Origin of the sequence: Cytobacillus sp. S13-E01 (genome assembly GCF_029193815.1) — a bacterium.
Lineage (GTDB): Bacteria > Bacillota > Bacilli > Bacillales > Bacillaceae_L > Bacillus_BV.
In genome coordinates this window covers 1-53,357 of sequence record NZ_JARFVC010000026.1, presented here as the reverse complement: position 1 = coordinate 53,357, position 53,357 = coordinate 1, and the positions used below count along the sequence as shown (strand labels likewise).

General features: G+C 35.9%; 52 protein-coding genes, 1 tRNA gene and 5 pseudogenes. 40 read left to right on the top strand and 18 right to left on the bottom strand.

Annotation, left to right across the window (positions count from 1 at the left end; translation table 11 throughout):
* The 3 genes from tkt to PY093_RS15210 form a co-directional block, all read left to right on the top strand.
* Positions 1-2,007, top strand: a 2,007-nt coding sequence (gene tkt / locus PY093_RS15220) for a transketolase (protein ID WP_275646709.1), incomplete at its 5' end; no start/stop codon positions are given.
* Positions 2,008-2,209: 202 nt separating this feature from the next.
* Complete coding sequence (gene sirA / locus PY093_RS15215) at positions 2,210-2,650, top strand: sporulation inhibitor of replication protein SirA (protein WP_275646708.1); 441 nt, start codon at positions 2,210-2,212, stop codon at positions 2,648-2,650.
* Positions 2,651-2,780: 130 nt separating this feature from the next.
* Positions 2,781-2,993, top strand: a complete 213-nt coding sequence (locus PY093_RS15210) for a YneF family protein (RefSeq protein WP_275646707.1) — start codon at positions 2,781-2,783, stop codon at positions 2,991-2,993.
* Positions 2,994-3,425: 432 nt separating this feature from the next.
* Here PY093_RS15210 and PY093_RS15205 read toward each other — a convergent pair whose 3' ends face one another.
* The gene (locus tag PY093_RS15205; protein WP_275646706.1) at positions 3,426-3,605 is read right to left on the bottom strand and encodes an aspartyl-phosphate phosphatase Spo0E family protein; all 180 of its coding nucleotides are present in this window, start codon (positions 3,603-3,605) and stop codon (positions 3,426-3,428) included.
* A gap of 323 nt (positions 3,606-3,928) precedes the next feature.
* Here PY093_RS15205 and PY093_RS15200 point away from each other — a divergent pair, with 323 nt between their 5' ends.
* The 3 genes from PY093_RS15200 to PY093_RS15190 all read left to right on the top strand — a co-directional run bounded on the left by PY093_RS15200 (position 3,929) and on the right by PY093_RS15190 (position 5,718).
* Positions 3,929-4,636 carry a cytochrome c biogenesis CcdA family protein gene (locus PY093_RS15200; protein ID WP_275646705.1) on the top strand — a complete coding sequence of 236 codons (708 nt, stop codon included), beginning with the start codon at positions 3,929-3,931 and terminating at the stop codon, positions 4,634-4,636.
* 150 nt (positions 4,637-4,786) lie between these two features.
* Complete coding sequence (locus PY093_RS15195; RefSeq protein WP_275646704.1) at positions 4,787-5,146, top strand: response regulator; 360 nt, start codon at positions 4,787-4,789, stop codon at positions 5,144-5,146.
* A 140-nt stretch (positions 5,147-5,286) separates the two neighbouring features.
* Complete coding sequence (locus PY093_RS15190; RefSeq protein WP_481769307.1) at positions 5,287-5,718, top strand: CcdC family protein; 432 nt, start codon at positions 5,287-5,289, stop codon at positions 5,716-5,718.
* Positions 5,719-5,933: 215 nt separating this feature from the next.
* Here the strand turns inward: PY093_RS15190 and PY093_RS15185 are convergent, their stop codons facing one another.
* On the bottom strand, positions 5,934-6,362 hold the full coding sequence (locus tag PY093_RS15185; protein WP_275646702.1) for a DUF2621 domain-containing protein: 429 nt from the start codon (positions 6,360-6,362) through the stop codon (positions 5,934-5,936).
* A 607-nt stretch (positions 6,363-6,969) separates the two neighbouring features.
* Here PY093_RS15185 and proC point away from each other — a divergent pair.
* The 5 genes from proC (at position 6,970) to PY093_RS15160 (ending at position 11,292) form a co-directional block, all read left to right on the top strand.
* Positions 6,970-7,815 (top strand): pyrroline-5-carboxylate reductase, encoded by an 846-nt coding sequence (proC, locus tag PY093_RS15180; protein WP_275646701.1) that lies wholly within the window; start codon positions 6,970-6,972, stop codon positions 7,813-7,815.
* Between the two features lie 68 nt (positions 7,816-7,883).
* Positions 7,884-9,020, top strand: a complete 1,137-nt coding sequence (gene proB, locus PY093_RS15175; RefSeq protein WP_275646700.1) for a glutamate 5-kinase — start codon at positions 7,884-7,886, stop codon at positions 9,018-9,020.
* Between the two features lie 18 nt (positions 9,021-9,038).
* On the top strand, positions 9,039-10,307 hold the full coding sequence (locus tag PY093_RS15170; RefSeq protein ID WP_275646699.1) for a glutamate-5-semialdehyde dehydrogenase: 1,269 nt from the start codon (positions 9,039-9,041) through the stop codon (positions 10,305-10,307).
* A gap of 190 nt (positions 10,308-10,497) precedes the next feature.
* Positions 10,498-10,893, top strand: a complete 396-nt coding sequence (locus tag PY093_RS15165; RefSeq protein WP_275646711.1) for an acyl-CoA thioesterase — start codon at positions 10,498-10,500, stop codon at positions 10,891-10,893.
* Positions 10,894-11,082: 189 nt separating this feature from the next.
* On the top strand, positions 11,083-11,292 hold the full coding sequence (locus tag PY093_RS15160) for a DUF1540 domain-containing protein (protein ID WP_275646698.1): 210 nt from the start codon (positions 11,083-11,085) through the stop codon (positions 11,290-11,292).
* Positions 11,293-11,422: 130 nt separating this feature from the next.
* Here the strand turns inward: PY093_RS15160 and PY093_RS15155 are convergent, their stop codons facing one another.
* A complete protein-coding gene (locus PY093_RS15155) occupies positions 11,423-11,638 on the bottom strand; it encodes a helix-turn-helix domain-containing protein (RefSeq protein ID WP_275646697.1) in 216 nt (71 codons plus the stop codon).
* 362 nt (positions 11,639-12,000) lie between these two features.
* Between PY093_RS15155 and PY093_RS15150 the strand changes: the two genes are divergently transcribed.
* Positions 12,001-12,201 (top strand): cold-shock protein, encoded by a 201-nt coding sequence (locus PY093_RS15150; RefSeq protein WP_275646696.1) that lies wholly within the window; start codon positions 12,001-12,003, stop codon positions 12,199-12,201.
* A gap of 318 nt (positions 12,202-12,519) precedes the next feature.
* Here PY093_RS15150 and PY093_RS15145 read toward each other — a convergent pair whose 3' ends face one another.
* Together PY093_RS15145 and PY093_RS15140 are read right to left on the bottom strand one after the other, a co-directional pair.
* Positions 12,520-14,517 carry a S9 family peptidase gene (locus PY093_RS15145; RefSeq protein WP_275646695.1) on the bottom strand — a complete coding sequence of 666 codons (1,998 nt, stop codon included), beginning with the start codon at positions 14,515-14,517 and terminating at the stop codon, positions 12,520-12,522.
* A 297-nt stretch (positions 14,518-14,814) separates the two neighbouring features.
* Positions 14,815-14,911, bottom strand: a tRNA-Sec gene (locus tag PY093_RS15140).
* A 163-nt stretch (positions 14,912-15,074) separates the two neighbouring features.
* Here PY093_RS15140 and selB point away from each other — a divergent pair.
* On the top strand, positions 15,075-16,961 hold the full coding sequence (selB, locus tag PY093_RS15135; RefSeq protein ID WP_275646694.1) for a selenocysteine-specific translation elongation factor: 1,887 nt from the start codon (positions 15,075-15,077) through the stop codon (positions 16,959-16,961).
* Between the two features lie 167 nt (positions 16,962-17,128).
* The gene (locus tag PY093_RS21295; RefSeq protein ID WP_345774243.1) at positions 17,129-17,335 is read left to right on the top strand and encodes an Rdx family protein; all 207 of its coding nucleotides are present in this window, start codon (positions 17,129-17,131) and stop codon (positions 17,333-17,335) included.
* A 33-nt stretch (positions 17,336-17,368) separates the two neighbouring features.
* On the opposite strand, the gene PY093_RS15130 is transcribed toward PY093_RS21295, so the two are convergent.
* Positions 17,369-17,767 (bottom strand): Hsp20/alpha crystallin family protein, encoded by a 399-nt coding sequence (locus PY093_RS15130; protein WP_275646693.1) that lies wholly within the window; start codon positions 17,765-17,767, stop codon positions 17,369-17,371.
* 116 nt (positions 17,768-17,883) lie between these two features.
* On the opposite strand from PY093_RS15130, the gene selA reads away from it, so the two are divergent.
* Positions 17,884-19,290 carry an L-seryl-tRNA(Sec) selenium transferase gene (gene selA, locus PY093_RS15125; protein WP_275646692.1) on the top strand — a complete coding sequence of 469 codons (1,407 nt, stop codon included), beginning with the start codon at positions 17,884-17,886 and terminating at the stop codon, positions 19,288-19,290.
* A gap of 39 nt (positions 19,291-19,329) precedes the next feature.
* Here the strand turns inward: selA and PY093_RS15120 are convergent, their stop codons facing one another.
* The gene (locus tag PY093_RS15120; RefSeq protein ID WP_275646691.1) at positions 19,330-19,476 is read right to left on the bottom strand and encodes a small acid-soluble spore protein P; all 147 of its coding nucleotides are present in this window, start codon (positions 19,474-19,476) and stop codon (positions 19,330-19,332) included.
* A gap of 127 nt (positions 19,477-19,603) precedes the next feature.
* Here PY093_RS15120 and PY093_RS15115 point away from each other — a divergent pair, with 127 nt between their 5' ends.
* The gene (locus PY093_RS15115; protein ID WP_275646690.1) at positions 19,604-19,861 is read left to right on the top strand and encodes a hypothetical protein; all 258 of its coding nucleotides are present in this window, start codon (positions 19,604-19,606) and stop codon (positions 19,859-19,861) included.
* Between the two features lie 47 nt (positions 19,862-19,908).
* Here the strand turns inward: PY093_RS15115 and sspO are convergent, their stop codons facing one another.
* Entirely contained in the window at positions 19,909-20,058 is a 150-nt protein-coding gene (gene sspO / locus PY093_RS15110; protein ID WP_275646689.1) for a small acid-soluble spore protein O, read from the bottom strand.
* Positions 20,059-20,294: 236 nt separating this feature from the next.
* On the opposite strand from sspO, the gene acnA reads away from it, so the two are divergent.
* The 6 genes from acnA to PY093_RS15080 all read left to right on the top strand — a co-directional run bounded on the left by acnA (position 20,295) and on the right by PY093_RS15080 (position 25,121).
* Positions 20,295-23,003 carry an aconitate hydratase AcnA gene (gene acnA, locus PY093_RS15105; RefSeq protein ID WP_275646688.1) on the top strand — a complete coding sequence of 903 codons (2,709 nt, stop codon included), beginning with the start codon at positions 20,295-20,297 and terminating at the stop codon, positions 23,001-23,003.
* 362 nt (positions 23,004-23,365) lie between these two features.
* Positions 23,366-23,497: an FbpB family small basic protein gene (locus PY093_RS15100; protein WP_275646687.1), complete on the top strand. Its 132-nt coding sequence runs from the start codon at positions 23,366-23,368 to the stop codon at positions 23,495-23,497.
* A gap of 81 nt (positions 23,498-23,578) precedes the next feature.
* Complete coding sequence (locus PY093_RS15095) at positions 23,579-23,722, top strand: acid-soluble spore protein N (RefSeq protein ID WP_275646686.1); 144 nt, start codon at positions 23,579-23,581, stop codon at positions 23,720-23,722.
* A 283-nt stretch (positions 23,723-24,005) separates the two neighbouring features.
* The gene (gene tlp, locus PY093_RS15090; protein ID WP_275646685.1) at positions 24,006-24,239 is read left to right on the top strand and encodes a small acid-soluble spore protein Tlp; all 234 of its coding nucleotides are present in this window, start codon (positions 24,006-24,008) and stop codon (positions 24,237-24,239) included.
* 142 nt (positions 24,240-24,381) lie between these two features.
* A complete protein-coding gene (locus PY093_RS15085) occupies positions 24,382-24,810 on the top strand; it encodes an acyl-CoA thioesterase (RefSeq protein ID WP_275646684.1) in 429 nt (142 codons plus the stop codon).
* A complete protein-coding gene (locus PY093_RS15080) occupies positions 24,810-25,121 on the top strand; it encodes a hypothetical protein (protein WP_275646683.1) in 312 nt (103 codons plus the stop codon). The genes PY093_RS15085 and PY093_RS15080 overlap by 1 nt, the downstream gene beginning before the upstream one ends.
* A gap of 36 nt (positions 25,122-25,157) precedes the next feature.
* Here the strand turns inward: PY093_RS15080 and PY093_RS15075 are convergent, their stop codons facing one another.
* Both PY093_RS15075 and PY093_RS15070 read right to left on the bottom strand, forming a co-directional pair.
* Positions 25,158-25,454, bottom strand: a complete 297-nt coding sequence (locus PY093_RS15075) for a HesB/YadR/YfhF family protein (RefSeq protein WP_275646682.1) — start codon at positions 25,452-25,454, stop codon at positions 25,158-25,160.
* A 156-nt stretch (positions 25,455-25,610) separates the two neighbouring features.
* On the bottom strand, positions 25,611-26,780 hold the full coding sequence (locus PY093_RS15070) for a CapA family protein (RefSeq protein ID WP_275646681.1): 1,170 nt from the start codon (positions 26,778-26,780) through the stop codon (positions 25,611-25,613).
* 262 nt (positions 26,781-27,042) lie between these two features.
* Here PY093_RS15070 and PY093_RS15065 point away from each other — a divergent pair, with 262 nt between their 5' ends.
* Entirely contained in the window at positions 27,043-28,830 is a 1,788-nt protein-coding gene (locus PY093_RS15065; RefSeq protein ID WP_275646680.1) for a S9 family peptidase, read from the top strand.
* A 53-nt stretch (positions 28,831-28,883) separates the two neighbouring features.
* Here the strand turns inward: PY093_RS15065 and PY093_RS15060 are convergent, their stop codons facing one another.
* Together PY093_RS15060 and plsY are read right to left on the bottom strand one after the other, a co-directional pair.
* Positions 28,884-29,078 carry a hypothetical protein gene (locus PY093_RS15060; RefSeq protein ID WP_275646679.1) on the bottom strand — a complete coding sequence of 65 codons (195 nt, stop codon included), beginning with the start codon at positions 29,076-29,078 and terminating at the stop codon, positions 28,884-28,886.
* A 150-nt stretch (positions 29,079-29,228) separates the two neighbouring features.
* A complete protein-coding gene (gene plsY, locus PY093_RS15055) occupies positions 29,229-29,813 on the bottom strand; it encodes a glycerol-3-phosphate 1-O-acyltransferase PlsY (RefSeq protein WP_275646678.1) in 585 nt (194 codons plus the stop codon).
* 165 nt (positions 29,814-29,978) lie between these two features.
* Here plsY and PY093_RS15050 point away from each other — a divergent pair, with 165 nt between their 5' ends.
* The 6 genes from PY093_RS15050 to PY093_RS15025 all read left to right on the top strand — a co-directional run bounded on the left by PY093_RS15050 (position 29,979) and on the right by PY093_RS15025 (position 39,682).
* On the top strand, positions 29,979-31,718 hold the full coding sequence (locus tag PY093_RS15050; RefSeq protein ID WP_275646677.1) for a glycosyl hydrolase family 18 protein: 1,740 nt from the start codon (positions 29,979-29,981) through the stop codon (positions 31,716-31,718).
* Positions 31,719-31,993: 275 nt separating this feature from the next.
* Entirely contained in the window at positions 31,994-32,407 is a 414-nt protein-coding gene (locus PY093_RS15045; protein ID WP_275646676.1) for a CoA-binding protein, read from the top strand.
* Positions 32,408-33,050: 643 nt separating this feature from the next.
* On the top strand, positions 33,051-35,024 hold the full coding sequence (parE, locus tag PY093_RS15040) for a DNA topoisomerase IV subunit B (RefSeq protein ID WP_275646675.1): 1,974 nt from the start codon (positions 33,051-33,053) through the stop codon (positions 35,022-35,024).
* Entirely contained in the window at positions 35,025-37,463 is a 2,439-nt protein-coding gene (parC, locus tag PY093_RS15035) for a DNA topoisomerase IV subunit A (protein ID WP_275646674.1), read from the top strand. It begins immediately after the preceding gene.
* Positions 37,464-37,616: 153 nt separating this feature from the next.
* On the top strand, positions 37,617-38,657 hold the full coding sequence (gene ytvI, locus PY093_RS15030; RefSeq protein WP_275646673.1) for a sporulation integral membrane protein YtvI: 1,041 nt from the start codon (positions 37,617-37,619) through the stop codon (positions 38,655-38,657).
* Between the two features lie 92 nt (positions 38,658-38,749).
* Positions 38,750-39,682 carry a magnesium transporter CorA family protein gene (locus PY093_RS15025; protein WP_275646672.1) on the top strand — a complete coding sequence of 311 codons (933 nt, stop codon included), beginning with the start codon at positions 38,750-38,752 and terminating at the stop codon, positions 39,680-39,682.
* Between the two features lie 58 nt (positions 39,683-39,740).
* Here the strand turns inward: PY093_RS15025 and PY093_RS15020 are convergent, their stop codons facing one another.
* Positions 39,741-40,487, bottom strand: coding sequence for a TatD family hydrolase (locus PY093_RS15020; RefSeq protein WP_275646671.1), 747 nt, complete (start codon positions 40,485-40,487; stop codon positions 39,741-39,743).
* Positions 40,480-41,661, bottom strand: a complete 1,182-nt coding sequence (locus PY093_RS15015; protein ID WP_275646670.1) for an alanyl-tRNA editing protein — start codon at positions 41,659-41,661, stop codon at positions 40,480-40,482. Before PY093_RS15015 ends, PY093_RS15020 begins: the two co-directional genes overlap by 8 nt.
* A gap of 167 nt (positions 41,662-41,828) precedes the next feature.
* Between PY093_RS15015 and PY093_RS15010 the strand changes: the two genes are divergently transcribed.
* From PY093_RS15010 to wrbA, 3 genes and pseudogenes are all read left to right on the top strand, one after another.
* Positions 41,829-42,116 carry a hypothetical protein gene (locus tag PY093_RS15010; RefSeq protein ID WP_275646669.1) on the top strand — a complete coding sequence of 96 codons (288 nt, stop codon included), beginning with the start codon at positions 41,829-41,831 and terminating at the stop codon, positions 42,114-42,116.
* A 582-nt stretch (positions 42,117-42,698) separates the two neighbouring features.
* Positions 42,699-42,941: pseudogene (locus PY093_RS15005) on the top strand (VOC family protein); the annotation flags it as partial.
* A gap of 47 nt (positions 42,942-42,988) precedes the next feature.
* Entirely contained in the window at positions 42,989-43,654 is a 666-nt protein-coding gene (gene wrbA / locus PY093_RS15000; RefSeq protein WP_275646668.1) for an NAD(P)H:quinone oxidoreductase, read from the top strand.
* A gap of 75 nt (positions 43,655-43,729) precedes the next feature.
* Here wrbA and PY093_RS14995 read toward each other — a convergent pair.
* Positions 43,730-43,998, bottom strand: a pseudogene (locus tag PY093_RS14995) (winged helix-turn-helix transcriptional regulator).
* Positions 43,999-44,166: 168 nt separating this feature from the next.
* Here PY093_RS14995 and PY093_RS14990 point away from each other — a divergent pair.
* The 7 genes and pseudogenes from PY093_RS14990 to PY093_RS14960 all read left to right on the top strand — a co-directional run bounded on the left by PY093_RS14990 (position 44,167) and on the right by PY093_RS14960 (position 49,679).
* The gene (locus tag PY093_RS14990; protein WP_275646667.1) at positions 44,167-45,015 is read left to right on the top strand and encodes a VOC family protein; all 849 of its coding nucleotides are present in this window, start codon (positions 44,167-44,169) and stop codon (positions 45,013-45,015) included.
* Positions 45,016-45,154: 139 nt separating this feature from the next.
* Positions 45,155-45,343, top strand: a pseudogene (locus PY093_RS14985) (LLM class flavin-dependent oxidoreductase); the annotation flags it as partial.
* A gap of 55 nt (positions 45,344-45,398) precedes the next feature.
* Complete coding sequence (locus PY093_RS14980; protein WP_275646666.1) at positions 45,399-45,998, top strand: NADPH-dependent FMN reductase; 600 nt, start codon at positions 45,399-45,401, stop codon at positions 45,996-45,998.
* A 25-nt stretch (positions 45,999-46,023) separates the two neighbouring features.
* Positions 46,024-46,236: pseudogene (locus tag PY093_RS14975) on the top strand (NAD(P)H-binding protein); the annotation flags it as partial.
* Positions 46,237-46,657: 421 nt separating this feature from the next.
* A complete protein-coding gene (locus PY093_RS14970) occupies positions 46,658-47,704 on the top strand; it encodes an ArsR/SmtB family transcription factor (RefSeq protein ID WP_275646665.1) in 1,047 nt (348 codons plus the stop codon).
* Between the two features lie 18 nt (positions 47,705-47,722).
* Positions 47,723-48,943, top strand: a complete 1,221-nt coding sequence (locus PY093_RS14965) for an MFS transporter (protein ID WP_275646664.1) — start codon at positions 47,723-47,725, stop codon at positions 48,941-48,943.
* Positions 48,944-49,325: 382 nt separating this feature from the next.
* Positions 49,326-49,679 carry a DUF3221 domain-containing protein gene (locus PY093_RS14960; RefSeq protein ID WP_275646663.1) on the top strand — a complete coding sequence of 118 codons (354 nt, stop codon included), beginning with the start codon at positions 49,326-49,328 and terminating at the stop codon, positions 49,677-49,679.
* 198 nt (positions 49,680-49,877) lie between these two features.
* Here the strand turns inward: PY093_RS14960 and PY093_RS14955 are convergent.
* From PY093_RS14955 to PY093_RS14945, 3 genes and pseudogenes are all read right to left on the bottom strand, one after another.
* Positions 49,878-50,248: pseudogene (locus PY093_RS14955) on the bottom strand (MocR-like pyridoxine biosynthesis transcription factor PdxR); the annotation flags it as partial.
* Positions 50,229-50,612, bottom strand: a complete 384-nt coding sequence (locus PY093_RS14950) for a site-specific integrase (protein ID WP_275646662.1) — start codon at positions 50,610-50,612, stop codon at positions 50,229-50,231. The gene PY093_RS14950 and the pseudogene PY093_RS14955, both read right to left, overlap by 20 nt.
* Positions 50,613-51,427: 815 nt before the next feature.
* A complete protein-coding gene (locus tag PY093_RS14945) occupies positions 51,428-51,931 on the bottom strand; it encodes a GNAT family N-acetyltransferase (protein WP_275646710.1) in 504 nt (167 codons plus the stop codon).
* Positions 51,932-52,021: 90 nt separating this feature from the next.
* Here PY093_RS14945 and PY093_RS14940 point away from each other — a divergent pair, with 90 nt between their 5' ends.
* On the top strand, positions 52,022-53,248 hold the full coding sequence (locus PY093_RS14940) for an ISL3 family transposase (RefSeq protein ID WP_275645129.1): 1,227 nt from the start codon (positions 52,022-52,024) through the stop codon (positions 53,246-53,248).
* The last annotated feature ends 109 nt before the right edge of the window (positions 53,249-53,357 follow it).

Sequence of the window (53,357 nt, the reverse complement as noted above, 5' to 3'; positions counted from 1 at the left end):
ATGACACATACTATTGAAGATTTATCAATCGCTGCGATTAGAACACTATCCATTGATGCTATTGAAAAAGCAAATTCAGGCCATCCAGGAATGCCGATGGGGGCAGCTCCTATGGCATTTTCACTTTGGACGAAGCATATGAACATTAATCCAAGCAATCCTGCATGGTTTAACCGTGATCGTTTCGTCCTTTCAGCAGGCCATGGATCGATGTTGTTATATAGCTTATTACATCTAAGCGGCTATGGTTTAACAATTGACGATCTTAAAAATTTTCGTCAATGGGGGAGCAGAACCCCTGGACATCCAGAATTTGGTCATACTGCTGGTGTGGACGCAACAACTGGTCCACTTGGCCAAGGTATTGCGATGGCAGTCGGAATGGCAATGGCTGAACGTCATTTAGCAGGTACCTACAATAAGGAATCTTTCAATGTAGTTGATCATTATACATACAGTATTTGTGGTGATGGGGACTTAATGGAAGGTGTATCAGCTGAGGCGGCATCTTTTGCCGGCCATTTACAGCTTGGAAAGTTAGTTGTTTTATATGATTCAAATGATATTTCACTTGATGGTGATTTAGATCGTTCTTTCTCTGAAAGTGTTGAAAAACGCTTTGATTCATATGGCTGGCAATATATCAGAGTTGAAGACGGTAATAATCTGGAAGAAATATCTAAGGCACTTGCTGAGGCAAAAGCCAATCAGAACCGCCCAACCTTAATTGAAGTGAAAACAACGATTGGCTATGGTTCGCCAAATAGAGCTGGAACATCTGGTGTGCATGGTGCACCACTTGGAGCAGACGAGGCGAAACTTACGAAGGAAGCTTATAACTGGACGTTCGAACAGGATTTTCATGTTCCGGATGAAGTATATTCTCATTTCCGTACGTCTATCTATGAGCCTGGTGAAAAGAAAGAACAAGAATGGAATGAGTTGTTTGCACACTATAAATCACAATATCCTGAGCTTGGCAAACAACTTGATGCAGCTATTTTGGGTAAACTTCCAGAAGGTTGGGAAAATCACCTGCCTAAATATGAAGAAGGCAAAAGCTTAGCATCACGTGCGTCATCTGGTGAAACCTTAAATGCAATCGCAAACCACGTACCACAATTTTTTGGTGGCTCAGCTGACTTAGCAGGCTCAAACAATACCATGATCAAAGGTGCTGGGGACTTTACTCCAAATGATTACAGCGGACGCAACATTTGGTTTGGTGTTCGTGAGTTTGCAATGGGTGCTGCGTTAAATGGTATGGCATTACATGGTGGGGTTAGAGTATACGGTGGAACATTCTTTGTATTCTCTGATTACTTACGTCCTGCAATCCGACTAGCTGCTTTGATGAAACTGCCAGTAACTTATGTGTTTACACATGACAGTATTGCCGTTGGTGAAGATGGTCCAACCCATGAGCCGGTTGAACAGTTACCTGCATTACGTGCAATGCCTGGCCTGGGTGTTATCCGTCCAGCTGATGGAAATGAAACAGCGGCTGCATGGAGACTAGCAATGGAATCAACTGACAAACCGACAACCTTGGTTCTTACTCGTCAAAACCTACCAACTATTGCCGGTACAATTGATAAGGCCTATGAAGGCGTGAAAAAAGGTGCGTATGTCATTTCAGAGGCTCAAAATAATAACCCTGAGGGCCTATTATTAGCATCAGGTTCAGAAGTGGGCCTTGCCGTCGAAGCGCAAAAGGCACTTGCTAGCGAGAACATTCATGTTTCTGTTATCAGTATGCCTTCATGGGATCGCTTTGAAGAGCAGTCTGCGGAATATAAAAATACAGTTATCCCTAAGTCTGTTAAGAAACGCCTTGGAATCGAAATGGCGTCATCACTAGGATGGGAACGCTACACTGGTGACGAAGGTGAAGTAGTAGCGATTAATCAGTTTGGTGCATCTGCACCAGGTACGAAAATTATGAAAGAATATGGCTTTACAGTAGAAAATGTTGTTGATAGAATGAAGGTAATATTAAAAAAATAGAAACATTAAAGAAAAATCTTTTATTATGAATTTTCCTATAGATTTAGTTGTAGTTCTCTTACATGGCATTTCTTATTCGATTCAATTGCTGAATTCGTGTTTATTCGACAAAAATAGTGTTTCATTTTTCCGGTTTCAGACAATAAATTCTCAAGTAGTCCACTATAATAAGGGTAAAGTGGTGAAAATTGGGGGCGGAGAAATGAGGCAGTATCAAATTTATTTAATTGAAGAAGAGTTTGCCAGTCATTATTTCGGTCGTGAATCTAAAATTTATCAGCTTTTTCTCGAATATGAAAAGATGAGCTGTGAGAAAAAGGCACTGTTACGTCAGCAAATTGACTTTGTAACAAGACCAATCCCTTCATTGAAAATTCATCAAATCCTAGAAGCATATTTGACAAAACGTGTAGATTATACTATGCAACGAAATGTCCATGCCCTACAAATAAGAAATCTTCAAAGTGAAGCACAGCTAGTGGTTCATGATCGATATATACTTTTAGAGGCTTCGGGAAGTTTTGAAGCGGAGACCATGTTTTTTGAGATTTTAAGAAAGTACGATTCCTGTTTTTTAGCAATGGATTTTACAGCCAATCGTTACGGATGGTTAAATCCAATAAAGGAAAGGAAGTTCGTATAGGTAAATTCGCCTTATTTAGCTAAAAATAAAAAAATAGACGGTATAATATAGAGAAAAAACAAAACAAATATTGTATAATTACAAAGGGTCTAGTACACTGTAATGTAGACAACATGAAGGAGGAAATAGTATGTGGGTACCTATTCTAGTTGGTATTCTAGCACTTCTTGCTGGAGTAGCACTAGGATTTTTCATTGCACGTAGATACATGATGAGCTACTTGAAGAAAAATCCGCCAATTAATGAGCAAATGCTTAAAGTGATGATGATGCAAATGGGAATGAAACCATCCCAAAAAAAGATCAATCAGATGCTAAAAGCAATGAACGGACAAACCAAATAATTTGTTTGGACAGGCACTCACTGGAGTGTCTTTTATTTTGTCAAATAGTACGGTGGAATCGCAATCTTTTACAAAAATTGCAAAACAGATATCGATATTGATGGGAAATCTATCAAAAACTTTAAAGATGAGGAACTACGAAAACATATTGGTCTAGTATTGCTGGACCATTTTTATTTGTAGGTACGGTAAAAGATTATATTCGATTGTTTAAAGAAAGTCTAACAGATTTAGGATATCGAAAGTGCTGCAAAGTTCAAGTAGGTTAATTCTTTCATTTAAAAACTGCCGAACGAGTATAACCATGAGGGTGTTGAAAGAAGGTACTAACTCCAAATTGGTCATTCAGAGGGAATAGAGACTGTTGTAGGTTAATAAATACGCTCGTGCCAAGGGTTTCTCTAGAAAATGCTTCCATAAAGAAAAAGCCTATTAGGAATTTGAGAGGCTTTTTTCTCTATACATTGCATAATTAGTGTATTGGTTTAATAACATATCCAATTCTTGGCTATATTTTATAGTAACAGATGCACTAAGTCCGTTTTTTAAGACTATATCAATAGGTTCAGCTCTTTTCTTTTCTATTGTTGAAAGCATATCATCTTTTGACACAGTAGCTTGTCCTCTCCTATGTATGTCTATGTTCGTAATTATAACGTAGTTTGGTAATTAATTCAAAGGAAAAAAGTTGGTAAATAATCCGAAAGGGAAATTTATTGGGGAGGTGATTATCCTATGCTTTAGGGCAGTAAGAGCCCTACCTCAATTTTTAAGTAAATAATAAATTATTTAAGTGTTCTAGTAGAAATAGGGTCCTTACACATCTGAATATCTAATTAGATGCCACAAAATTGTAACAATAACACATGCATTTATTGGGTGATTTTGATAAAATAGATTATGATTGTTGTTATTAGGGAGGGAGATGTTACCCAATGGCTGATATAAATTTATTGTTAGCATTTGGTGCAGGTTTTTTATCATTTATCTCTCCATGCTGCTTACCTTTATATCCTGCTTTTTTATCATATATAACTGGTGTGTCGGTTGGAGAAATAAAGTCTGAAAATGCAATGCTTCAAAAACGAAGTATATTACACACCATTTTCTTTTTATTAGGTTTTTCACTTATATTTGTCATGTTAGGCTTTGGAACATCGTTTGTTGGCAGATTCTTTTATGGTTATCAAGACTTAATAAGACAAATAGGTGCATTACTAATCATTTTCTTTGGGTTTGTAATCATCGGAGCGTTATCACCAAAATTTTTAATGAAGGATCGAAAGTTTGAATTTAAAAACAGACCAGCAGGTTTCCTTGGCTCTTCCTTAATAGGCATGGCTTTTGCAGCAGGTTGGACACCTTGTACAGGGCCGATTTTGGCATCTGTTATTGCTTTAGCTGCTTCTAATCCAAGTTCCGGTGTGGTCTATATGATTGCATATTCACTCGGATTTTCAATTCCGTTCTTTATTCTTTCATTGTTCATTGGAAAATTGCAATGGATAAGAAGAAATAATGTTAAAATTGTAAAAATCGGTGGATATATTATGATCGTTATGGGGATTGTCTTATTCTTTGATTGGATGACAAAAATCATAATTTACTTGACACCTTTATTTGGGGGGTTCACTGGATTTTAAATATACTATATAGATATGATCCTTATACTTGTCTCTAATTCCATTATTGTAGGAGTATTGGACTATTTTGCTATATCTCTCTTCGAATTTTTGATATAATTTGTATACATAATATTGAATCGTTTTTGTAGGTCTTGAGGAGGTAAGGATATGGCAAAAATACTTGTTGTAGATGATGCGAAATTTATGCGCTTAACACTATCAAATATATTGGATAAAGCTAACCATGAAATTATCGGTGTAGCTGAAAATGGTAAAGAGGCTATTGAACTATACCGAAAGTTAAACCCGGACCTTGTAACAATGGATATAACAATGCCAGAAATGAATGGATTAGACGCTGTAAAAGGTATTAAAAAGGAATTTCCGAATGCGACTATTATTATGTGCTCCGCAATGGGACAACAAAAGATGGTCGTAGAGGCAATTGAAGCAGGCGCAAAGGACTTTATAGTTAAGCCCTTTGATGAGGGAAGAGTACTTGATGCTATTAACCGTGTACTTAGTTAAGCCCATTCATACCATTTAAGACTTTCTTTTCTTAAATGGTTTTTTATTTCTCTCTTTTCCTATATTATAAGGTTATGTCATTATATTATCATAAGGGATTGATTTGATTGGTTATAGCATCATCTGTGGTTGCGGTTATTATGGCAATCCTTGTAATATTTGTCAGAATTAGAGCATCTAAAAGACCCACAACGGCAAGAAAAATAATTTTACCTCCAATTTTTATGAGTACGGGGGCGTTAATGTTTTTACACCCGATGTTTCGCGTGACACCTTTGGAAGTAATAGAGGCATTGTTAGTCGGTTTACTCTTTTCTCTTTTCCTAATTAAGACTTCAAATTTTGAAATAAAGGAAAATGAAATTTACTTAAAAAGGTCTAAAGCATTCATTTTTATATTACTAGGTCTACTAATTATCCGGATTATTCTTAAATCAGTCTTAAGTACAACTATTGATGTTGGTGAACTGAGTGGGATGTTTTGGATTCTAGCATTTGGTATGATTGTCCCTTGGAGAATTGCGATGTTCTATCGGTTTAAAAAGCTTGAAACAGAAATTCAATTGAACTAAAAAGAACTCGGTAACTATATTCCGGGTTCTTTTTTTAAGATAATAAAGTAAAAGTTTATACTAAGTTTTAGTGTCTAGCTCCGGGCGCCACCCGGCTCTATGGTATAAGCCAATCCCTTCCCGAAGGCAAAAAACGCCTTCAGTCAGGGCTCGTCTTATGCTTGTCGCCGAAAGGCGGGCGCCCTGCGCTTTTCTTATGCGTGCTGTTATTTCTATTATTGAAATAATTGTTTATATGGTGACACATCAATACTCTTTTCTTTTAATGTTTTTAATAGGAATTTGTGATCTCGTTTTGGTGTAGCAATAATATAGCCTCTTACAACTAGGTCTTGGGTAATGGCGGCTGCTTTTTCTTTGAGAGCAAGCTCCCCGATTGTTCCTGCGATTTTTTGGCGAGCTATATCTCTGAAAAGTTCAGGGACTGGCTTGACTAAATCCTCTAAAAGCTCTTTTTGATCATCTGACCATAGATTTATTGTCTTACCTAGGTAATACTCCTGCCAATCTAATTCTGATTTGCCATCTTCTTTTGGGAGCCTTTTTAAAAACTTTCGAAACATAAAAAATCCACCAATGGACATCATTGTAGCTAGAAAAACAATCCAAAATAATATGAACCATAAAAACCAACCTGTTAACATCTATCTATTCACCTCTAAAATACTTGTCACTATTATTCCATTATAGCCCATCTTATCAAGTAGATAAAATATAAAATATTTTATAAAGATAGTCTTTAACACGAGGCAGGCTGATCTATTTATTAAATAGTCGAAATGCTGTTACTATCCATCTTCATTTTTGTAGGTAAAGGTAGGTACTTTATCAGAATCACAGGGTAGAGCATATTTCTGTTTATATTTCTCTGGTCCTTTTTCCGTAATGATAATAACATCATTTTTATAAAGGGACTGTTTAAAACTGGTCGATGATTGTTAAAAGGTGTCGAAACAAAACGATGCTATTTTTAATACAAAAATTATTTTTTAGAACGAAAAATTCAATACTATTTCCGGACTAGTTTAAAGTTGGCAAAAAAAACTCCCATATTCAGCTATATCCCGCTATTTTCATGCTTGAGGAAGGATTAAACGAACTTATCTACCGATGATAACGCTTACACTTACAAATTGAGCCATATCCATATGACATGTTTAAAAGCCCTTGATTAAGAAAATCAACATGCTACTATAAAGTAGACATTGTTCGAAATGAGAACAAAATACGAACGTAAATAGGAGAGGTCATATGATAAAAAATAAAACGATTGCTTTTTTAGGAGCAGGTTCAATGGCAGAAGCTATGATTGCTGGAATCGTAAACGCGAAAAAAATCTCTCAGGATCAAATCATTGTTACAAATAAAAGCAACAGACAACGCATAACTGAACTTGAAATGAAATATGGAATAAAAGGAATGTCAAGAGAGGAGATGGACTTTAAAAATATTGACATTTTTATTCTCGCTATGAAACCAAAGGATGCAGAGGTCGCATTACATTCAATTAAAGATCAATTAAAACCAGAGCAGCTTGTTATTTCGGTTTTAGCTGGAATATCTACGGCGTTTATGGAGTATAACCTTAAAGAAGGACAACAGGTAGTTAGAGTGATGCCGAATACTTCTAGTATGATTGGGGAGTCTGCCACAGCAATATCTAAGGGCAAGTATACAGCGAAGAGTAAACTTGAAGATGCGAAAGAACTGTTAAGTTGTATTGGAGAAGTTTACGTCATAAAAGAAGATAAAATGGATATATTTACAGGTATCGCTGGAAGTGGCCCAGCTTACTTTTACTATTTAATGGAACATATTGAAAAGGCTGGTAAAGAGGCAGGATTAGATGTTGAAATGTCACGTAAAATTGCATCACAAACCATTCTTGGGGCAGCAAAGATGGTTATGGAAAATGATGAAACACCAGCTGAACTAAGAGAGAATGTTACGTCTCCAAATGGTACAACAGCAGCCGGATTAGACGCACTGGCTAGTTATGGGGGAGGAAAAGCAATAGCTCAAGCCGTAAAGCATGCAGCACAACGCTCAAAAGAAATAAGTGCACAATTAAAAAACAAATCAATTGTATTAAATTAATTGTTTCTGATAACTTGACTAAGTAATTTGGCTAAAAACATGAGATAAACCTACCAAGGAGTGATAGGATGTCATCTGACACCGCGAGTAATCGTATAGTTGTAAAAATAGGTAGTAGTTCATTAACTAGCTTACATGGGGAAGTAAGTCGAAGAAAGCTTGAAAAGTTAGTTGATGAAATAGTTCAATTAAAGGATGCTGGTCATGAAGTGCTTGTTGTTTCCTCGGGAGCAGTTGCAGCTGGCTATCGTAAGTTAGGGTGCCTAGAAAGACCTAGTTCTTTACCTGAAAAACAAGCCGCTGCGTCGATTGGGCAAGGGCTTTTAATGGAAGCATACTCAGAACTTCTATTATCCCACGGATACGTTGCTTCGCAAATATTAATTACAAGAAGTGATTTTTCAAATGAAACTCGTTATAACAATGTCAGAAATACACTTAATGTCTTGTTAGAGCGGGGAATTATTCCAATTGTCAATGAAAATGATACGGTTACAATTGACCGTTTGAAATTTGGAGATAACGATACCCTTTCTGCTAAAGTAGCAGGCTTAGTTGAGGCAGATAAGCTTATCATCCTTTCAGATATAGATGGACTCTATAATGCGGATCCTAGGGAAAACCCTGATGCCAAATTACTAGAGAGAGTCCACAAAATAACTCCATCAATTGAAGAAGCAGCAGGGGATTCTGGAAGTGCGGTGGGCACAGGTGGAATGCGTTCAAAAATTGATGCAGTTAAAATAGCGATGGCATCAGGTATTTCAACGTTTCTTGGAAAAGCAGGGACAAAGGATATATTAGTTGACGCTGTAAACCAAAGTGCTAAAGGAACTTATTTTATTCCAATGGATGACATGATCAATCTTAACCAGAAAAAGCAATGGATTGCATTTAACTCTGGGCCAGAAGGTGAAATCTTAATTACAGAAGAGGCAAGAACCTCAATTATTGAGAATGAAAAAAGTCTTTTCCCTACTGGTGTTTATGGCGTTAACGGCAATTTTAAAAAAGGTTCAGTCGTGAAAATTTTAGATAAAGAAGGAAAGTCTATCGGTCTTGGTGTAATCAAGTATTCTTCTGAACAGTTGAGACAGTTTTTTAAACAGAGAGAACAGCATGATGAGAAAAATGGCCAACTAGCAGTAGTTGATAATAACGATTTAGTATGTAACCTAGAGCTTTTGGTACCAGTAGGATTATAATTTTAAAGGGGGAATTGGATGAGTTTAGTAAAAGAAAACCATAAAGTAAATGTAGAGCAACAAGCAATTCAGGCAAAAATGGCGGCTAAAATACTAAGTGCTTTAACAACAGAGGAGAAAAATGAAGCATTGACTAGTTTAGCCGATAAGCTTGAAAGTAAATATGAAGTAATTTTACAAGCAAATGAAGTTGATTTACAGAATGGTCGTGAGCAAAACTTTGAAGAAGCATTTATGGATCGTCTTTCACTTACAAAGGAACGAATAGTTGATTTTGCCCAAGGACTACGTGATGTTGTAAAACTTGATGATCCAACAGGTGATATTATGACTAATTGGACATTAGAAAATGGCTTAAAAGTAGAAGAAGTGCGTGTCCCGCTTGGTGTAATAGGGATGATTTACGAGGCGAGACCAAATGTGACAGTTGATGCAACTGGTCTTGCTTTAAAGTCAGGAAATGCGATTATCCTAAAGGGAGGATCGTCTGCAATAACGACCAATAAGGTTATCGTAGATGTAATTCATGAAGGCCTTGCAGAAACCAAAATTCCTAAAGAAGCAGTTCAGTTTATCGCAAGTACTGATCGGGAAGCAACGAAACAGCTATTCACAATGAAAAAACATATCGATGTATTAATTCCCCGTGGTGGTGCATCTTTAATTAATGCAGTTGTTAATAATGCGACAGTACCGGTTTTAGAGACCGGTGTCGGGAATTGTCATATTTATATCGATCGAGAAGCAGATGTAGATAAAGCATTATCCATTTTAGTTAATGCTAAAACAGATCGCCCTGCGGTTTGTAATGCTGCTGAAACAGTTATCATCCATCAAGACTGGTTCACGAACAATCATCCAGCCCTATTATCTACATTTAATGATCATGGCATTGCCATTCATGGGGATGAAAGAGTATTGGCTGCAATACCTGGTGCTTCATTGGCTCAGGAGAAAGATTGGGCAAATGAATATTTAAGCCTGGATATAGCAGTTAAAATTGTAGATCATCTTGATGAAGCAATTGATCACATTGACATTTATGGAACAAAACATTCAGAAGCTATCATTACAGAAAATAATGACGCAGCTAAAACATTCATGAGATTCGTGGATGCAGCAGCACTATACCATAATGCCTCAACCCGATTCACAGACGGAGGAGCACTTGGGTTTGGTGCGGAAATCGGAATTTCTACTCAAAAGCTACATGCTCGTGGACCGATGGGCTTACCAGCATTAACAACTAGAAAATACCTAATGTCTGGTAATGGACAAATTAGATAAAAGAAAAAACCAAGTCACTCGGCTTGGTTTTTTTAAAAGAAAGGAAAGTATAAAAATTTGTACCTAGTTTTAGAGTCTGGCTCTGGGCGCACTGCGCTTTTCTTTACACAAATATTTTTTACAAATTCTTTAATTTGTAATAAAATTTTGGTGATTTAAAATTTTTAAATGATTGAAGGGGGTAATTATTATTTTTAAGAAGACGATTGATCCACGTGTTTCTGAAACAGATGGGGCAGGCCATATTAATAATACAACAATTCCAGTTTGGTTTGAGTCTGGAAGGGATGAGATTTTTAGGCTTTTTACACCTTCCTTATCTTTCTCGGATTGGAAATGTGTCATTATAAAAATGAATGTAGAATACATAAGTCAGATCTTTTATGGAACACCAATAACTGTTTTAACATGGATCCAGAAGATAGGTAATTCCAGTTTTGAGGTGTATGAGGAGATTCATCAGGAAGATAAGCTTTGCGTAAAAGGAAGTGCAACCTACGTTAATTTTAATTTTAAAACACAAAAGTCAGAAGCTATACCAGAAGATGTAAGAGAGAAGTTACATGAACACCTAATCAAAAACTAACGAATTGCCTTTCCTCCCAGAAATACGGGGGATTTTATGTCTTACGAACACAATTGTAACGGTACACAGATGAAAAAGGAAAGATAAAGCAGTAGGAGTAGCACATAATTTGATTTAAAAATATCCAAATTAATATAGAAGGAAGAGGAAACCTTTATAAAACTATATAAGAAATGCGAGGGGAACTATATGCCAAATGTTGAGGTAATGTGTTCGATTTCTAACTGCACTTTTTATGGGGAAGGAAATGTATGTCGAGCAGAGAAAATCATGGTAGATTTAGACCGCCATTCAACATATGACGCAGAATTCGGTACTGAATTAGGGTATAAAGATCATCAGGATGAAGCAGAAAAGTCTGCTGAAACATGCTGTAGAACATTTAAACCGAAGGAATAAGCGAAAAGGTAAAGTGGTCAATAAACCACTTTACCTTTTGCCACTACTCAATTTAATTTGTTATCACGTTCCTGAGGCTTTGACAATAAAAAGAATAATAAACACACTTAAAGAAAAGTTTGAAAGTGAACTACTCCGCTGTCTTCCAGACATACAAATCTTCTATTTGACAATTTAATTCTTTAGAAATCGTCATGGCTGTATTCACATTCATAACTTTTTTAGACATATAGTCGTTTAGTTGACTTTTGGGAATTTGTGTATTCTTTTCCAAAGCTTCTATGTTTGTATTGTTTTTTAATAATATTTCTTTTAGATTACTCTTTTTTGCTGTATATTTTGTCAAAATGGCACCTCGCTTTTTTTAATAGTATAACATAGATGAATGGTAATTCAAACAATCTAAGGAAACGGTTTACAATTCTAAGGACTAGTTAACCTAAGAAAAGTGCAGGGAACCTTGAGCTAGGCACCAAAAACAGGTTAAAATACTATTCGCAAAAGAAAAGCTACTAAAAACTTTGCTAGTAAGAATAGCTCATATTTTAGATTGCTTTCCTTTTAATTTCATGTTATTCTAATAAAGGATTATTTTTGTTTGTTCGGCATGTTTAGATTAAAAAGTTCTCATGGCTTTTCAGCTGGATATATTAAATGAGCAAGAATAGTAATACAAAGTGGATAACTACCACAATAGGAGGCAATACAATGGAAACAGGTACAGTGAAATGGTTTAACGCAGAAAAAGGTTTTGGATTCATCGAACGTCAAGGTGGAGAAGATGTATTCGTACATTTCTCAGCTATCCAAGGCGAAGGTTTCAAATCACTTGAAGAAGGCCAAGCAGTAACATTTGATGTTGAGCAAGGTCAACGTGGTGCTCAAGCTGCTAACGTGCGTAAAGCATAATTAATAGCAATTTCAAAGACAGGCTCTTCCTAGTGCCTGTCTTTTTTAATGTATTTAAAAAGGTCAGGTTTGTTAAATATTATTCACAAGATTCGTGGTAAGTGGAATAACAAAGTCTTCTAGACTCGTTTATGTAAATAAACGAATTCTTTGTTAGCGCCTTTCGTAGTGTACGGGAGTTCAAGCGTGTGTCTTTTTCTTCACTTATCCAATAAGGTAAACACATAAATCTAAAAAGTGATCTAGAGAAAAATTCTAGATCACCTTTTATTGTAGATAGTACATTGTTAAAATGGAGACCCGCTTCTAAAGGTCCGTTTATGAACGACGAACATCAAACCAATCAATTAAATGTTGAAGTCGCTCTAAGCGGTGCTTAGGGTTGCCTGAACGTGACAGATCATGGTTTTCATCAGGAAAGCGAACTAGCTTAGTATCTACACCTAAACGCTTTAGTGCGATATACCATTGCTCTGCTTGCTCCATTGGACAACGTAAATCTTGCTCACTGTGTAATATTAATGTAGGTGTTTTTACATTACGTGCATAGTGGATAGGAGATAGCTTTAATAGCTTCTCGACATCATCCCATAAATCTGCATGACCATGCTGCCATTCGGTAAAGAAGAAACCAATATCACTTGTTCCATAAAAACTATGCCAGTTACAAATGCTTCGTTGCGTAACAGCAGCCTTAAAACGGTCTGTACGTGTGACGATTACATTGGTCATGTACCCACCATAGCTGCCTCCAGTTACAAATAATTGGTCTTTATCGATGTAGTCAAATGTGTCTAAAGAGTAATCTACTCCAGCCATGATATCTTCATAATCCATCCCGCCGTAATCGCCGATAACAGCATTTACGAATTCATGTCCATAGCCGTGGCTTCCTCTTGGGTTTGTATAAAGAACAACATAACCCTTTGCAGCCATTAATTGCATTTCATGATGAAGGCCATTTCCATATGCAGTAGCTGGGCCTCCGTGTATTTGAAGGATCATAGGATATTTGGTTCCATCTTCGTACCCGTAAGGCTTTAAAATCCAACCTTCAATATTCTGTCCATCTGTACTCTTATAGTGGAAATTCTCAGGAACACTTAAATGGACCTCATCATATAAACCTTGATTCCAAGTAGTAAGTGCCTCTCGGTGTTCTAGATTATTCAAATTTTGAATAACTAGATCTCCAGTTGATTGAGAAGTAGCAAGAACAAGAACCGCTTTTTCCTCACTTACAATATCAAAGGAAGTAACAGATGCTTGTGCAGATGATAACGCAGGTGAAACCTCTCCTTGAAGGTCTACCTTAAATAACTGACAGTCTCCACCAACAGTAGCAATAAAATAAAGGTAAGAACTAGTAGAATCCCAAATAAGTCGATGATCAGCAGTATCAAATTTAGCGTCGACGCCAACTAAGTTTCCAACCGTGTAATCAAAGTCCTCCGTTAAATTTTTCAACTTACCTGTTTCAATAGAAATAAGAAGGACATTTGCATTACCTTGACTTCTTTCACCACGAGTATGACCAGCAACTGCTAACCATTTGCCGTCAGAAGATAGAGAAGGTGACATGATATTCCCATTAGCTTGATAAAATAGGGCTTCTCCTTTTGTGGCTAAATCGTATTTCCAAATAGCAGAAAGATAACCCCATTCTTTATCTTCTGATTTTGTTCCAATATAAAATAGGTTTTTTCCATCTGCAGAAAAACGTGGCTGAGAAAAATCATGTTCCCCCTCAGTTACTTTTGTAAAGTTCTTTGTATCTAAATCAAATAAATAAATATGCTTTCGGTCATCATTTAAAATGCCAATTCCGTCCATTTTATAACGAAGTCTAGTAATCACCTTAACATCGCTTTTTTCTTCTTTTTTCTCTTCTTCTTTATCAGAGTTTAGCTTTAACTCACCATTAATGACTAGAGCTAACTGTTTTCCATCTGGAGACCAAACAAAATCACCAACACCTTGTTTTACATCTGTTAATTGGATTGCTTCACCACCATCTGTATGTAAAAGCCAGACTTGATTTTTTCCAGTACGGTTAGAACGGAAGGCAATTGTTTTCCCATCAGGTGACCATTTTGGAGCTACATCCTTCACTAAGCTTTCCTTTGAATAATGTGATGTAAACTGTCTTCCTTCGTCTTTCATATCAGTTACATAAACATAAGAATAGTAGCCATCCTTTTCTTTATCTACATGGGTTAAAATATAGGCTGCTTTATCTTTGTTAGGAGAAACCTGTGGGTCTCCAACAAATTTAAACTTACATAAATCTTCCGCTGTAATTGGTCGTTTCGTCATTTTCACATTCCTCCATAAGTTTAAAAACTATGAATCTATCTTATCATTTCGAATATCGAAATAAAATACAATTTTTCTTTTTATTCAGTTTCTTCACGACATACCGTCAATTTAAATATAAATGAACGAACATGGTAGCATCCCGAATACATGATGAGTCATGATAAAGAAAAAAAGCTTAACCAATTATAGTTAAGCTTCTCTTGATTATCTTAGGAATATACTCTCTAAGTTTAGACGATACTTTTAACGAATGTGACCGTAAATTTAATATTATTATCAGCAATTTGTAAAATTTGGCGGGACTGCGTGGGAATCGAACCCACCTGAGACGGCACGCGCCTCACATGCGGTTTTGAAGACCGAGACAAGCACCAGCTTTGCAATCAGCCCCGTATTTTATGTGCATTTATAATTATACAAGCACTTCTCCATAGATACAAGTATTAAGTATAGAGCTTCCTCCTTGAATATCCTCTAAATACCCGTTAAAGTATTTTAAAAGGGTGCATAATATAAACTGATTCTTTATATATAGAAAGTAAGCAGGTGATTTGATGGAGAAACGTTATTTTACAATTGGAATGGCAGGGCATATTGATCATGGGAAAACATCTTTAACAAAGGCTCTTACAAGTGTAGACACAGATCGTTTAAAAGAGGAGAAAGAACGGCAAATCTCGATTGAACTGGGGTTTGCTCCTTTACATATTGATGATACAATGGCTATTTCGGTTATTGATGTACCTGGTCATGAACGATTTATTAGGCAGATGATTGCAGGTGTTGCGGGGATAGATCTTGTAATTTTGGTTGTCGCAGCAGACGAGGGAGTCATGCCACAAACAAAAGAACATCTAGAAATTCTCTCGTTTCTAGGTGTGAAACGCGGAATTGTTGCCATTAGTAAGATTGAAAAAGTAGACCAGGATTTTACTGAACTTGTACGGGAAGAGATTTCGGAGCAATTAGTAGGGACTGTATTTGAGAATGCCGAAATGGTTTTAGTAGATAGTATTTCGCAGGTTGGAATAGTAGAATTAAAAAATACTATAAAAAATCAACTACAGCAACTAGAAGCACGTAATTCCTCGGGCAGCTTTAGATTACCAATTGACCAAGTATTTACGGTTAAGGGTCAGGGGACCGTGGTAAGAGGTACAGTGTATGAAGGGTCTGTTCAGGATGGTGACCATTTAACGATTCTACCATCATTAATTGAAACCAAGGCAAGGCAGCTTCAAATACATCAACAATCGACAAATAGTGCGAATGCCGGACAACGTGTTGCCGTCAACCTTTCAGGTATTAACACAAATGACGTAAAACGAGGAGACGTACTCGTTTCTTCAAAGCATTATGTTGTTACAGAAACAATTGATGTGACGATTAAATTTGTATCTGATTTGGATCATGTAGTTAAGCAACGCGGCTTAATTAAGTGTCATATCGGTACGTCAGAAGTGCTTGGAAAAATCGTCTTCTTTGACCGTAATGAAGTTGAAGGTGAAACGGAAGAAGTATTATGTCAACTACGACTTGAAGAACCAATTGTTACGAAACGGGGAGACCGCCTTATTATCAGAAGACCTTCACCAACCGAGACAATTGCAGGAGGATGGGTTATTGACCCTCACGGAAAAAAATATAGATTTGGTGAAAAAACTATCGAAATGCTTACTCAAAAAAGAGAAGGGACTCCGCTTGACCGAATGCTGGATGCGTTTCATCAACATAAAGAACTATTAAAAGCTGAGCTTATGAAAGTAACTTCCCTTGATGAGTACACTATCGCAGAGCTCCTGAATGAAGAAAAATTTATAAAACTTAGAGCTGGTTACTATACTCATAATAGTATTATAAACGAATTACGTAAGAAAGTGATTTCTTTAATAGAGGAATACCATACTAACAATCCTTTACGGTTAGGAATGAATAAGGCAGAAATCAATCAAGAGCTTTCTCGGACCTATCCAAAAAATGTAGTGGAACACACACTAGATTTAATGCTAGAAGATAAAACGGTTAAAAAAGAGGGTCAATTCATATCAGCAGTAAACTTTAAACCTACCTTTCCAAAACAATGGGCTAAACGAATGGAGCAGCTTATTCTTTCAATTGAAGAAGATCAGTTACATGTTAAACCCTGGGATGAGTATACATCATTAGTTGGTTTACCTGAAAAAGAAGCGGGGGAACTCAAGTGGTTCCTTCTCACTACAAATCAAGTTTATCAACTAGATGATAAACTTGTCGTGAATGGTGCAGTGATTTGGAATGCAATTAATCGGTTAAAGGAACATACAGAAACAGGGTTTGAATTAAAAGATGCCAAAGAGATTCTTAGTGTTTCGAGGAAATATTTAGTGCCCTTACTAGAACTTTTTGATACTTTGAGGGTTACTAAAAGGGAAGATAATAAAAGGTTTTGGGTTAAAACATAAATGTATACTTCAAGCAAGTTAGTGATATTGATGAATAAGGTTTAAATATTTTGAGAAATTATAATGCCTATACTACAATATTAATAGTCCAAAGAATATACTGGGCAAAATTCTTTAAATAGGGGGAGTTCAACTTGAAAAATTATAAAATACATGTTGAATTTTGCATGCAGTGAAACTACGCTCCAAAAGCCGCGAGTTTCGCGGAAGCATTATTTAACCATTTCAGACCTGACATCTCTACTTTAGAACTTATTCCAAGTTCTGGTGGCGCATTTGAAGTTACGGTGAACGGAGAAAAGCTTTACTCTAAATTAGAAGTTGGAAAATTTCCACAGGCCGATGAAATGATATCACAAATTGAACAAATGTAATGAGTGTATTTGCCCTGCCCAAGCAGGGCTTTATTACTTTATTTTTATGGTTTTTACCGGTGTCTTTCGTTTTCCCTCTTTGTTTACTATAACCTCTACTATTCCTTTTTCATAAGTTGCTTCTATTACCTTGTAACTTAAAGGGAAGGGTAATGTGATTTGTCTTTCATAGATAGTTGGAGGATGATCACTATTTTGTGGATGTGACTTTGCTTGTATAATAATATCTGACCCATCAATTTCAACAGAAACTTGGTCCTTTTTAAACGTACTTAATTCTGCCTCAATAATAAATGCACTGTCAGTTTCAAATAAATCAACTCTAAATTGATATTCATCTAAATAATTAGTAAAAGGATCATTGAAAAATTGCTGCAGCCAATCCTCTATGCCATTGATGTCATGCGCTTTAGAATGTTCCTTCTTATCCATCAACTTAACCTCCAAGCAAATTACTATACTTATCATATTCAAGTTGTTTACATACGTGCTTTAAGGGTGAGGATGGTATAATAAAGTAAATATCACAAGGTGTGGAGGATTTCAGCGTGAAAGAGGCAGTAAGACATTTACCACCAATACATGAATTGCAAAATGACGATAGATTTCAAAACCTAATTATCTCATACAGCTTATCGGCTGAGCTATTAACAGAGCTGATCCAAGAGCATATACAAAGGATAAGAAACGAGCTTTTAAAGGGAATATATAAAGATTTGAATCCATCTAAAGAAGTGATAATGGATGACCTATTTAATGATGTAGAAAAAGCATGTGGGAAATTTAATGAAACCTATTTACGTCAAGTGATAAATGCAACGGGAACAGTGTTACATACCAATTTAGGACGAGCAAGATTAAGTGAAGAAGCCATTTCTCAAGTTGTAAATGTTGCAAGAAGCTATTCTAATCTTGAATATAATCTAGAAAAAGGAACCCGTGGCTCCAGGCATGATATCATTGAAGATTTGCTTATAAAGGTAACAGGTGCAGAGGCGGCAATGGTTGTTAATAATAATGCTGCAGCTGTTTACTTTATTCTTCGAGCTTTTGCAAACAATAAAAATGTTATTGTTTCTCGTGGTCAACTTATTGAAATTGGAGGCTCTTTTAGAATATCGTCCATTATGGAAGAAAGCGGGGCTAATTTGATAGAAGTTGGAACGACAAATAAGACACATCTTTATGACTATGAAAATGCTGTTGATGAAAATACTGCTATGATTATGAAAATACACACTAGTAACTTTAAAACGATTGGTTTTACTAAATCAGTAGAGACAAAGGAATTAGTTGAGCTTTGCAATGATAAAGAGCAAGTTATTTTTTATGAGGATTTAGGAAGCGGTGTGTTATTCGATTATAAACAGTACTCGGTGGGTGACGAACCAGTCGTTGCTGAGGTCCTTCAACATGGAGCAGACCTTGTTTCTTTTAGTGGCGATAAACTCTTAGGGGGCCCCCAAGCGGGTATTATTGCAGGTAAAAAAGCTTTAATTGATAAATTAAAAAAACACCAGCTAGCTAGAGTACTGCGCGTCGATAAAATGACCTTTGCCGCATTAGAAGCAACCTTACAGGCTTACCTACGTGGTGGTGAATATGCTAAAACCATTCCAGCAATAAGGGATATCACTGATACCAAAGGCGAAATTAAGGTGCGTGCTCAAAAATTCGTCGGATTACTAAATCAGGTAACCTCTTATTATGATATTGCGATACTAGAAGATTTTTCTCAGGTTGGAGGAGGGACAATGCCAGATGTTGTTCTGCCAACGTATGTCGTTGCAATTAGGCCTCAATCAATAACTGTTGAAGAGTTAGCATCGAAGTTAAGGCAGACTAGTCCGGCCGTTATTGCGAGAGTGAAAAACGACATGTTGTTATTAGATTTTCGTACAATTACAGAAGAGGAGATTCAGGTTTTAGTTTCCATTTTCAAAGATCAATTCTAAAAAGCCGCATAATTGCGGCTTTTTACAACTATCTATTTTTTACATATCATGGCCTTGATTGTGCTTTTGTCTTGTATGGTTACGGTTTTTTACCTTTTTTGAACCACTTAGAGGCTCTGGTTGTCCAGGATTATGACCTTTTGGAGCATTTTTTCGAATATCCTTAAATGTATTCTTTTCAGCCATTTGTTATCCCTCCTTTACCAATAGGATGATATAATTGATTATTTTTATTCGAAAACAAATCGAATGTTTTATCAGGTTTTAGGAAAGCTAGTAAATGAAGTTTTACACCGAGAAGGAGTTGACACTATTGCCATATAGCAAAGATAAACAACAAGCTTTTCAAGCTGCACAACAAGGTACCCACCAAGCAAAGGACATTTATGAAAATATTGTAAAAGATGACCCTGATTATGGCGTACATCTGAAACGCCTAAAAAATGAAGTAAATGAAGCTGTGCAACAAATTACTAATGCGCTAGAGGTTGCATCTGATACACAACGTGACCAACTACAGCAATTTCAAGATGATTTACAATCGATTGTATCTGATATTAATAATGAGTAGTGTATATAAAGTAAAAACCCGCGAATGGCGGGTTTTAATATTGTCGTTTATTGATTTTTCTTACGTTTTTTATTATTTTGGCGCTGCTCTGCTGTAAGAGGTTCATTTGAAAATTCTTCGTTATAGCCAGTACCTATACCTTGTGCTTTCGCAGCATTCATTCCAGGAATAACATGGTTTGCTTTTCTTTTAGCCATATTAATCACCTCCATAAGGTAGTTTTAGTTAAACTACCATAAAAAATGTATGGTTAAATATAAGGACGCAAATTAAGAACTAAAATAAGAAAAACTTATTACAACCAATAACTTTCTTGTTATTTACTTATGTATATCAATGTATTAATATATTCACGTAGGATATTTTTCGAAAAAGGTTATTTTTCGACATTTTGTTGAAATTATACTACTATATTCATGAGGGGGTAATACATATGGCAAAACAAGATGTTTTTAATGCGCGTTCATCATTCCAGGTGAATGGCAAAACTTATAATTACTATAACTTACAGGCTCTTGAAAACGCTAATCTTGGAAAGGTTTCTCGTTTACCTTATTCAATCAAGGTTTTACTAGAATCTGTATTGCGTCAAGTTGACGGCAGAGTCATTACAAAAGAGCATGTTGAAAATTTAGCAAAATGGGGAACTGATGAACTTAAAGAGGTAGATGTTCCTTTTAAACCATCTCGTGTAATTCTACAAGATTTTACAGGAGTTCCAGCTGTAGTTGATTTAGCTTCTTTACGTAAAGCAATGGCTGATATTGGTGGAGACCCTGATAAAATTAACCCAGAAATTCCAGTTGATCTAGTAATCGACCACTCAGTACAAGTTGATAGAGCTGGTTCTGCTGATTCATTAGCATTTAATATGGATTTAGAATTTGAAAGAAATGCTGAACGTTATAAATTCCTAAGCTGGGCACAAAAATCATTTGATAACTACCGTGCAGTTCCACCTGCAACAGGTATCGTGCACCAAGTTAACCTTGAGTACTTGGCAAATGTTGTTCATGCTGTTGAAGGCGAAAATGGTGAATTTGAAACATTCCCAGATACGCTAGTGGGTACTGACTCACATACTACGATGATCAATGGTATCGGGGTACTTGGATGGGGTGTTGGTGGTATTGAAGCAGAAGCAGGAATGCTTGGACAACCATCATATTTCCCAGTCCCAGAAGTTATCGGTGTAAAATTAACTGGTGCACTTCCAAATGGAACAACTGCAACTGACCTCGCACTTAAAGTGACGCAAGTATTACGTCAACAAGGTGTTGTTGGTAAGTTCGTTGAGTTCTTTGGACCTGGTGTTCCTCAATTACCACTTGCAGACCGTGCGACAATCTCAAACATGGCTCCTGAATATGGTGCTACCTGTGGATTCTTCCCAGTTGATGGAGAAGCATTAGAATACCTTCGTTTAACTGGCCGTGATGAAGAGCAAGTTAAAGTAGTTGAAGAGTACTCTAAAGCAAATGGTTTATTCTATACTCCTGATCTTGAAGATCCAATCTTCACGAAGGTAGTAGAAATTGATCTATCTGAAATTGAAGCGAATCTTTCTGGACCCAAACGTCCTCAAGATTTAATCCCTCTTTCAGCAATGAAAGAATCATTTACGACTGCACTTACTACTACAGGTAACCAAGGCTTTGGTTTAACTGCAGATGATATTAATAAAGAAATCACTGTTACATTTAACAATGGTGACGAAACGAATATGAGGACTGGTGCAATAGCGATTGCTGCAATCACTAGCTGTACAAATACATCTAACCCTTATGTAATGTTAGGGGCAGGACTTGTTGCGAAAAAAGCAGTTGAAAAAGGCTTACAAGTACCTAAATATGTTAAAACATCTTTAGCACCAGGATCAAAAGTTGTTACAGGTTATTTAGAAGATGCAAAACTTCTTCCATTCCTAGAGCAACTTGGTTTTAACACAGTTGGATATGGTTGTACTACATGTATCGGTAACTCTGGTCCGTTATTGGATGAGATTGAAAAAGCTGTTGCTGAAAATGACCTATTAGTGACATCAGTACTTTCAGGTAACCGTAACTTTGAAGGTCGTATTCACCCGCTAGTTAAAGGTAACTACCTTGCTTCACCACCATTAGTAGTGGCATATGCACTAGCTGGAACAGTAGACATCGATCTACAAAACGATTCTTTAGGGAAAGATAAAGATGGAAACGATGTATTTTTCAGCGATATCTGGCCTTCAATGGAGGAAGTAAAAGAGGCTGTTAAAACGACAGTAACTCCAGAGCTATTCCGTAGAGAATATGAGACTGTATTTGATGACAATGCTCGTTGGAATGCAATCGAAACAAATGAAGATGCTCTTTATACATTTGATGATGATTCAACTTACATTGCAAACCCACCATTCTTTGAAGAATTATCAGCTGAACCAGGCGAAGTAAAACCGTTAAGTGGTTTACGAGTTGTAGGTAAATTTGGAGATTCTGTAACAACAGACCACATTTCTCCTGCAGGTTCAATCGGAAAAGATACTCCGGCTGGCCGTTACTTACAAGAGCGTGGAGTGTCACCTCGTGACTTTAACTCATATGGTTCACGTCGTGGTCACCACGAAGTTATGATGCGTGGAACTTTCGCGAATATCCGTATCAAAAACCAAATTGCACCAGGTACTGAAGGTGGTTACACTACACACTGGCCAACTGGTGAAGTAACCTCTATCTATGATGCTTGTATGAAATATAAACAGGATAACACTGGTCTAGTTGTTATTGCTGGAAATGACTACGGTATGGGAAGTTCTCGTGACTGGGCAGCAAAAGGAACTAACCTATTAGGAATCAAAACTGTTATTGCCCAAAGCTTTGAGCGTATCCACAGAAGTAACCTTGTATTAATGGGTGTTTTACCACTTCAATTTAAACAAGGTGAAAGTGCTGAAAGCTTAGGATTATCAGGTAAAGAAACAATCGAAGTTGCAGTTGATGAGACTGTTAAACCTCGTGACTTTGTTAAGGTTACTGCTACAGACGAAGCAGGAAACAAAAAAGAATTTGAAGTACTTGTTCGTTTTGATAGTGAAGTTGAAATTGATTACTATCGTCATGGCGGTATCCTGCAAATGGTCCTACGTGACAAACTTAAAGCATAAACTTAGCATAAAAGCGAAAAGGCAGGATTGTGATTGTTCACAATCCTGCCTTTTTTATTGTTTAGGAATTTATAAAATTGTAAGGTTGTGTATAACTTCGTATCTCTGTCTATCTACGTCTAGCTCCAGGCGCCATCGGACCTGAGGTCATAAGCCAATCCCTTTCCTAAGGTAAAAAACGTCTTCAGTCAGGGCTCATCTTATGCTTGCCTTTTCACAGGATGTGCCGATGTCGATGTTCCTCGAGAACGTTCGCCCTGCGTCTTTCTTATAAATTTAAATTAATTTTCACAAAGTTGTAATAATTACATCGTTTTTTGGGAATTATTAATATTACAATAGTTGATAAAGGGGTGATAATTTTGAGAAAAATCAGAAAGCAATCATTTGAAGAGCTTGTATTGGAGAATAAAAAACAATTATTAAAAGACCAAGACGCAATGGATAAAATAGAAGCTAAAATTGAACGAAGAATGCTTGGTAAAGCTGAATAAAGGGAAGATTTTTTTACCAATTTACTTTATACATGAAGGATATCCTCTCTGGTGATAATGTAAGGGAGGAGGAGATATTTCATGTCAAATCAAAAAAATCAATATAACCAGTTCAAAAATAATACAATAGGTACTCAATCTCGCGGGTTTGGTGGAAACAAAGGTAAGCAAATGCAAGATAAATCGGGGCACCACCCACAAGTGATTCAAACTAAAGGTGAATAGTTTCAATTTTAAGAGGACGTCTTGTACGTCCTTTTTTAAAGGAAAGAAAGTATAAAATTTTCACCTGGTTTTTTGTGTCTAGCTCCGGGCGCCACCCGGCTCTATGGTATAAGCCAAGCCCTTCCCGAAGGCAAAAAACGCCTTCAGTCAGGGCTCGTCTTATGCTTGTCGCCAAAAAGGCGGTCTCCCTGCGCTTTTCTTATCTAAAACATTAAACTCATAATTTACTTCTTTTGAAGCACAATATTTATGTACTATAACGTTTCTAGAGGAGGATTTACTCATGACAAACAATAGGCCTAAACCAGATGATCGTAGTGATAACGTAGAAAAACTCCAAGACATGGTGCAAAACACGATTGAGAACATCGAAGAATCCCAAGAAACAATCCAATTTGCTTCTGGAGAGGAAAAAACTGCAATTGAGGCAAAGAATCATCGTCGTGAAGAAAGTATTGAAGCAATGAGAAGCGAAATCCAGGATGAAGCAAGTGACCGTCAAAGCGGAAATATATAAAAAGTTAGACCAGACTTTAAAAGTTTGGTCTTTTATAATGTAAACAAATCGTTAATTATTGTCCAATATGATACGATAAGAAAATATTATTGTATTATCAAATTCAGAGAAACAAAAGATATTGTTATAGGGGGATCGCATCATGTTAATTAGTAAAAAAGAGATTGAAGTACGTTATGCTGAAACGGATCAAATGGGAGTTGTTTATCATGGTAATTACCTAGTATGGATGGAACTAGGTCGAACACAGCTTATTAAGGATTTAGGTTTTAGCTATGCTGCGATGGAAGAGGGAGGGATTATTTCTCCTGTTATAGATATTCAGGTTTCCTATAAAAAACCGTTACGGTACGGGGACATAGCAAAGGTTACTACATGGATTGAACATTATGATGGATTACGTGTTATTTACGGTTATGAAATAGTAACTCCAAATGACGAGGCTGCTGTGGTTGCAACATCTACGCATGTATGTGTGAAAAAGGGTTCGTTTCGACCAATTCAAATTCGAAAGCTTTATCCTGATTGGCATGCAGCTTATGAGAATGCTAAAAAAACGGGTGTGGAATAATGGCATTTGGTATAAAGAAAAGCGAACTAGAGTCCTGGAAACAAGAGGTTTTATTAGGCCGCATTTCTTTTTTGACACACTATTGGTTCGATCCACGTTTTCCCGATTGTAAAACCGTTACAAAGGTAGGTTGTTCTAATATAGAGAGATTGGTTAGCTGGGGTGAAAAATACGGGTTAAAGCCAGAATGGATGCACGTAAGAGATACATACCCTCATTTTGATTTGCTCGGGGATAGACAAAAAGAAATTCTATTGGCAGAAGGTTTATCTGACCATTTACGGCGTTTTAATTTGGATTTACAAAAATAAAAAGTGATTCCTCAGGCTAGGGAATCACTTTTTACTTTAATTTGCTTTTGAGTAGGTGAATTCAGGTTCAGCCTTTTTCTCATTATATGAAATATTTAAGTTGTGATTATCAAAATACCAAAGATCCTTTTCTTCCACGAAGAAGGTAATACCCTCTTCCTCTGCCTGAATAGCAGGTGTTTCTGGCTCATCAATACTTACACCAAGTGAAAAACCGCTTTGTATGGGGCTGTATCCACCATATCGTACATAGAATCTCACCTCGTTACCATCCGATAAGTTTAATTCACTTTTATACCACTTAGCAGCCTTGTCTGATATTGTAAATTGCATTAGGTTAACACCTTCCTTATGAGGTCTACTTCTATTATATATAATGTTATTAATCGTATACAATGAATAAGAGGTGAACATTTTAAAACTTTCTTAGACCCAATGCTTTATAGATATCAGGTAATATGGAAGCTGTTTGATTACCGGACTCCCATTTTAGTTTAACCATTGTTGCATATGGTCCTCGATTTCGTTAAAAATTGAGGATGAGTAGCTTGATCCAAATGTAGTAACACTTTCTAGGGGGATCACTCGAAACTTTTTTAAATTAGTACTAGCAACATATGTTGGTATAAATTCTGGGTTTTGAAGACTTATGAAAGACTTATTGTTTTTAAACTCTTTTTTTATTTCAATCTCTAGGACACCACCAATATCTTTATAATCTTTAATTTGTCCTGAAAGGAAATTCCCTAAAGAATACGCCACAAAGGTTTGCTCACCATTTTCTCTCGTGATCCATTCCATTGGTTGTAGAACATGTGGGTGATGTCCAATGATTATATCTACACCCGCATTTGCGAGCATGGTCGCAAGTTGTTTTTGTTCATCATTAGGAAGCATTTGGTATTCATTTCCCCAGTGCAAACTTACTGCAACAACATTCGCCTTCTTTTTAGCAACATCAATATCTTTTTTCATTGCATCAATATCGATTAAATTGACTAGATATTCCTTTCCAGTAGGAACTGGAATGCCATTCGTACCATATGTATAAGAAAGAAAAGCAACCTTTACTCGATTTTTAGTTAGCACTCTAATTCTTTGTTTATCTTTATCATCTCTATATCCACCAACATATTCCATACCGATTTTGTCATAATAAGCTGTAGCGTTTAGTACTGCCTGTTCACCACGATCCAATGTATGATTGTTGGCAATTGATACAATATCCACACCAGCATCATAAAGGGCATCAGTAACTTCATAGGGGCTATTAAATTGTGGATATGTCGAAAGACCAATTTCAGTTCCTCCAGTTATCGTTTCTTGATTTGCAATCGTTAGGTCAGCATTTCTTAATAAATCCTTCACACCTGCGAGCTGTGGTTTAAAATCGTATCCATTTCCGGTCATAGCATCAGTATACACAGTACTATGTATGAGAATGTCACCTACTGCAGCCAGGCTGAGTGAAGTAGAGTAGGTTTTATAAAAGAACTCGCTTTTTTTAAAAGAGTGATTTGCAACCGGAAAAGCAATAGGATCTGCTGATAAACTCTTGTTTTGTTTGTACATAGAGAATAATAAATAAGAAGTTAAAATAATTAATGTTAAACAAAGTATTGAGGTGAAAATAGTTCGTTTATGGTTTATATTTTTCATAGGTTATAACCCCTTATGATAAGTTACTCTTACTATAATACAAATATTGAGAATTTACTTATATTTTGTTAAGAAAAGCGCAGGTCGCCGGGAGCTAGTCACCTTTTATGTTTTTACTGATAATTTCTCAATAAAAAAGACATCATTTAGCTAAAAACCTCGAAAAATACTTCAGAATACGAAATAAAAAACAAGGTTTTTTCTATTTCTTCTCGAATAATGTAAATAGTAACTTTATTTAGGAATAGAAAGAGGGTCAATTATGATTACATTTAAAAAGCCTGATGTAGAACAATTTTTTAGAACCTTTGCAATCCAAGACTTTGCGGTTAGTCCAGATGAAAAACAACTTATTTTTAGCACGAATTTAAGTGGGAAATACAATTTGTGGGCGATGGACCTACCTAATCAATTCCCATATCCGCTAACATTTGTTGATCAAAGTTGTCACGAGCTTACGTATGATAAAGAAGGAAGATTTATCATTGCTGGATTTGATAATGACGGCGATGAAAATACTCAATTATATGCTCTTCCAAGACAGGGTGGGGAATTGAAGCCTCTTCGGGTACAAGCGGGACATCGTCATATGGGCCCTTTGTTATCAAAAGATGGGAACAGACTTTATTACACATCGACTAAAGACAATCCAATGTATTTAAACGCATATTGCTATAACCTAGAAAACGAAGAAGAGGCGGTAATGAATAAAGGAAACTTAGCTGCCACCTATTTAATGGATGTCAGTCCAGACGAGCAAAGTTTTGTATACTGGAAGCATTTTGCTAATACGTATACACTTGCATACTTACATAAAGATGGAGAAGAAACACTATTAACTCCAGCGACTGAAAAACAGCATACAGTCACAGGAGTAGTATTTACGAGTGATACCCAGGTATACCTCCTTACGAATTATGATGAAGACTTAACCTATTTAGCTAAATACGACAGTGAAACAAAAGAGTTTACCAAGGTGTTAGGACTAGAAAAAGAAGATTTTAATTCGCTTCAATTCGATAAAGAGAATAATAAGCTTTATATTGTCAGTTCTAAGGGTGTAGAAGATTTCCTATATGAGTATGATTTATCTTCAGGTGAAACAACTCCTCTGCAAACACCAGTAAGTGTAATAGAGAAGCTTGTGGTTGCTAAATCAGGTAATGTCTATTTAATGGGAAGATCAGCAACCCGTCCATTCAATATCTTTCAAATGACTGTTGAAACAAAAGATTGGTCAGCTTGTACAAATTATGGTGTGCCTGGTGTAGCTGAAGAAGAACTTGTTGAGCCTGAAGTTTTAACATATTCATCTTTTGATGGGTTAGAAATTGAAGCACAGTTCTTTAAGGCTAAAGAAGATGTAAGCAATGGTCATGTGATTTTATGGCCACATGGCGGACCACAAGCTGCAGAACGTAAATCATTTAGAGCGCTCTTTCAATTTTTAGTGAACCGTGGCTATAGTTTATTTGCCCCAAACTTCCGTGGCTCATCTGGTTATGGACTTTCGTTTATGAAAATGGTAGAGGGAGACTGGGGTCATGGTCCAAGATTAGATAATATTGAAGGTCTTGAGTGGCTATTTAAAAATGGCTACGCAGACCGCGAAAAAATTCTGTTAATGGGTGGAAGCTTTGGTGGATACATGGCCTTGCTGTTACACGGTCGTCATGCAGAGTACTTTAAGGCAGTTGTTGATATCTTTGGTCCTAGTGACTTATTCTCCTTTATTGATTCAGTACCTGAACACTGGAAGCCAGCTATGAACCAATGGGTAGGAGACCCGGTGAAGGATAAAGAAAAACTGATTGAATACTCACCAATCACATACTTGGATCATATGGTAAAGCCAATGCTTGTCATCCAAGGCGCAAACGACCCGCGTGTTGTAAAAGCTGAGTCTGATAAAATTGTGGAGGCACTTCAGGATAAAGGGGTGAATGTAGAATACCTAGTTCTTGAGGATGAAGGGCATGGTTTCTCCAAAAAAGAAAATGAAATAAAAGTAAACCGTACAATCCTAGAGTTTTTTGATCGTTTTATCTAAATAAAATATGAAAGACGTGGATCCTTATGGACCCACGTCTTTTTGAACAGAAATTAATGTTTCGTTTCTTCTTCAAATTCATCAATCATTTGTAATAATTCATCAAACGTATTTATTTTTTTACAGGGTGTACCACTACACGATAAATCTGGTGAATAATGAAAGAGCTCTAACGAAAATTCTTCACCTGATACTGGTGGATTTACGGCTGTTTCGTAAATATAATTCTTTTCAACAATGCTTTTCATCTATACGTCACCCTCTCGATTAGTTCTGTTCTTAAACTTATCATACATCAATTTAAGGAAAATTAACCATAAATGTTTGACAAATCTGAAAATTTTAGATGAGAAATAAAATAGCACAACTATTTGAAGATGTGCTTTATTTTATACCATTTAGAGCCATTTTATTTTAGGCTCCGTTTTATTAAATATCCGCTTTATATTGGCAATATGCTTAAAAATAACAAAAGCGGTAAGGAAAGATAATACAATAATTAAGGCTATGTCACCGTAGAATAGACTGTAAATTACTCCATATATACCTGTTAGCATCGATGAAAGTGAAACGTATTTTGTTAGGTATAGACAAATAAAAAAGACAACCAACATTGTAATAAATAAAATTGGATTATAGAATAATAGAAGTCCACCTGAGGTTGCTACCGCTTTTCCACCTTTAAATTTGGCGAAAACAGGGTACACATGTCCAATTACAGCAAATAAACCAACGAATAAAGGATGAAGCTCAGATGATAAGAGGATCGGCAACGAAGCAGCTAATGTACCCTTTAAAATATCAGCTCCAGTTACAATCAAACCCGCTTTTTTACCTAATGTTCGAAAAGTATTTGTCCCTCCAAGGTTTCCACTGCCATGCTCACGAATATCAATTCCATAACCAAGTTTACCAACTATAAGTGCAGATGGAATTGACCCTAATAAGTAGGCCATTATAATTACTAAAGCTTCTATAAGCATGTACTTTAACTCCTTTTATAATCAGCTTTTCTTACCTAATTGTACCATGTAAGTAAAAAAAAACATACGATACTTGGCCAATTTAATTTTAAAGAAAATCCTGTAAATTTAACATTATCTCTTTTCATTTATCAAAATATTGCGTACTATGTAGGAGGGTGTAGAATGTCGAGAATTGAAACGAATAAACAAAAACGTATAAAAATGCCTTTCATTATCTTAGGTCTTCTTTTTTCAGTAGTACTTATTTCTACAAGTCTATTTTTATTGTTGTATCCATTTCCATCAAAAGAGAAAGCCTTGTTTACTAATAAAGAACATCCGATCATTTTTGAAGGAAAGATATATGGTGAAGAAGCACAAATTATTGATGGTACAGTGTATCTACCCTTCTCTTTTGTAAAGGAAAATATTGATGATGCTGTAATTATTGATGATGCAACTAACTCTATTATTTTCACAACAAAAGATAAAGTTCTCCAAATGCCTTCTGATTCTCTTACGTATTTAGTGAATGAAGAACCCTTTAATGTTGAGGTTCCTATTTATCTATCATCTGAGGGTCAATCACTTATGTCACTCGAGCCTTTAAAAACACTTTTCCCTGTTAAATGGGATTATAGTGAAGAGACAGGGGCAGTCATTGTTAGAAAACAAGGTGAGACAATCATTCGTGGGATTGTAAACAAAGGTTTACAAGAGGACAAACTCCGTTTACGAACAGATCCCGATGTAACGACCGCTTACGTAGGTGAAGTTGTAGGAAATGAAATAATTGAAATCGTAGAAGAAGATCGAAACTTTTATTACGTCCGAAAAGACAATGGAATTTCTGGATATCTGAAAAAGGATTCTATTACCCTATCAAACACAGAAATTGTAAAGGTGGAAAATGAAATATCACAAAAGTATCGACCAGACATTAGCTGGCCAATTAATCTAACCTGGGAGGCGGTGTATTCGGCTAATCCAGATACAAAGAAATTACCGCAAATGCCCGGTGTAAATGTTGTTTCACCGACTTGGTTTCATTTGAAAAATAATGAAGGTGATATTTCAAACTTAGGCTCAGCGGACTATATGAAATGGGCTAAGTCTCGTAATTACCAGGTGTGGGGACTTTTTTCTAACGACTTCGATCCTGAAAAAACATATCAAGCCCTTAAAGATTATGAAACGAGAATGAAAATGATAAGACAGCTGCTGCAATATAGTGAAATGTATCAATTGGATGGGATAAATATAGATATAGAAAACGTCAACTTAGCAGATGGACCACTTGTTACACAGTTTGTAAGAGAAGCTACACCTTACTTTCACCAAGCAGGCTTAATTGTGTCTATGGATGTTACCTTTATATCAGGTAGTGATACTTGGTCTAGATTTTATGAGAGAGAAAAACTTGCTAGTGTTGTCGATTATATGATGGTTATGGCTTATGATGAGCATTGGGGTACATCTCCAGTACCAGGTAGTGTAGCAAGTTTGCCTTGGGTTGAAAGTAATCTTCAAAAGTTGTTAGAGGTCGTTCCAAACGATCGTTTACTACTTGGAATTCCGTTATATTCCCGGATTTGGAAGGAACAGGAAACAGATGGTGGGAATATAGAAGTATCCTCAAAGGCCTATAGTATGCAAGCGATAAATGATTGGGTTAGTGAGCGCAATTTGACACCTATCTATGATGAAGCATCCGGACAAAACTACGTAGAGTATCTAGATGAAGCAGAGAAAGCCACCTACAAAATCTGGATAGAAGACGAAGCTTCACTTCAAAAAAGAGCTCAGCTTGTTCATAAATACCAGCTTGCGGGGGTTGCCACATGGTCACGTTTCTTTGCAAATGATGCAGGGTGGGCGACTATAGATGATTCGCTAAAGCAAATCGATGCTACTGATAAATAAAAGCCGACTCTACACCGGGTCCATAGAAGACTAAGTGGTTTCTAAAAGTGTTCATTTGCTCGCAGTGGGAACGATTGTTCTCACCTCTTTATTCAAAAGGTAAGAAAGTATAAAATTTTTACCTGGTTTTTGTGTCTAGCTCCGGCGTGCGCCCTACGCTTTTGTTATTCGACATAATTTAAATCTAGGTATTACGATTGTGCAGGAATATTGGAACACTTTGCCGAAATACTATAATAGTAAACAGTATATTCATGTCGAAAGGAGACATTTTTATGGCTATAGAAATCCCTTCACGAGAGGAAATCGGTAAAATTCTAAAAAATAGTAAACGTATTGCTGTGGTGGGTTTATCAGCTAATCCTGAGAAAACTTCTTATACGGTAAGCAAGGCTATGCAGGAAGCAGGATACGAAATCATTCCCGTTAATCCTACTGCAGATGAAATTCTAGGAGTAAAGACAGTTAAGTCACTGAAAGAAATCGACGGACATATCGATATTGTAAACGTTTTCCGTAGATCTGAACACTTGTACCCAGTTGCCGAAGAGTTTGCTGAGATAGATGCCGATGTATTTTGGGCACAGTTAGGACTTGCAAATGAAGAGGCATACGATTTTCTTAAAGAAAAAGGCTATACGGTCATTATGGATCGGTGTATCAAAGTAGAACATGCGATGGCAAAATAAGGTTTAATGGTTTAAAGAAAACTAGGCATTTGCACGTTGTGGCCTTTTGCTGAATTTTTAAAAGTAGTTTTCCTTACATATAATGCCCTTAGAAAATCCTTGTATCTACAAGGATTTTTTATTGTTAAGGAATTTATAAAATTGTAAGGTTGTGTATAACTTCGTGTCTCTGTCTATCTACGTCTAGCTCCAGGCGCCATCGGACCTGAGGTCATAAGCCATTTCCTCTAAGAGGGAAAACTCAGCTTCTTATAGGAACCGTTTTATGCTTACCTTACACAGGATGTGCTGATGTCGATGTTCGCCACAGGACATTGCGGGTTTTAGTCGGCGTTCCTCGTTGACGGGCGCCCTTTGCTTTTCTTGTTTTTTTGCCAAATTTAGATAAATAGATAAAATATAGCATAGACTAGCTTTTCGATGTGTTATATTATGAACATCTGTAGTTTTATAAAATAGATATAAACCATAGTCTTTTTTTAAATTTTGGCAACTAACATATAAGGAATATGATAAGATAGAAACAGATGTTCTTGTGGGAGGACTTAAACACTTTATTGGGGTCAAGTTTTATAAAGTGTTTACGAAAAAGCGAGGTTTATTTTGGTTAACTTCGTTTTTCGATTAGAAAGGGGTATGTTTTTTGGCTAAGCAACAAACATTTGACTATAATGATGATGCAATTCAAGTCCTAGAAGGTCTAGAAGCCGTTCGTAAGCGACCTGGGATGTATATTGGTAGTACGGATGGTCGAGGATTACACCATCTTGTCTATGAAATCGTCGACAACTCTGTCGATGAGGCCCTAGCAGGACATGGGGATCACATTATTGTCAAAATTCATAAAGATAATAGTATAAGCGTTCAAGATAAAGGGCGTGGGATGCCAACTGGTATGCACAAGCTTGGGAAACCAACACCAGAGGTTATCTTAACTGTATTACACGCTGGGGGGAAGTTTGGACAAGGTGGTTACAAAACAAGTGGAGGACTACATGGTGTAGGTGCCTCTGTTGTTAACGCTCTGTCTGAATGGTTGAAAGTTACAATTAAACGTGATGGAAGTGTGTATGAACAAACATTTGAAAATGGTGGAAAACCCGCTACAACGCTTGAAAAGGTCGGTAATACAAACCAATCGGGGACGACCATTCACTTTAAACCTGACCGCAGTATATTTAGTGCTACTGTTTACAATTATGAAACTTTAAGTGAAAGACTACGAGAATCAGCATTTCTTTTAAAAGGCTTAAGGATTGAACTTATAGATGATCGAAATGATGTAAAAGAAGTATTCCATTATGAAAATGGAATTGAAGCCTTTGTTACCTACCTAAATGAGGAAAAAGATGAACTTCATCCTGTTATTTCATTTGAAGGTATCCAAAATTCAATCGAAGTGGAATTCGCTTTTCAATTTAATGATGGGTATTCAGAAAATGTCCTATCGTTTGTAAATAACGTTCGTACCAAAGATGGTGGTACACATGAGGCTGGATCTAAGACAGCTTTAACACGTGCTTTTAATGAATATGCTAGAAAAATCGGATTGTTAAAGGAAAAAGATAAAAATCTAGATGGCTCTGATATTCGGGAAGGTTTAACTGCCATTATATCTGTACGTATTCCTGAAGAACTTCTACAGTTTGAAGGACAGACAAAGGGTAAGCTAGGAACAAGTGAAGCTAGATCTGCAGTTGATTCAGTTGTATCTGAGAACCTGTCTTACTTTTTTGAGGAAAATCCTGATATTAGCTCTTTATTAGCAAAAAAAGCGATAAAAGCATTCCAGGCACGTGAAGCTGCTCGTAAAGCAAGAGAAGAAGCAAGAAGCGGGAAAAAACGTAAGCGTTCAGATGCTGTTTTAAGTGGGAAACTAACTCCTGCACAATCTCGTAATCCTCAAAGAAATGAACTATATCTAGTAGAGGGTGACTCAGCGGGAGGTTCAGCAAAACAGGGACGTGATCGTAAATTTCAGGCCGTTCTGCCATTACGTGGTAAGGTAATTAACACTGAGAAAGCAAAGCTTTCAGACATCTTTAAAAATGAAGAAATCAATACAATCATCCATGCAATTGGTGGAGGTGTCGGTGCTGAATTTACAGTTGCAGACATAAATTATGACAAAATTGTCATCATGACAGATGCCGATACAGATGGAGCACATATTCAAGTGTTACTGTTAACATTCTTCTACCGCTATATGAAACCACTAGTTGAAGCAGGCAAAGTCTTCATTGCACTTCCTCCACTATACAAGGTTAGTAAAGGTACAGGTAAAAAGGAAGTAATTGAATATGCATGGTCAGATGATGAATTACAGGGTGCTCTTGCAAAGGTTGGGAAGGGTTATATTATCCAACGTTATAAGGGTCTTGGAGAGATGAATGCTGATCAGCTTTGGGAGACAACGATGAATCCAGAGACGAGAACACTTATTCGTGTGCGCATAGATGATGCTGCTAGAGCAGAGCGCAGAGTATCAACACTTATGGGAGATAAGGTTGAGCCGCGTCGAAAATGGATTGAATCAAATGTAGCATTTAGTTTGGTAGATGAAACCAATATATTAGACAATGAAAACTTATCGGTCGCAGAGGAGGATCAACTGTAGATGTCAGAAGTAGAAAAATTTAGAGACCTACCTCTAGAAGATGTTATCGGCGATCGCTTTGGGCGTTATAGTAAATACATCATTCAGGAGCGGGCACTCCCGGATGCTAGAGATGGTCTAAAACCAGTACAACGAAGAATTTTATATGCGATGCATGTCGAAGGTAATACATCAGAAAAAGGCTTTCGTAAGTCTGCAAAAACGGTCGGTAATGTAATTGGTAACTATCACCCTCACGGTGATTCTTCCGTATATGAAGCGATGGTTCGAATGAGTCAGGAGTGGAAGGTCCGCAATCTATTAATCGAGATGCACGGAAACAATGGTAGTGTTGACGGAGATCCCCCTGCGGCAATGCGTTATACTGAGGCCAGATTATCACCAATTGCTTCAGAACTACTACGTGATATTGATAAAAGAACAGTTCAACTAGTTCCTAACTTTGATGAAACAAGTCAGGAACCTACAGTTCTCCCTGCAATGTACCCTAACCTTTTAGTAAATGGTTCAACAGGAATATCTGCAGGTTACGCTACCGATATTCCTCCTCATAACCTAGGAGAAGTAATTGATGGTGTATTAATGCGAATAGATAATCCAGTTTGTACGGTGGACGACCTTATGAAGGTTATCAAAGGCCCTGATTTTCCAACTGGAGGTATCATCCAAGGTGTTGATGGAATTCGTAAAGCCTTTGAAACAGGTAAAGGCAAAATCATTATCCGTGGACAAGCTGAAATTGAGGAAGTACGCGGTGGAAAACAACAAATTGTTGTTACTGAAATACCTTTTGAGGTAAACAAAGCTAATCTTGTAAAGAAAATCGATGAGTTTCGCCTTGATCGAAAGCTTGAAGGAATAAGTGAGGTTCGCGATGAAACAGATCGAACAGGATTACGCATTGTAATAGATTTAAAAAAGGATGCAGATGCTAAAGGGGTATTAAATTATCTCTATAAAAATAGTGATCTCCAAGTGACTTATAACTTTAATATGGTTGCAATTTATAATAAGCGTCCAACTCTAATGGGAGTTCACCAATTTCTAGATGCTTATATAGGGCACCAAAAAGAAGTAATCACGAATCGTTCTAATTATGACCTTGAAAAGGCACGTGAACGCCACCATGTGGTAGAAGGGTTAATCAAAGCACTATCGATCCTTGATGAAGTCATCGCAACAATCAGAGCATCTAAAGATAAAAGAGATGCAAAAAATAATTTGATCGCTGAGTATCAATTCACAGAGCCACAATCAGAAGCGATCGTTTCTTTACAGCTATATCGCTTAACAAACACTGATATTACAGCATTACAACAAGAGGCCGAAGAGTTGGATAAAAAGATTGCAGAACTTCTTGCCATTCTAAATAACGAAAAAACGTTATTATCCGTTATTAAAGCGGATTTAAAAAAAATCAAGAAAACATATGCTGATAATCGTCGTTCAAAAATTGAAGACCAAATAGAGGAAATCAAAATCAATTTAGAAGTGATGATCCCATCTGAAGATGTAATTGTAACGATTACACAGGATGGTTATGTTAAACGAACAAGTCTTCGTTCATATTCCGCATCAAATGGACAAGATTTTGGTATGAAGGACACGGATACACTCCTCAGGCAAATCGAAATCAATACTACAGATGTAGTCTTATTGTTTACAAACAAAGGAAACTACTTATATTGTCCAGTACATGAGTTACCAGATATTCGTTGGAAGGACCTCGGTCAGCATATCGCTAACATTATTAGCATTGATCGCGATGAACGAATTATTGAAGCTATACCTGTTAAGAGCTTTGATACAGAGGAATTTCTAATATTTATTACCAAAAATGGGATGGTTAAGAAAACGGAGCTAGCACACTACAAAGCTCAAAGATATTCAAAGGCTTTAGTAGCGATTAACCTAAAGAAAGACGATGAAGTCGTCGATGTTTATCGTTCAAATGGGAAACAGGACGTGTTCATAGGAACATCCTTCGGGTATGCGCTTTGGTTTAGTGAAGAAGAAGTTAACATTGTAGGCGCTAGAGCAGCTGGTGTCAAAGGCATTAACCTAAAAGATGGGGATTACGTTGTAAATGGAAAAATCATTGATCCAAATAATCCTCAAGATCTAGTCATTATCACCCAACGTGGTGCGATTAAGCGAATGAAGCTATCAGAATTTGAAATGGCATCGCGGGCAAAACGTGGTGTTGTTATGCTTCGTGAACTTAAGGCAAATCCACACCGTATCGTAGGTCTAGCTTTTGTCGGCAAAAACGATGAAATTAAAATAGTTACGAAAAATGGACGTTTAGAACAAGTGAATCCTGCAGATTTACGACCAAATGACCGATATAGTAACGGTTCCTTTGTAGTTGATGTAAATGAGACTGGTGTAGTTGTAGAGATTTTAAAAATAAGTAATAATAAAGGCACAACCGAATAAGGAAAGTTTAAAGAACTGTTGAAGTTATAAACTTTAACAGTTCTTTTTTCGATATCGAAGAAATATTTGCATTTTAAATAGAAGCAATATACTGTAAAATATGAATTAATCATTTCCTATATCATCGAGTCATGAGAGAGGTTTATCCAACAAATGAATAAAAAATCTATAGTTATTGGACTAGCAGTTATTATCATCCTCTTTTTAATACCATATTCACTACCTCTAATCTTGGCTTTTGTTACTGCGGTTATGTTAGATCCAATTGTAAAGTACGTCGGTAAAAAATCAAAATTAAAAAGAATTTATGCGGTAACCATTACTTTTTTGCTTTATATATTATTGCTACTAGTTGTTAGTTATCTTAGTATCACTGTGATTATTAATCAGCTCATATTGTTCGTGAAAAATATACCATACTTCATGTCATCTATTGATGTTAGTAGAATTGATTCTTTGGTAGTAAAATGGAACAATTATATAGAAAAACTACCAGTTGACCTAGTAGATTCCTTTGAGGATAGTATCGATTCATTGAAGCAAATGCTAATTGAATTAGCGAAAAACATAACTGAGGGAACATTTATTTTTCTGTCAAATGTACCTGAATTTTTATTACAATTTCTAGTTTATATTATATCAGTATTCCTATTTTCTAATGAGCTAGCAGTAATCTATAAAAAAACTGATAATTTGTTTGAGAGAACAACAAAAGCTAAAGTGATGATTTTATTATCACAGATATACAAAGTGCTTTTTGGATTTTTAAAAGCTCAACTCATTCTAAGTACGGTTACATTTGTGGTGGCTCTAGTTGGTTTATTACTGCTTGACAGTAACTATCCAGTTGTCCTTTCGTTACTTATTGTCATAGTAGATCTTCTGCCAATATTGGGTACAGGCTCATTCATTGTCCCATGGGCAATTTATTCTTTTATCAATGGTGATCAACAAGCAGGCTTTGGCCTATTAATCTTATTTGGGGTTATAACGATTGTCAGAAGAATTATTGAGCCAAAAATTTTCTCTTCAAACTTAGGGATTAGTGCATTAGCGGCATTGATTAGTATGTATATTGGATTCCAATTGCTTGGATTTATCGGCCTCATAGCAGGTCCAGGTATAATCCTTTTATACGACGCTTTAGTAAAGGCTGATATTTTCAAAAATAGAATGAAATTTTCAAAAAACTGATTGGAAAGCCAGTCAGTTTTTTGTTTAGTTTCAATGAAAAAGCAAACACTATAAATCCAGGGATAAATAATTATTGTGAGGGTTAGAGACTTATGCTTTGTTATAAAAAAGGTGAAGATAAAGTATTTGAAATTAGTACATTTAAAATGCCTAGTAAAGACGAAATTATATGGTTTCATATTCAAGATAAAAACGATAAATTAGTGGATGAGAGCCTACAAACAGCGAATATTCATCCACTCGCTAGAAAAGCGATGAAATCAAAAGGAGGAATACCGAGAGTTGATATTTATACAGAGCATGCTTTTGTATGTACAAATGTGCTTCAAGATGATTTAAGTTTTGCTGCAATTAACATAGTAGTAGGACCAAACTATGTGATCTCGACAATTATGAAAGATATAAATATTATTAAGGGAATTCAGGAAGAATGCAGAGTTCACCCTGATCATATGGTTACAACTGGACATATACTCTATCACATTTTTGATTCAATTTTGTCAATTTATCTTTCAAAGGTTGACGAAATTGCCGATGATATTCAAGATATTGAAAAGAGAGTGTTTAAGACACCATTTGCAAATGAAATTGGTCACGAAGTACATAATACTAAGTACAAGCTGCACGAAGTAAGACAAATTGTTGAAGCGCAAGAAAATGTAATCAAAGATATAAGTCATGCAGATTTTCCCTATATCGACGAAGAAGCGGGATTTTATGTTAATGAACTAGTTCAAAACTTTTCTCGTGTGACATCAGCCTTTGATTCATTTAAAAATACTTTAACTAGTATATTTGACTTGCAAATGTCTCTGAAATCAGACCATATGAACATCATTATGAAAACCTTAACCTTAGTAAGTGTGATTTTTATACCGATGACCTTTATTGCAGGCTTATATGGTATGAATTTTGAACGGATGCCAGAGTTGAAATGGGATTTTGGATACTTTTATGCTCTACTTTTAATGTTTGGGATTGGAATTTCTACCTTGGTTTATTTTAAGAAAAAAGGTTGGTGGTAAAAAGAAAAGCTTCGGGCGCTTAAGGCCGAGGCTAGACATTAAAATGATTGTTACCTTTTTATTTATAGAGTTTAATGGTATTTTTCTCTGATATTTCAACAATCTGCTCGATAGGGATAGATTTTATTTTTGCAATTGTATGAGCTATGTCCTTTAGTAACAGGGGAGAAGTAACATTCCCCTCAAAGGGACCGTTAAACGGCCAAGGCCCATCTGTTTCTAGTAGTAACTGATCTGTCGGGATCTTCATAGCGAGTAACTGGTCTCGTTCACGATAGCATACTTCTGGTGTGACAGAGACAAGATAGCCTTCCTTTACAATTTTATCAAGCGTCTCGTCTGAAGCCTTTAACCAGTGAAAATGCACTTTTTTAATAGAATGTTTTTTTAGCATGTTAAAAACAATATCAGCCTGGTTATGGATTGCGTGCAGTGCAAGAGGCAATTCTCCATGTTTTGCTATTTTAATTACCTCATTAAGTAACTCTATGTAAGGATCCAATGAATTTACTTTTGTATAGTAGGGTAAACCAACCTCACCAATAGCAGAAAGCAGTTTTCTTTCTTTAGAAACCAATCTTTCCCATTCTAAAAACTCTTGCTCAGAAGGCAAAGATTGTTCCGGATGAAAGCCAATTGCGGCTTTTACGAAAGTTGGGAAACGTTGCTTTAAGGTAAGCGTTTTGTAACTTGAAGCTAAGTTAGTAGATACAGCTACGACCCCAGTAATACCTGCACGCTGCCACAATTCTATCTGTTGCTCAATATTTTCATATTGATCTAAATGGATATGAGAATCAAACATGATTTTCTAATAAATCCTTTTTAAAAAATGCTATAAATTCTAATAGGTCATCTTTAGAAGTAAAGCCAGCTTGAGCAGAAGTAGCATTTCCGCCACCTTTGCCACCGTATTTTGATAAATGTTCTTTAAATAACTGTCCACAATGAACCTGGCGTGAACCATTATGTGAGAAAATGAGCTTTTTTTCTCCGAGAGAAGCTAACATCACGAGACGATCCGTTAAGTTGGTTAGTTGTTTACCTAGGCTTTGAATCTCTTTAAATCCTCTGTCCTGTGAAGTGTGAATTATTACTTTCTCTTGATTATCTACCAATAATTCTTGTGCAAAATATTGATCATTTTGTTCTTTTAAAAGTTCAAGGTCTTTCTGAAGCTGTTTATTATCGTTTTCTAATTTTGAAATCGTTTCAAGGATACTATAACGATTTGTGCTAAATTTATTTGCGATCTGGGTGAGAAGGCTATGTGAAGCATGATAATCTGATAATGCACGCTTACCACATTTAAAATGTAAACGAACATTTCCTTTTTGTTTTTCCGTTTTAAGTAACTTAATTAATCCCAATTCACCAGTTCTCATAACATGAGTCCCACAACAAGCAGACGTATCAATTCCTTTTATCTCTACAATCCTAATCTCATCCGTTACGTCTGGAATCTTACGGAGTGAAAGAGCGGACAATTGATCTTCACCTACAACATATTTCTTAAGCGGGATGTTGTCATATATGTATTGATTAACATGTGACTCTATTTGTTGCAATTGCTTTTCAGAAAGTTCAGGAACAGCTAGATCAATTGTTACAGAATCAGTACCAAGGTGGAAACTAACCGTATGAGCATCATACAATTTAATACAAACAGCCGATAATAAATGCTGGCCAGTATGTTGTTGCATATGATCTAATCGGCGATTCCAATCAATTTCACAGGCTACAGTTGAACCAGTTGGGGGACTGGGGAGTAGATGATAAATTTCATCATCACGTTCAATGACATCAATTATTTCAATACCATCTATAAACCCAACATCAGCTGGTTGACCGCCACCTTCTGGATAAAATGCTGTTGCATTTAATGTTACAAGATAAGCGTCATTTTCTTCTGTTATTGTATTTATTTCAGTCTCCCAATTTGTGAGGAAAGGGGAGGAATAGTATAGGCGTTCTGTCAAAATAGTCATTCCTTTCGTTTATCAATTAATGTATTAATAGTACTTGAAAGTGAAAGGAAATTCCATTTTTGCACAAAAAAAAATGTATATTTTTAAACTCACATAAGTAAGCAAATCATGGAGATAATTAACATAAGGGAAAAAACAAAGGAAGTGTGGAATGCCAAATGGAAACAAGCATGAATGGTTCAATTTTCACTGGAAAACTAGATACCGAATCTAACGGATTTGTACTAACACAAGTTAAGGATATGAATACACAAACAGTCCTAACGAACACACAAATTGATGCAATCTACGATTACTTAGCAAAAGCTGTTCATTATGATGAGTATCATATTATTACATTGTATGATCAATTACCGGTTAGACTTAGAACGGATGAAATAACTGTATTGCTCGGTGAATTGGACCGAATTAAAGAAATGATTAAATATCAAGAATTAGATCATTAGGTTATCATAATAATATTATGTAAACTAATAAACAACATTACTATTCAAAACCAATACACAGCGAACCTGTATTGGTTTTGTTGAATAAATGAATCTCTGTGTTTATTTACAAATTTACGTTATAGGTGTTAGTTGTGTACTAAAATAGGTTTAGGTCAAAATAATAATGGGAATTAAACCATTCAGCCGAGGAAATTAACCTATTGATCTTGGGGAACAAATATTTTTCTCCAATAGAACTAGAAAACGGAACCGTGGCAACTTCTCAGTATTTTGCAAAACTTTAGAAACAAATGCTCCATCCCAAGAGGAGAATGAAATCTTAAAAAAGGCTATTGCTATATTAGCTAGAAAGTAAGTTTAGCTAAGCTAACTTATAGAAGCATATAAATTTTTTAATAAAAAAGATTGACACAGGGGAATAAAAGGAATAATATTATCTCGAATACGAGATAATATTATTCGAGATATATTAATTAAATATGTATTGTTTCAAGATAACTTCTATAAGGAGGTAGTTAAATGGCTAGAAAATGCACAAACCAACAAGGCTTACGTTTAGTAAAACAAACAGTAAATTTTAATCAAGATCAACTGGATTGGCAAAAATATGTTTCAGAAAAATGGTTATGCTGTCACTCCTGTTCAGGATAGAAACTATTTTAATGCAATTTACTTTAAAGAACATGGAGAAATATTATTTGAAATTGCAACTGATCCTCCTGGATTTGCTCATGATGAAAAAATTTAATGTTGCCTGAACAATATAGAGAAAGAATCCAACAAGGATTAATACCATTTGAAATTAGAAAATTAGCAGTGTAATAAGAATAGCTATTTCAACAAAGAGTAATAATAGGAGGAGTTATAAAATGGGTTTACTATCCAAATTATTTGGAACTTCATCAAAAAAGGAGAACGAAAAAATGACAAATGTAAAATTAGCGGTGATTTATTACAGTATGGGTGGAACAAATTATCAATTATCAAAATGGGCTGAAGAAGGTGCAACAGAAATAGGTGCAAAAGTGAAAGTATTAAAAGTTCCTGAACTTGCTCCACAATCGGTTATCGATGAAAACCAAGGATGGAAAGCACATGTGGAAGCAACTAAAGATGTTCCTGAAGTAACTTTAAGTGATCTGGAATGGGCAGATGCGATTATTTTCAGTGTGCCTACAAGATTTGGTAATATGCCTGCCCAAATGAAGCAATTTTTAGACACAACTGGCGGTTTATGGTTTAATGGAAAGCTTGTAAACAAGGTAGTTAGTGCTATGACATCAGCTCAAAATCCACATGGTGGTCAAGAGTCGACGATATTATCTCTCTATACCACTATGTATCATTGGGGTGCGATAGTAGCCTCTCCAGGTTATACTGATCCAGTAACATTTGGAGCAGGTGGTAACCCTTATGGAACGAGTGTTACAGTTGGTCAGGATGGAAAAATGATTGAAGACGTTCAAGCAGCTGTTAAACATCAAGCTAAACGTACTGTACAAGTTGCAGAGTGGGTAAAAAAAGCAAACCAATAATAGGTATAGGGCTGGTTCTTTTCAGCCCTTTTTTTAAAAAGATAAGAAACAGTTTTGTGACCGTTTTTCCATCTCTCACATGATGGGCTCAAGGGCATTTCCTTTTTCAGTCAATGAATACTCGATCCGAACTGGAGTTTCTGGGAAAACTCCCCTTTTTACAATACCTCGTTTTCAAGATCCTTTAACCTCTCTGATAGGACCCTTCCACTGACACCGATTGATGATTCAATACTGCAAAAACGCTGTGGACCAGATAGAAGCTGGTAAATAATTAAGCCTGTCCATCTTTGGCTCAAAAAACCGATAGCTTTTTCAAATCTAGGACAAATCGACTTATCCAATTAAATCAACCCCTTACTTATATAGTATAAACTGGTGAAAGAAATAATTGAATTATTTTATAAAAAGTTACTTGACTACACTACATTATAATAATATACTTACTTACATAAAGTAATTAAGTGATAAATTTTGGTGAAGTTTTATAAATCATCAGGAGGTAACTAAAAATGAATTTTCATCGTGAACCTAATACATTTGTAGGTCAAGTAAACCTAAAGATACAAAATTTAGAGCGTTCTATCACTTTTTATAAAGAAGTCATTGGCTTTAAGGTGTTGGAACAAACGTCAAGGTCAGCTACATTTAGTGCGGATGGAAAAACAGCTTTATTATCAGTAGAACAACCAGATAATGTAGTTCCAAAACAACGCAGAACGACCGGATTATATCACTTTGCACTCCTTCTCCCTAAAAGATCTGATTTAGCTAAAATAGTGCAGCACTTTGTGGAAATTGGAGTACAGTTAGGTTCTTCAGACCATCTAGTCAGTGAGGCTCTTTATTTATCGGATCCAGATGGAAATGGAATTGAAATCTATGTAGACCGTGATCCTTCCGAGTGGAATTGGAATAACAGTGAAGTTGAAATGACAGTGGATCCATTAAACTTCTCTGACCTCCTTTCTTACGGTAAACAGCAGTCATGGAAAGGTCTACCGACTGAAACGGTCATGGGGCATATCCATTTGAATGTATCGGAATTGAAAAAAACAGAAGAGTTTTATATCAAGGGACTTGGATTTGAAGTCGTAAACCGATATGGCACACAGGCACTTTTTATTTCGGATGGCAAATACCATCACCATATTGGTTTAAATACTTGGAATGGCGTAGGTGCACCTACACCCCCTCCAAATAGTGTTGGACTAGAATCATATACCCTAATGCTTTCAAGTGAGGAAAAGAAAAATAATATTATTGCACTGTTGAAGGAAATTGGGGCATCCGTTACAGAAGAAAACGGTTCTATCGTTACTATAGATCCTTCAGGAAATCGTATTCGCTTAATAGCCTAAAAATAGCTGGGGGATAAATATTACTATGCGTGAGAACGAGGGTATTAAAAAACCAGGAATTGAAATTGGTATTTATACACTTGGAGATATAGGATCAGATCCTGTTACTGGGAAAACAATTAGTGCTGGGCCTCCAGATACAGGCTTATTCGTAGGAAGTCCGCAACAGATTGTGGAAAAAATTCTCCGACAATACGAACTTTTTGGTCATCAACGATTCATGGCACAAATGGATATAGGAGGATTGCCATTTAAGAAAGTAGCAGAAAGTATTGAACTATTTGCTACAAAAGTAGCTCCAATTGTCCGTAAAGAAACAGCTAAGTGAAGTTTTGGATCTATTAAAATAGTAATTATACAAAGATAAACTAGGTGGTGAAAAAATGGGTTTTTTAAATAAAATTTTTCGAAATTTAGATAGGGAGGAATTAACAATGTCAAATGAAAAATTAAACATAGGTATTATCTTAGGAAGCACACGCCAAGGGAGAGTAAGTCCACAAGTAGGAGAATGGGTGAAAGAAATTGCTGATCAACGTGGAGATGCAAACTATGAGATTGTAGATATTGCAGATTTTAATTTACCGTTTTTAGGAACAACAGATGGTTCAGAACCAGGTATTGCAGCTTGGAATGAAAAATTGGCTAATTTAGATGGATTTGTATTCATCGTTCAAGAATACAATCACAGCATAACTGGTGCGTTAAAAAACGCCATTGATTTTGCCCGTGAAGCCTGGTATAACAAAGCAGCTGGTATTGTAAGTTATGGTTCAACTGGTGGAGCCCGTGCAGCTGAACATCTTCGAGGAATTCTTGCAGAACAAAAAGTTGCAGATGTTCGAACACATCCGACATTAAGTTTATTTACAGATTTTATAAATGGAACGGAATTTAAACCACAAGATTTACATCTAAACAACGTTAATACCATGCTTGAGGAAGTTGTTGCATGGAGCAATGCATTAAAAACCTTAAGATAAAGAAGAACGAACTAGGAAGAATGAAATTGTAATAGGAGCAACAGGAAAATTAGGATCTAAAATTGTGGAGACTTTAGTAAAAAAGGTACCAGTAAACCAATTAGCTGTTAGTGTTCGTAATCCAGAGAAAGCAGAAGGATTACAGGCTCGAGGAGTAGATGTTCGACATGGTGATTTTGATCATCCGGAAACAATTGATGCGGCATTTGCTGGCGTTGACCGCTTGCTAATCATATCCTAAGTTGAAATGATAGTCGGAAAGGAATAGGGTAGGAATGCGAGATTTTTTACAGTGCAGGAATCTTCACGTTAAGGGTAACGAGGAATTTATAGTCTAGTACAAAACGTTAGATGGAGCGCTGAAGGACGGAAAACTGTCACGTTCCGTATTGAGCAGGGGAAAAAGCTGGAGATCATCTCAAATGCTTACCTATTGCTAACAAGAGTTAAATAAGGGGTTTCTCTACGACTTCTATTGGTTAGTAAAAATATGTTTAGATAAATAGCTTCATATATAGAAACCCATTCTATTCAAGAGTGGGTTATTTTTATATTTCATAATGTTGAATAACTATATTCTAAAAATATTGAATTTAACATTCGATAATTATAGAATATAAATGTATTGGAAATATATAAACCAAAACGTGGTGTTAAATTTGGATGTTATAAATCTTACAAGTAGGAAGAGAGAAACTTACAAAATTAAACTAGAATACTCACTGTTGTGGGAATGTGCCTTGGGGATAGCTGCAGTAACTAATACTCCACTTATTAAGACATTAGAAAAACCACTAGATTATTGGAACGACTTAAAGATTACTTTATCGAAAGATTTACTGGAACATTTGGATTATGTAGAAAGGAACAATACATGGAAAGCGATACTTCAATTGCTACACAAGGAGAGATTTTCTGACATATCGGAGTTCACATCTTACATACAGGATATTCCTGACATTGATTTGAAATTTGTTTGTTTACCTTTTATCGGAATGGAATTCCAAGATATTAGACATAAAGCTGCTCTTGGTGAGGATTCAGCTATTAACCAAATGAAAATGTTAACAAGCGATAATCCTTTTTTTTCTCGATATATTGAATTTATTAGTAATTCAAATACTGAGAATCTGAAAGAACACCTGATTAGTGTGATGAGAGGATGGTATGACGCTGTTATACAGAGAGATTCAGAGAAACTTAATACAATCATACGAACTGATTATGATACAAAAAAAGAGATGCTAGAAAAATTGACTCCTGAAGAATTAGTTGAATGGTCAACTGGAGGGGTTACTTATTTACCAGAACCAAGTGTAAGTAATGTTCTGTTAATTCCTCAATATATTTATCGACCTTGGAATATAGAAGCAGACATAGAGGGTACAAAAGTCTTTTATTATCCCATAGCGAATGAAAGTATTTCTCCTAATGATAGATACACTCCAAACAACTTTCTGGTACTTAAACATAAGGCATTAGGCGATGAAGCTCGTATGCGAATAGTAAAATTATTGTACGAAGAAGATCGAACATTACAAGAGATTACAAATGAATTTGACATTGGTAAGTCTACCATTCACCATCACCTTAAGATACTTAGGGCGGCAAAATTAGTAGAAATGAACGATTCGAAGTATTCACTTAAAAAGAAAGCTATTGAACTTTTAGCTAAAGAATTGGATCTTTTTTTAAATAAGGGATGATTATAAAGGGGGATGGGTGTGAGTACTACCATTTTAAAGAATCGTTCATTTGTTTTTGTTTGGGTTGGTAACGGTATCTCGGAATTAGGTGGTGCTTTTGGTACCTTTAGCAACTCGGTTCTTGTATATCAGCTTACAAATTCGACTATGGCATTGGGAAGTATGTGGTTGCTATATTTTTTACCATCTCTCATTCTACAATTGTTCATTGGTCCATTTATTGATAGATGGAGTCGAAAGTGGATCATGATATTTTCTCAATGGGCGAGAGGGCTAATATTTCTGATACCACTTGTTTCATTAATAATGGGAAACCTCGAAACTTGGCATATATATGCAGTTCAAATAATGGTAGGATTAATAACTCCCATCTATACACCTGCTAATCAAGCCATTACGCCAACTATAGTGACAAAGGATCAATTAAGCACAGCAAATGCCTATATTGATGGGACGGTCAGATTAATGACATTCCTTGCTCCAATATTAGGTGGTTTTGTTGTAGAGTACACGGGTGTTAAAACTACATTAATTTTTGTTAGTGCAGTTCTTATTACAAGTGGGACATTATTGCTATTTATAAAAGAAACAAAAGGTACACAGGATGTAGCAAAGTCTTGGATGGAACAATTTGTAGAAGGAATATCCTATTTCTTCAAGCAACCAATTATCGTTTGGTTAGGCATTTTTTTAGCTTTTGTCCAGTTTGGTGTGGGAGTAACGATGGTGATCACTCTCCCTTATATTACTGAAGAATTATCGGGTAGTTATTCTGAATATGGCTATTTTATGGCAAGTTTTCCTTTTGGGTATGTAATCGGTTCAATGTTGGTTGGGAAAGTGAAATATAAAAGGCGTAGGGTCATCATGTTAGGATCTTTAGTAGTTGGTGGTCTAACATTTATTTCGTTAGGTTTGAACCATAGTATTATATTTGCTTTATTCACTGAGATTATCGCTGGAATTTCGATGGCATTTTTCAGTGTGCAAAATATAACGATATTTCAGCAAACAGTGCCAAACAACTTAATAGGCAAGGTTGCCTCGGTTCGATTATTCATTATCAGGGGTGCTATGCCATTAGGTGTATTTGTAGGTAGCTTTTTAGGTGAGTTATGGGGGATACGGCCAATGTACTTTTTGATTGGTTCAGTAATATGTATCATGTCTTTGTTGGGAATATTTCTACCTTACTTTAAGTTTATTGATACCAATATAGAAGAAAAAATTGCTTCCTAATATTGACTTTAACCAATTGGAGTAATTCCGAAATAATGAAAGGTGCCTAGCCTATTATTTAATTAGTACCTGTCATTGTTGAAGTATAGAATAGTTTAATTTAGTAAACTGACCCAAAAACAGGAGGATAATGACCACTACAAAAAGAAATTATTAGTATCTAATTCATGGGGGAGAACTAAATGGAGCTTTTAGATATTAATAGTATTTCTTCTAAATATTGTAATGTATCCCTAAACTAACGGGATACCTTACTTCAAGAAGGAGTTATGGCTATTAGTTTGAAGTATAGGGCAGGTTAATTTTAATAAGGATAATGGATTAATAACAATACAAAACTGTATATATACCTAACAGATAAATCCTTAGGAGGAGGCAATGAATGAAAAGGTTTATACTTGTAGTGGTTTTTATAGTATTAATAATTACAGTTTTCTGGTTATTCAATCTACAAGTTAGCGTAGGTTATGTGTTTATTAATAAGAATTCAGACATATGGGTAATTGATATGAGTGATACAGAAGTTGAAGGGAAAACAAAAAAAGAGCTATATGTAATGTTAGATGAAAGAGCATCGGAATCAAAGGGAGCTTTCTATAAAAAACCATTTATTAATAAAGTTATAAATACAAAGTTTAATGAAGGTCAAAAAGTTAGAATTTACTGGACAGGTGTTGTTCAACAATCTGCACCAGGACAGATTAATGATACATTGATTATTATGAAAATAAAATAAATCAATTTAAAATTACTATCCAGTAACATGAGCCTTGATCCAAGAAGGATTGTCGGTTGTTTATACCGAAGTTATTGTGCTAACAGCGGCATAGCTTAATAAGAGAAATAAAAATAGAGGATGCAGCACATACTTCATCCTCCAGGCTTTGACCACCATTCCTTTGCATGTTGAGGGATATTACCACTACGGAGTTTTTTATGACCAAGCCTCTTTTAAAAGATTTACACCTAACAGGATTTCCTCACACGTAAGATTACTGAACCCAAGTTTAATAATTGGATCATCAGAATGATTTTTTATGGAATAAATGGAGGTAGGATACACACCTTAACACCAAAATAGGAAGCGTGTTCAATTAGCCATTCCTCTGAACGTTTTAGATGTATCTTAACTAATAAGTATAAGTACAAACCAGATTGCCCCCCAATAATAGATATATTTTGTTTGAATTGTTTTTTTAATTCTGAAACTAAGCATTGCATTTTTCGCTTATAAACAAGACGCATTCGTTTAATATGGCGAATCCATTCTCCATCTTCCATAAATTTAGCCATTGTAAGCTGGCTGTTTGAGTTCCTCTAAATACATGTAAATCGGTAATTTCTTGACCGATTTCGGAGCAATGATTCCTGCTGTGAAGTCAGAAACGCTCAGCTTTTCCTTTAAACAGAAGTGACAAAACGACTTTAAACTGGAAATTCGACGTTGCATAGTACGTGGACTGATAGATCCACGGGTGGTCTGGTGCTGAATAAAGCGTCGAACGAGTGACGGATTGAGATCATCGAGATCCGTAGATCGCTTATGATCCTGCAAAAATGTCAGAAAAATCGATAAATCGCTTTCATAACTATCGAGGGTATTTTTTGAATAATTTCGCTCGACTTCAAGATACAGTAAAAATTCATCAAATGCTTGTTGAAATTCCATGAAATGACCTCCAAAATTTTTGTTATTTGGACGTACCACTAATTTATATCCCGTACTAAGACATTATGGAACCATCCCAGGAAGTTATCTGGACGGTACACAAGATTATCGTTAAGTTGACCACAGTAACTTACCAATAATGATTATTATAGGAACAACCGATAATTCTCGAAAAATCGATTTCGTCTCAATATACCGAGTATTCTAGGCTTATGACACATAATTGAGTGTTCTTGAAGTAACTTCCCATAATATATATTATGTAAACTAGATTATTGTTCTAACTAGCTTATCTTCTTCAAGTGTTGTCTGATGTACAAAGACAAGAAAGTCTAAACAGTCTGGACAAAAAAGTCTAAACTCCCTCTTCATCAAATATTTTGAGACAAAAAAGTCTAAACTGAATTTTTTTTGTTAACTTACAAAAAAATTGATAAGTTGTATCTTAATCCTCTAAAAACATTACCCTGTTTCATGCCAAGAAACCCCATTCACAACGTTAATGATTTTGAGAGATAAAAAAAGTCTAATTCCTCCGCATTTTTACCGAGTAATTAGACTAAAGATCTTTGTGTGCAGCAATGTTCTTCAATTAAAGCTGAGTTAGTTCAATATGTTAATGTAAATGGACTAAATAAAAGTCCTCAAAGGAAAATAGGTTTGTGTTTTGTCGTTACTTGAAGTTGTCACCGCGATTTCTAACAGCTTGTATTAATGCTACTGGCTCAACTTCAGTTTACTCGCACTTCCGGATTGTATAAACAGGTTTCAAAAATAATTTAGGGAAAATATTGGAAAATTTTTTATATTGCCTATTATCTAGGGAATAGACCAAGTTCCTCATGTTGTAATTTTTGTTTAACACTTTTATACTGATCTTGAAGTAATCCAAATACTTGCAAATCTATCCTGTCTCCCTTGAAATAAATGGTTTTTCTTAGTACCCCATCCAAGGAAAAGTTTAATTTATCTAAAATTTTCGACGCAGCTATATTGTTTGATTTTACTCTAGCTTCAATCCTATACATATCAAGCCTATCAAAACAAATTTTGGTTAATTCTTGAAATGCCCAATGTCCAATACCCTTATTTTGTCCCTCTTCTAATAATAAGACTCCCACTTCACAAACTCGATTTGAATGGTCTATGTTAGATATTTGAGCTATACCAATTTCTACTGAATCAAATTTAATTACATATTGCTTATTTTCGTTCGTTAACCATTTATTTAACATATTTTCTACTTGTAAGTTACTTAAAGGATATGAATATCCCATAAAGCCAGTTTCATAAACTGCTTCATCATTAACAAGCTCGATTAAAAAATTAAGGGTTCATCGCAGTTTAGTATGGAATTAATCTGTCAACAATGATACTACCAATATAATTGATAAGGCGGTAGTTTAAAAATGACAGAAAATGAGTTATTACAAATGGCACTAAATTTAGGCCCTGGATGGAAAGTAGATCATGTAGAATTCAATCCCGATGATAAAGAATTACACATATATGCTTCAACGGTAAAAGGCAGCAAATTTGAGTGTTCTACTTGTGGCAGTCCCGCCCGTATTTATGACCATGGACGTGAACGAACATGGAGACACTTAAATTTCTTTCAGTACCAAGCCTATCTTCATGCAAGACTACCACGTACAGATTGTCCAGAATGTGACGGATCTGCTAAAACAATAAAACCAAATTGGGCCCGTGAACGGTCTGGTTTCTCTGTGTACTTTGAAGCGTTCGTCATCCTTCTAATGAAAGCTATGCCCGTTAAAAAGGTGGCAAATCTTGTTGGTGAACATGATACAACTCTTTGGCCAATCCTTCATCATTATGTAAATGAAGCACGCGAAAGAGAAGACTATTCCTCTGTAAAGCAGGTAGGATTTGATGAAACATCCAGAAAAAGAGGGCACGAATATGTCTCTATCTTCATGGATCTTGAAGAGCGTAAGGTTATTTCTGTTACAGAGGGCAAAGATCAACATACATTAAAGGGATTTAAACATGATTTAATGGTTCATGGCGGCCACCCCGATAATATTAAAGAATTCAGTATTGACATGTCTCCAGCCTTTATCAAGGGGGCTGAAGAACAGTTCCCAAAAGCCTCCCTTACCTTCGATAAATTTCATGTCATGAAGATGATTAATGAGGCGGTGGATGAAACACGTCGTAAAGAGCAAAAAGATCATCCCGAGTTAAAAAATAGCCGGTATGCATGGATAAAAAATGAAGACAATTTAAACACGAAACAAAAAGAAACATTGCTTAAATTAAAGGATCAAGACCTAAAGACGGCGAAAGCCTATCAACTGAAAGTAGCATTTCAACGGTTCTGGCAAAAGGATGTCTCCGAAGCAGAAGCCTATTTGGATGAATGGCTTTCTTGGGCAAGACGATCCCAGATTCCTGATATGGTGAAGGTGGCCAAAAGTGTACACAAGCATCGTGGTGGTATCCTTCAATGGTTTAAGAGTCGTATCAATAATGGCATACTTGAGGCAACAAACGGATTAATCCAAGCAGCCAAACGACAAGCAAGAGGATACCGTTCAACTAAAAACTTAATAACAATGATCTATCTTATTGCCGGTGGGTTGAACCTAAGGGTAACAGAGTTATCAGAGTAACTCCTTCATTTAACTTACAGACCATTTAGTAGTTTCAATTGGGCTTGTCAAGTGCTTTCCTTGACAAGCCCAATTGAAACTACTACCCTTGTAAGTTGTTAAATGAAGG

Coding starts and splice junctions, on each gene's coding strand:
- PY093_RS15080 (WP_275646683.1), top strand. CDS start 24,810: ATGGCATTTGGTATAAAGAAAAGCGAACTAGAGTCCTGGAAACAAGAG.
- PY093_RS14960 (WP_275646663.1), top strand. CDS start 49,326: ATGAAAAGGTTTATACTTGTAGTGGTTTTTATAGTATTAATAATTACA.
- PY093_RS15170 (WP_275646699.1), top strand. CDS start 9,039: ATGAGTTTAGTAAAAGAAAACCATAAAGTAAATGTAGAGCAACAAGCA.
- ytvI (WP_275646673.1), top strand. CDS start 37,617: ATGAATAAAAAATCTATAGTTATTGGACTAGCAGTTATTATCATCCTC.
- wrbA (WP_275646668.1), top strand. CDS start 42,989: ATGGGTTTACTATCCAAATTATTTGGAACTTCATCAAAAAAGGAGAAC.
- PY093_RS15085 (WP_275646684.1), top strand. CDS start 24,382: ATGTTAATTAGTAAAAAAGAGATTGAAGTACGTTATGCTGAAACGGAT.
- PY093_RS15060 (WP_275646679.1), bottom strand. CDS start 29,078: ATGAAAAGCATTGTTGAAAAGAATTATATTTACGAAACAGCCGTAAAT.
- PY093_RS15210 (WP_275646707.1), top strand. CDS start 2,781: ATGTGGGTACCTATTCTAGTTGGTATTCTAGCACTTCTTGCTGGAGTA.
- PY093_RS15025 (WP_275646672.1), top strand. CDS start 38,750: ATGCTTTGTTATAAAAAAGGTGAAGATAAAGTATTTGAAATTAGTACA.
- tlp (WP_275646685.1), top strand. CDS start 24,006: ATGACAAACAATAGGCCTAAACCAGATGATCGTAGTGATAACGTAGAA.
- PY093_RS14940 (WP_275645129.1), top strand. CDS start 52,022: ATGACAGAAAATGAGTTATTACAAATGGCACTAAATTTAGGCCCTGGA.
- PY093_RS15185 (WP_275646702.1), bottom strand. CDS start 6,362: ATGTTAACAGGTTGGTTTTTATGGTTCATATTATTTTGGATTGTTTTT.
- sirA (WP_275646708.1), top strand. CDS start 2,210: ATGAGGCAGTATCAAATTTATTTAATTGAAGAAGAGTTTGCCAGTCAT.
- PY093_RS15120 (WP_275646691.1), bottom strand. CDS start 19,476: ATGGCTGAAAAGAATACATTTAAGGATATTCGAAAAAATGCTCCAAAA.
- PY093_RS15050 (WP_275646677.1), top strand. CDS start 29,979: ATGTCGAGAATTGAAACGAATAAACAAAAACGTATAAAAATGCCTTTC.
- sspO (WP_275646689.1), bottom strand. CDS start 20,058: ATGGCTAAAAGAAAAGCAAACCATGTTATTCCTGGAATGAATGCTGCG.
- PY093_RS15130 (WP_275646693.1), bottom strand. CDS start 17,767: ATGGATAAGAAGGAACATTCTAAAGCGCATGACATCAATGGCATAGAG.
- PY093_RS14950 (WP_275646662.1), bottom strand. CDS start 50,612: ATGGAATTTCAACAAGCATTTGATGAATTTTTACTGTATCTTGAAGTC.
- selB (WP_275646694.1), top strand. CDS start 15,075: ATGGAGAAACGTTATTTTACAATTGGAATGGCAGGGCATATTGATCAT.
- plsY (WP_275646678.1), bottom strand. CDS start 29,813: ATGCTTATAGAAGCTTTAGTAATTATAATGGCCTACTTATTAGGGTCA.
- parC (WP_275646674.1), top strand. CDS start 35,025: ATGTCAGAAGTAGAAAAATTTAGAGACCTACCTCTAGAAGATGTTATC.
- PY093_RS15045 (WP_275646676.1), top strand. CDS start 31,994: ATGGCTATAGAAATCCCTTCACGAGAGGAAATCGGTAAAATTCTAAAA.
- PY093_RS15145 (WP_275646695.1), bottom strand. CDS start 14,517: ATGACGAAACGACCAATTACAGCGGAAGATTTATGTAAGTTTAAATTT.
- PY093_RS15095 (WP_275646686.1), top strand. CDS start 23,579: ATGTCAAATCAAAAAAATCAATATAACCAGTTCAAAAATAATACAATA.
- PY093_RS14990 (WP_275646667.1), top strand. CDS start 44,167: ATGAATTTTCATCGTGAACCTAATACATTTGTAGGTCAAGTAAACCTA.
- PY093_RS14980 (WP_275646666.1), top strand. CDS start 45,399: ATGGGTTTTTTAAATAAAATTTTTCGAAATTTAGATAGGGAGGAATTA.
- PY093_RS15065 (WP_275646680.1), top strand. CDS start 27,043: ATGATTACATTTAAAAAGCCTGATGTAGAACAATTTTTTAGAACCTTT.
- PY093_RS15200 (WP_275646705.1), top strand. CDS start 3,929: ATGGCTGATATAAATTTATTGTTAGCATTTGGTGCAGGTTTTTTATCA.
- proC (WP_275646701.1), top strand. CDS start 6,970: ATGATAAAAAATAAAACGATTGCTTTTTTAGGAGCAGGTTCAATGGCA.
- PY093_RS15070 (WP_275646681.1), bottom strand. CDS start 26,780: ATGAAAAATATAAACCATAAACGAACTATTTTCACCTCAATACTTTGT.
- PY093_RS15020 (WP_275646671.1), bottom strand. CDS start 40,487: ATGTTTGATTCTCATATCCATTTAGATCAATATGAAAATATTGAGCAA.
- PY093_RS15160 (WP_275646698.1), top strand. CDS start 11,083: ATGCCAAATGTTGAGGTAATGTGTTCGATTTCTAACTGCACTTTTTAT.
- acnA (WP_275646688.1), top strand. CDS start 20,295: ATGGCAAAACAAGATGTTTTTAATGCGCGTTCATCATTCCAGGTGAAT.
- PY093_RS15075 (WP_275646682.1), bottom strand. CDS start 25,454: ATGCAATTTACAATATCAGACAAGGCTGCTAAGTGGTATAAAAGTGAA.
- PY093_RS15150 (WP_275646696.1), top strand. CDS start 12,001: ATGGAAACAGGTACAGTGAAATGGTTTAACGCAGAAAAAGGTTTTGGA.
- proB (WP_275646700.1), top strand. CDS start 7,884: ATGTCATCTGACACCGCGAGTAATCGTATAGTTGTAAAAATAGGTAGT.
- PY093_RS15190 (WP_481769307.1), top strand. CDS start 5,287: ATGGCAATCCTTGTAATATTTGTCAGAATTAGAGCATCTAAAAGACCC.
- PY093_RS15195 (WP_275646704.1), top strand. CDS start 4,787: ATGGCAAAAATACTTGTTGTAGATGATGCGAAATTTATGCGCTTAACA.
- PY093_RS15010 (WP_275646669.1), top strand. CDS start 41,829: ATGGAAACAAGCATGAATGGTTCAATTTTCACTGGAAAACTAGATACC.